This is a genomic window from Streptomyces sp. ME19-01-6, from assembly GCF_033793745.1.
GTDB lineage: Bacteria > Actinomycetota > Actinomycetes > Streptomycetales > Streptomycetaceae > Streptomyces.
Genome location: NZ_JARAXF010000048.1, coordinates 1 through 57671 on the forward strand (window position 1 = coordinate 1; position 57671 = coordinate 57671).

Genomic DNA, 57671 nt, shown 5'->3' on the forward strand with positions numbered 1-57671 from the left:
TGTGAAGGGCGAGGTGATCAAGACCGTGCCCGAGTCGAAGATCGTGGAGACCCTGATCGACGAGGCCATGAAGATCGCCGAGCAGATGGAGAAGGACGGCATCGCCTCCGGAGAGCCGGAGGTCTCCGTCACCGGCTGACGCCACCCGCACAGCCCCACCCGCCGTCCGCCCCACCGCCCGCACCAGACCGGACCACGGCCCGTTCGGTGAGCGCGGGCGGTGGCCGAGGCGAGCCCCGAGGTACAGTGCGGAGAATCGAATCTTCTGGCCCTCGGCCGCAACCGGTGAGGCATACCGACACGTGCTGACGACGTCCACCACCAGGGTGCTCGAGCCCCACGAACTCGATGAGGCCCTCGCGGTCCTCGACCGAGACCCGGTCTCCAACGCCTTCGTCGCCGCCCGCGTCCAGGTCGCCGGCCTGGATCCGTGGCGGCTCGGCGGCGAGATGTGGGGCTGGTATAGCGGCGGCCGGCTGGAATCGCTCTGCTACGCCGGAGCCAACCTCGTCCCCATCTGCGCCACCCCCGAGGCCGTACGCGGCTTCGCCGAGCGCGCCCGCCGGGCCGGCCGCCGCTGCTCCTCCATCGTCGGCCCCGCCGACACCACCGCCGAGCTCTGGTCACTGCTCGAGCCCAGCTGGGGCCCGGCCCGCGACGTCCGCGCCCACCAGCCGCTCATGGCCACCACCACCATGCCCGCCGGTATCGCGCCAGACCCGTACGTCCGCCGCGTCCGCAAGGACGAAATGGACGTGATCATGCCCGCGTGCGTGGCCATGTTCACCGAAGAGGTCGGCGTCTCGCCGCTCGCCGGCGACGGCGGGCTGCTCTACCAGGCCCGGGTCGCCGAACTCGTCGGCGCCGGACGGTCCTTCGCCCGCATCGAGAACGGCCGGGTGGTCTTCAAGGCCGAGATCGGCGCCGCCACCCACCACGCCTGCCAGATCCAGGGCGTCTGGGTCGCCCCCCAATTCCGCGGCCGAGGGCTGTCCGAGACCGGCATGGCCGCCGTCCTGCGCTATGCGCTGAGCGAGGTCGCGCCCGTCGTCAGCCTCTACGTCAACGACTTCAACGCCCCCGCTCGCGCCGCCTACCGCCGGGTCGGCTTCCAGGAGGTCGGCGCCTTCATGAGTGTGCTGTTCTGATCGACGGCCCAGTAGGGTGCCGCCCATGCTGCATCAACCTGGCGAAGGGCCACCGGACCCGCAGGGCGTCGTCGTGGGGCCGCTCGATCTCGCCGCGCGCGTGGACGAGGCCCTCGCCGTGCAGGCGGTCGCCTTCGGGCTCACCGACGAGGAGGCCGGCGTACGGCGCCACATCGTGCTGCGCCACCTCACCAGCCCGGGCGCCCGCGCGCTGGGCGCCACCACCCCCGCCGGACGGCTCGTCGGCTTCATCTACGGCATGCCCAACGACCGCACCCACTGGTGGTCCACCGTCGTCGAGCCGTATCTGCGCGACACCGGCCACGAGGACTGGCTGGACGACTCCTTCGTCATCACCGAGCTGCATGTCCACCCCGACTACCAGCAGCACGGCATCGGCCGGTCACTGATCACCACCATCACCGACGGAGCGGTCGAGCCGCGCTCCATCCTCTCCGCGGTCGACGTCGAGAGCCCCGCCCGCCACCTCTACCGCGCCCTCGGCTATCGCGACCTCGCCCGTCCCGTGCTCTTCCCGAGCGCGCCGACCCCCTACGCGGTCATGGGCGCGCCGCTCCCGCTGCGCCGCTGATCCGCCGCACGCCCGGGCATTTCCCGGTGCACGGCAGCAGCGGCTAATCTCCTGGTCATCCCATCCCGTACGCAGGAGAAGAACCATGGCCCACGTCCAGCGCATGTCCAGGTTGATGTTGAAGACGCTGCGCGAGGACCCGGCCGATGCCGAGACCGCCAGCCACAAGCTGCTCGTCCGCGCCGGCTATGTCCGCCGCACCTCCGCGGGCATCTGGACCTGGCTGCCCATCGGCAAGAAGGTCCTGGAGAACGTGGCGCGGATCGTCCGTGAGGAGATGGACGCCATCGGCGCCCAGGAGGTCCTCCTGCCCGCCCTGCTGCCCCGCGAGCCGTACCAGGCCAGCGGCCGCTGGGACGAGTACGGCGACCTGCTGTTCCGGATCAAGGACCGCAAGGGCGCCGACTACCTCCTCGGCCCGACCCACGAGGAGATCTTCACCCAGACGGTCAAGGACCAGTGCACGTCCTACAAGGACCTGCCGGTGATCCTCTACCAGATCCAGACCAAGTACCGGGACGAGGCCCGCCCGCGCTCCGGCGTGCTGCGCGGCCGCGAGTTCCAGATGAAGGACTCGTACTCCTTCGACACCACCGACGAGGGCCTGGCCGAGTCCTACCGGCTGCACCGCCAGGCCTACCAGCGGATCTTCGAGCGCCTCGGCCTGGACTACCGCATCGTCTCCGCGATCTCCGGCGCCATGGGCGGCTCCGCCTCCGAGGAGTTCCTGGCCCCGGCCGCGGCCGGCGAGGACACCTTTGTGGACTGCCCGAACTGCGACTACGCGGCCAACACCGAAGCCGTCACCCTCGCCGTCACCCCCGTCGAGGGGGCCGGGCACGGCCCGGTCGAGGAGCTGGACACCCCCGACACCCCGACCATCGACACCCTCGCCGAGCACCTGAACATCCCGGCCTCCGCCACCCTGAAGAACCTCCTCGTCAAGGTCGACGGCGAGATCACCGCGGTGGGCGTCCCCGGCGACCGCGAGGTGGACCTCGGCAAGCTCGCCGAGCACCTCGCCCCCGCCGAGGTCGAGGTCGTCACCGCCGAGGACTTCGCCGACCGCCCCGACCTGGTCCGCGGCTACATCGGCCCGCAGGGCCCGGCCGGGAAGTCCTTCCGCTACCTCGCCGACCCGCGCGTCGCGCCCGGCACCGCCTGGGTGACCGGCGCCAACAAGCCCGGCAAGCACGCGCGCAACGTCGTCTGCGGGCGGGACTTCGAGGTCGACCAGTACCTGGACGTCGTGGTGGTCAAGCCCGGCGACCCCTGCCCCCGCTGCGGCGCCGGCATCGAGCTCGACCGGGCCATCGAGATCGGCCACATCTTCCAGCTCGGCCGGAAGTACGCCGACACCTTCCAGCTCGATGTGCTCGGCCAGAACGGCAAGCCGGTCCGGGTCACCATGGGCTCGTACGGCATCGGCGTCTCACGCGCCGTGGCCGCGCTCGCCGAGCAGACCCACGACGAGTCCGGACTGTGCTGGCCGCGCGAGGTCGCCCCGGCCGATGTCCACATCGTGGCGGCGGGCAAGGCGCTCCAGACCGAGCTGGCCCTGGAGATCGCGGACAAGCTGGCGGCGGCGGGCGTCCGCGTCATGGTCGACGACCGCGCCGGCGTCTCCCCGGGCGTGAAGTTCACCGACGCCGAGCTGATCGGTGTGCCCACGATCCTGGTCGTCGGCCGCGGCGCGAAGGACGGTGTGGTGGAGCTCAAGGACCGCCGCACGGGCGGGCGCGAGGAGCTCCCCGTCGACGAGGCCGTCTCCCGCCTCGCCGCCTGACGGTCCCGGCGGCCCGCCCCGCGCCCCTTCCCTGCCCGGCCGCTCCGTACGTGGAGCGGCCGGGGCAGGGGAGGGCGTACCTGGGACGTCGGCCGAAACGCGAGCCACAGCCGACCAACAGGGCCCGCGAACCGTCCACGGCCACCAGGCCCCGCCAACCAGCCGGGGCCTGCCCATGGCCTACAACCAGCCGGCGAACTCCAGCAGCAGCTCGCCCCGCCGCCGGTCGCCGACCGCGGCGTGCCGCAGCCCGGCTTCGACCGCCCGGAACAGCGTCCATCCCCGCAGCCGGTCCCGGTCGACGTCCAGCGAGTCCGCCAGCTTCGCGACGCGGCGCCGCGCGGCGGCGGCCGGTCCCGACCCCGCGGCCAGGTCCTCGCAGCGCTCGAGCACCAGCTGCGCCAGGTCGTACGCCCGCTCGCCGACGAGCGGCGCGGGCCCCACCGCCAGCCACGGCGCGCGCTCCCCGGCCAGCACCTTCCCCTGCCGGAAGTCGCCGTGCAGCAGGAGGTGCTCCGGCACCTGCCCGGACAGCTCCTCGCGCCGCTCCAGCGCCTCGTCGACCAGCGGCCGCGCGTCCGCCGCCCAGGTTCCCGCGGCGATCAGCCGCAGCGTCTCGACCCCGTCGCCGGTCCGGGCCGCGACCGAGCCGAACGGGTGCTCCTCGGCAGGCGGCACCCACAGCCGGCGCACCGTGCCCGCCGCCTCCAGCAGCGCCTTGGCCTCCGGCAGCGAGCGCAGCGACACCGCGCTGTGCAGCCGCTCCAACAGCAGCGCCCCGCTCCCGGGGTCGTCGCGCAGCAGGCGCGCCGCGCCCCAGCCGTTCCAGTGCGCGAGCGCCGCCCGCTCATGCCCCGCGTCCGGGCCCGGCGCGGGGAACTTCAGCGTCGCGGGCGTGCCGTCGGCCTGCCGTACGAGCACGATCAGGCTGCTCCGGCCGCCCGGGCTCGGCACCCGCTCGAGCGTCAGCTCCCAGTCGCGCAGCCGGTGCGCGACCAGCTCGGGCAGCTTGGCCAGCCAGACGCGGGCCGGGCTCTCGGGGTCGTTGCTCAGCGAGTCCAGCAGCCGCTGCGGCAGGGTGATGGGGGCCGCCTCAGGGCCTCCGGGCTGCGGTGCCGATGCCATCGCCGAGCTGCCCCCTTTTCTCGGGTTTCATCTGCTTTTCATCTGCTTCATCTGCTTCGTATGCTTCGTACGCTGCTTCGTACGTTGTTCCGTCTGTCGCTCACCGGCTTCCGCCAAGACTCGGCCAAGGCCGCCGACGGCGCCGACACGCCATGATCCAACAGTCGCGGCCGACCGTCACAACTCGCCCGCGGATGCGCTGGCCGACGGCACCCCCAGCGTCGGGCCGGGCGCGGCGGCGCGTTCGGTGAGCCCAGGGAAGGCTACGCCGCTGCCCCGCCAGCGCACCGCCCGGACCGCCGCCTCGCGCAGCGCCCCGGCCGCCTCACGGCGCAGGGCGCCGTCGGCGGCCCGCACCAGATCGGCGTAGACGGCGGCCACCCGGCTCTCCAGCTCCGCCGCGAGCCGCACCGCGGCCGCGGCGTCCGGCACCGCGAACGGCAGCGCGTACGCGGGCGCCGCGCCCTCCGGCGTCCCGCCCAGATCGCGCACCGTACGCGCGAGCGCGTCCCGCCGCGCCCGATGCGCGGCGTACCCGTCCCGGGCCTCCCGCAGCCGGTCGTCACCGATCCGCCCACCGACCACGCCGTACCCGTAGACGGCGGCGTGCTCGGCGGCAAGCGCCGCCTGCGTGGTCTTGAGCGCCAGGGCGCGCCTCCCACGACGCGCGCGAGCCGTCGAGGCGGTCATGTCAGTCCCCTTCCACGGCGGCCCGGGGCCGCCGATCGGTAGCCGGTACGAACACGGGCGCCGCCGCGCCACGCGGCGCGGGCCCATGGTGTGCGGAGCGGCCCCCGGGCGTGCCGCTCTCCCACGCGCCCGCCGCTGCCCGGGACACACCGCGCCGCGGGTGGTCCGCTCCCGGGCCCGGCCGGCGGGGTCATGAGCCCCCCGGCGTGAGCAGGTAGGCGTGCGCGGCGCCGCAGGCGGCGATCGAGGCCAGGAGGCGGGCGAGCTCGGGTGGGGCGTCGCGGAGCGCGGCGGTGCGGGTGCCGGCGGTGTGGCGCTCGGCGCGGGCGAGCGCGGCCAGGGCCTTCTTCTCGTCCTTCGGTACGTCCGGCACCCGCGCCGCCGCGCCCGCGGAGGCGGACGGCGAGGCGGAGGGTGAGGCGGACCCGGACGCCGGGGAGGACGGTCCGGGACGGTCGGGCGTGCGGAAGGCGTCCAGGTGGCGGGCCGTCTCCTCGCGCAGCGGCCGCAACCGGTCCGCCAGCCCCGGATGCGCGTCGGCGGTCGCCTCGTAGCGCGCCAGGAGCGCGGCGGAGTCGCGCGCGCCCCGGGTGCGCAGCCGCTCCTCACCCGCCCGGATTCCGGCCGCGTCGGGCCGGGACCCGGAGCCGTCGGAGCAGCCGGCCAGCAGCGCGGCGGCCCCCGCCGCACCGCCGGCCAGCAGGAGATTCCGCCGATCCGGGGACGGCGGGCGCGGGGGTGTGGCGAAGGGCAGGGGGGCGCGGGCAGGGCGCGGGGGCGGTGAGGGGGTCGTGATCGGCACGTTCCTCTTTCCGGGCTGCGACCGCTCCCGGCCGCCGTTGGTGATCACAGCAGGCGAGCGTACCCTCGCGCGGGGCGACCGCCGGGCACCAGCCACCGAATCGTCAGTCGGCCGTCGGAACGGATAGGCTTTGACCTGACACGCGACCTTCCCACAACAGCACACGCGGCCGAGGAGTCACCCGGATGAGCACCACCCAGAGCGAGAGGCTGCGCGGACTGCTGGAACCGCTGGTCAGCGCGCGGGACCTGGATCTGGAAGAGGTCGAGGTGACACCGGCCGGGAAGCGGCGCGTGCTCCGTATCGTGGTGGACTCCGACGACGGCGTGCAGCTGGACGCGTGTGCGGAGCTGAGCCGGGCGATCTCGCAGACGCTCGACGACACCGACGCGATGGGCCGGCACCCGTACGTTCTGGAAGTCACCTCTCCCGGTGCCGACCGGCCCCTGACCGAGCCGCGCCACTACCGCCGGGCCACCGGCCGCCTGATCAAGGCGCGGCTGGCGGAGGGCGGCGAGCTGGTCGCGCGGATCACCGAGGTGGACGACGAGGGGCTCGACGTGGAGGTGCCGGGCGTGAAGGGGCGCAGACCCACCGCCCGACGGCTGGCCTTCAAGGAGATCTCCAAGGCACGGGTGGAGATCGAGTTCAACCGCAAGCCCGCCGAGCCCGCCGAAAAGGCCGCGGGCGTGAGCGACGAGAGCAAGGAGGAGGCGTAGCCGTGGACATCGACATGAGTGCCCTGCGGGGTCTGGTTCGGGAGAAGGAGATCTCGTTCGACCTGCTGGTCGAGGCGATCGAGTCGGCCCTCCTCATTGCCTATCACCGCACGGAGGGGAGCCGCCGCCGGGCCCGTGTGGAGCTCGACCGGGCCACCGGCCATGTGACGGTTTGGGCCAGGGAGGACGCCGAGGACTTGGCGGAGGGCGAGGAGCCCAGGGAGTTCGACGACACCCCCTCCGGCTTCGGCAGGATCGCCGCGATGACCGCCAAGCAGGTCATCCTGCAGCGGCTGCGGGACGCCGAGGAGGAGATCACCTTCGGCGAGTACGCGGGGCGGGAGGGCGATGTCGTCACGGGCGTCGTCCAGCAGGGCAAGGACCCGAAGAACGTCCTGGTGGACATCGGCAGGCTCGAGGCGATCCTGCCGGTGCAGGAGCAGGTCCCGGGCGAGGACTACGCGCACGGCACCCGGCTGCGCTCGTATGTCGTGCGCGTGGTCAAGGGCGTGCGCGGCCCGTCCGTCACCCTGTCGCGCACCCACCCGAACCTGGTGAAGAAGCTTTTCGCACTCGAGGTGCCGGAGATCGCGGACGGCTCCGTGGAGATCGCGGCGATCGCGCGCGAGGCGGGCCACCGCACCAAGATCGCCGTGCGCTCCACCCGTTCGGGCCTGAACGCCAAGGGCGCGTGCATCGGCCCGATGGGCGGCCGGGTCCGCAGCGTGATGGCCGAGCTGCACGGCGAGAAGATCGACATCGTGGACTGGTCCGACGACCCGGCGGATCTGGTGGCGAACGCGCTGTCACCGGCCCGGGTGAGCAAGGTCGAGGTGGTGGACCTGGCGGCGCGCTCCGCGCGCGTCACCGTGCCGGACTACCAGCTCTCCCTCGCGATCGGGAAGGAAGGGCAGAACGCCCGGCTGGCGGCCCGGCTGACGGGCTGGCGGATCGACATCCGTCCCGACACGGAACAGCCCGCCGAGGAAAGCTGATTCACGGGACGGCCTTCCGGGACTCAGCCGAAAACATCTGACTGTTCGATCGCATCCCCCAAGGGGTGAGGTCGGCTCAGGGAGGTAGACTTAAGCAGTGTCCGGCCGCACACGTGCTCGCGCATGCCCTGAGAGAACCTGTGTGGGATGTCGGGAGCGGGCGGCGAAGGACGATCTGTTGCGGATCGTGACGGCCGAGGGCGTTTGCGTCCCCGACCGGCGCGGTACGCTGCCCGGCCGGGGTGCCTATGTGCACCCCACACGGGTCTGCCTCGACCTGGCGGTCCGCCGCCGGGCCTTTCCCCGGGCCTTCAGGGGGCCGGGGCCGCTCGACACCACGGCACTGCGCCGCTATGTCGAGCACGCCGAGCAGGCAGCGGCGCCGTAAGAAAAAGTTCGAAGAACGGCACGGGTCACCGTGCGGTCAGGTACCTCGCGAGTCGGAAGTAGGTCGAGATTGCGATGAGCACTCGATGAGTACGCGATGAGTACGCCCATGAAGTAGCGACGGTCCGGCGGACGACCACCCCGGACCAGAAGGAGCGAAGTGGCTAAGGTCCGGGTATACGAACTCGCCAAGGAGTTCGGAGTTGAGAGCAAGGTCGTCATGGCCAAGCTCCAAGAACTTGGCGAATTCGTCCGTTCGGCGTCTTCGACGATCGAAGCGCCGGTTGTTCGCAAGTTGACTGACGCTTTCCAGCAGGGCGGCTCCGGCCGGGCCGCTGGTAAGCCCTCGGCGCCGCGCAAGGCGGCGCCCGCCAAGCCGTCCGCGCCCACTCCGGCGTCGGCGGCCCGTCCCGCTGCCCCCAAGCCCCCGACGCCCGGCCCCAAGCCGGTCGTGGCGGAGGGCCCCAAGAGCATGCCGTCGGCGCCCGCTCCGGGCCCGCGGCCCGCCCCCGGCGCCCCTGGCGCACGGCCGACCCCCGGCCCCAAGCCGGCTCCGGCCCAGCCCGCGGCTCCGGCTCAGCCCGAGTTCACCGCCCCGCCGTCGCCGGCGCCGGCGACCCCGCGGCCCACCGGCGCCAAGCCGGGTGGCCCGGTCAAGCCCGGCGGCACCTCCGGCCCGCGCCCCGGCGCCCGTCCGGGCGGCCCGGGACAGGGTCGTGACCAGGGTCAGGGCGGTCGTCCCGGCGGTGCTCCGCGCCCCGGTGGCGAGCGGGCTCCGCGTCCGGGCGGTCCCCGTCCGGCCGGTCCGCGCCCGGGTAACAACCCCTTCACCTCCGGTGGCTCCACAGGCATGGCGCGCCCGCAGGCGCCCCGGCCCGGCGGCGCTCCGCGTCCCGGCGGCCAGGGTGGCGCCGGTCCGCGCCCGCAGGGCGGTCAGGGTGGTGGCCCGCGGCCCGGTGGCGGCCCCGGCGGCCCCCGGCCGACCCCCGGCGCGATGCCGCGTCCGCAGGGCGCGCAGGGCGGCGGCCCCCGTCCGGGCGGTGGCCCCGGCGGTCCGCGCCCGAACCCGGGCATGATGCCGCAGCGTCCTGCCGCGGGCCCGCGTCCGGGCCCCGGTGGCGGCGGTCGCGGTCCCGGCGGTGCCGGTCGCCCCGGTGGCGGCGGTCGTCCGGGTGGTGGCGGCGGCGGCTTCGCGGGCCGTCCCGGCGGTGGCGGCGGCGCAGGCCGTCCCGGCTTCGCCGGTCGTCCGGGTGGTCCCGGCGGCGGCGGTGGTGGCGGCGGCTTCGGTGGCGGCGGTGGCCGTCCCGGCTTCGGCGGCCGTCCGGGTGGTCCCGGTGGCCGTGGTGGCACGCAGGGCGCCTTCGGCCGTCCCGGCGGTCCGGCGCGTCGTGGCCGCAAGTCGAAGCGGCAGCGGCGCCAGGAGTACGAGGCCATGCAGGCCCCGTCCATCGGCGGCGTGATGCTGCCGCGCGGCAACGGCCAGACGGTCCGGCTGTCGCGGGGTGCCTCGCTCACCGACTTCGCGGAGAAGATCAACGCCAACCCGGCGTCCCTGGTCCAGGTGATGTTCAACCTGGGCGAGATGGTCACCGCGACGCAGTCGGTCGCCGACGAGACGCTGCAGCTTCTCGCCGACGAGATGAACTACAACATCGAGATCGTCAGCCCGGAGGAGGAGGACCGCGAGCTTCTCGAGTCCTTCGACATCGAGTTCGGCGAGAACGAGGGCGGCGAGGAAGCGCTCGTCTCCCGTCCGCCGGTCGTGACCGTCATGGGTCACGTCGACCACGGTAAGACGCGACTGCTGGACGCGATCCGCAAGACGAACGTCATCGCGGGCGAGGCCGGCGGCATCACCCAGCACATCGGTGCGTACCAGGCCGCCACCGTGGTCAACGGCGAGGACCGGAAGATCACCTTCATCGACACCCCGGGTCACGAGGCGTTCACCGCCATGCGTGCCCGCGGTGCCAAGTCGACCGACATCGCGATCCTCGTGGTGGCGGCCAACGACGGTGTGATGCCCCAGACGGTCGAGGCGCTGAACCACGCCAAGGCGGCCGATGTGCCGATCGTGGTCGCGGTCAACAAGATCGACGTCGAGGGCGCGGACCCGACCAAGGTGCGCGGTCAGCTGACCGAGTACGGCCTGGTGGCCGAGGAGTACGGCGGCGACACCATGTTCGTCGACATCTCCGCCAAGCAGGGTCTGCACATCGACGACCTCCTGGAGGCCGTCGTCCTCACCGCCGACGCCTCGCTCGACCTGCGGGCCAACCCCGTCCAGGACGCGCAGGGCATCGCGATCGAGGCACACCTCGACCGCGGCCGCGGCGCCGTGGCCACCGTGCTGGTCCAGCGCGGCACCCTGCGGGTCGGCGACACGATGGTCGCCGGCGACGCGTACGGCCGCGTCCGGGCGATGCTCGACGACAACGGCAACGCGCTGGACGAGGCGGGCCCCTCGACCCCGGTCCTGGTGCTCGGTCTCACCAACGTCCCCGGCGCGGGCGACAACTTCCTCGTCGTCGACGAGGACCGCACCGCCCGCCAGATCGCCGAGAAGCGCGCCGCGCGCGAGCGCAACGCCGCCTTCGCCAAGCGGACCCGCCGGGTGTCGCTGGAGGACCTGGACAAGGTGCTCAAGGCCGGCGAGGTGCAGCAGCTCAACCTCATCATCAAGGGCGACGCGTCCGGTTCGGTCGAGGCCCTCGAGTCCTCGCTGCTCCAGCTCGACGTCGGCGACGAGGTGGACCTGCGCGTGCTGCACCGCGGTGTGGGTGCGGTCACCGAGACCGACATCGACCTGGCGACCGGCTCCGACGCCATCGTCATCGGCTTCAACGTGCGCGCCGAGGGGCGTGCCACGCAGATGGCCGAGCGCGAGGGCGTGGACGTCCGTTACTACTCGGTCATCTACCAGGTGATCGAGGAGATCGAGGCGGCCCTGAAGGGCATGCTGAAGCCGGAGTACGAAGAGGTCGAGCTCGGTACGGCGGAGATCCGCGAGGTCTTCCGCTCGTCCAAGCTGGGCAACATCGCGGGTGTGCTCATCCGCTCCGGCGAGGTCAAGCGGAACACCAAGGCGCGCCTCGTCCGCGACGGCAAGGTCATCGCGGAGAACCTCAACATCGAGGGCCTGCGCCGCTTCAAGGACGACGTCACCGAGATTCGCGAGGGCTTCGAGGGCGGTATCAACCTCGGCAGCTACAACGACATCAAGATCGACGACGTCATCGCCACCTACGAGATGCGCGAGAAGCCGCGCGGCTGACGCGCTGCTGCTCACCCGGGGCCGGTCGGCGGAGTATTTCCGTCGATCGGCCCCGGCCATTGCGTGTACGGTTTCGAAAAGCCTGCACGCCTAAGGCCCCACGGGTGGCTTGACCCGGACCGCATGTATGTAGGGACGCTGTCCTTCGACCTGCTCCTCGGCGACGTACGGTCGCTCAAGGAGAAACGCTCCGTCGTCCGCCCGATCGTCGCCGAGCTGCACCGCCGTTTCGCGGTGAGCGTGGCGGAGGTCGGCGACCAGGACCTCTACCGCAGGGTCGAGATCGGCCTCGCGGCGGTCTCCGGGGACGCGAGTCACCTCACGGACGTACTCGACCGCTGCGAGCGCTGGGTCGCCGCACGGCCCGAGGTGGAACTGCTGTCGGTGCGGCGCCGGTTCCACGGCAGCCACGATGAATGACTGCGTGACCGGTGACCGGAAGGCCTCCGGGCCCGCCGGGCCGCCCGAGGCGCTGTGGCGTCCCCGACCACCGATTGTCGAACCGAAGAAGAGAGAAGAAGACGCATGACCGACACCGCGCGGGCACGCAAGCTGGCTGACCGCATCCGGGTCGTGGTCGCGGAGATGCTGCAGCGGCGGATCAAGGACCCGCGGCTCGGCTACGTCACGATCACCGACACCCGGGTCACCGGTGACCTGCGAGAGGCGACCGTCTTCTACACGGTCCTCGGCGACGACGAGGAGCGGGCGGCCTCCGCGGCGGCCCTGGAGAGCGCCAAGGGCGTGCTGCGGTCCGAGGTCGGCCGGCAGACCGGGGTGCGCTTCACCCCGTCCCTGACGTTCGTCCCGGACGCGCTGCCGGACAACGCCCGGACGATCGACGACCTGCTGGCCAAGGCCAAGGCGGCGGACGCTCAGGTGCGCCAGGCGTCCTCGGACGCGACGTACGCCGGTGACGCCGACCCGTACCGGAAGCCCGGCGAGGAGGCTGCCGAGGGCTCCGGTGCCGCCGACGGCGACAGCACCGACAGCACCGACAGCACCGACAGCACCGACAGCACCGATGGCACCGACGGCAAGGGCTCCTCGGACGCATGACGCGCAAGGGACCGGCCGGCTCCACGGCCCCGGACGGCCTGGTGATCGTCGACAAGCCGGCCGGCTTCACCTCACACGACGTCGTGGCCAAAATGCGCCGCTTCGCCGGGACCCGGCGGGTCGGCCACGCCGGGACGCTGGACCCCATGGCCACGGGCGTGCTCGTGATCGGCGTGGAGAAGGCCACCCGGCTGCTCGGGCACCTGGCGCTGACCGAGAAGGAGTACGAGGCGACGATCCGGCTCGGCCGGACGACCGTCACGGACGACGCGGAGGGGGAGGTCACCTCCTCCACCGGCGTCGCCGGGACGGCCCTCGGCGCCGTCGAGGCCGGGATCGCCGAGCTGACCGGGGACATCATGCAGGTGCCCTCCAAGGTCAGCGCCATCAAGATCGACGGCAAGCGCTCCTACGCGCGGGCGCGGGAGGGCGAGGACTTCGAGATCCCGGCGCGGCCGGTGACCGTGTCGTCCTTCACCCTCCACGCGCACCGCGAGGCCAAGGCTGAGGACGGCACACCCGTACTCGACCTGGACGTCACCGTGGTGTGCTCCTCGGGCACCTACATCCGGGCGCTGGCCCGCGACCTGGGCGCCGGGCTGGCCGTCGGCGGCCACCTGACCGCGCTGCGGCGCACCAGGGTCGGACCGTACGGGCTGGCCGCCGCCAGGACGCTGCCGCAGCTGGAGGAGTCCCTCCAGATCATGCCCATCGCCGAGGCCGCGGCCGCCGCCTTCCCGCGCTGGGACGTCGACGCGGACCGGGCCCGGCTGCTGGGCAACGGCGTACGGATCGACATGCCGGCCCGCGAGGAGGCCGGGCCCGTGGCGGTCTTCGGCCCGGAGGGGCGGTTCCTGGCGCTGGTGGAGGAGCACAAGGGCAAGGCGAAGAGCCTGGCCGTGTTCGCCTGAGGCTCCCTGTCTGGGGCGTCCTGCCTGGGAGGCCGCTTCGCACCGCGGGGCGGCCTTCGCCGTCCCGCGATGCGTCGCGCCCCCTTTACCCCCCTAGGGTCTCTGTCCACCCCCGCGCCCGAATTCACCCCATCAGGCAGGCGCTCAGGAGGGTTCGCGGGAGTGGAAGGGGGCGCGTTCCGGTACGGGGGCACCGCCGCCACCTGCGGGGACGCCGGTCGGACCGGCCCGTGGTGCCGACCGATGCGAAGCGTACGCCGACGACATGGCAGTCTTAGACCTGCGAAGTCGACATACATGAGTTCGGGCGAGGAGCGGGCACAGTGCAGCGCTGGCGTGGCTTGGAGGACATCCCCGAGGACTGGGGACGCAGCGTCGTCACCATCGGCTCCTATGACGGGGTGCACCGGGGGCACCAGGTGATCATCAGCCGTACGGTGGCGCGCGCTCGTGAACTGGGCGTCCCGGCGGTCATGGTGACCTTCGACCCCCACCCCAGCGAGGTCGTTCGGCCCGGCAGCCACCCGCCGCTGCTCGCACCGCACCACCGGCGGGCCGAGCTGATGGCCGGGCTGGGCGTGGACGCGGTGCTGATCCTGCCGTTCACGGCGGAGTTCTCCCGGCTGTCGCCCGGCGATTTCGTGGTGAAGGTGCTGGTCGACAAGTTGCACGCGCGGGCCGTGGTGGAGGGCCCGAACTTCCGCTTCGGCCACAAGGCCGCCGGGAACGTCGCGTTCCTGCAGGAGCTCGGCACCACCTACGACTTCGAGGTCGAGGTCGTCGACCTGTACCAGCGCGGGGCGGCGGGCGGCGGCGAGCCGTTCTCCTCCACCCTGGTGCGCAGACTGGTCGCCGAGGGGGACGTCGCGGGCGCCATGGAGGTCCTCGGGCGGCCGCACCGCGTCGAGGGCGTGGTGGTGCGCGGCGCCCAGCGCGGCCGCGAGCTGGGCTTCCCGACGGCCAACCTGGAGACCCTGCCGCACACCGCGATCCCGGCCGACGGGGTGTACGCGGGCTGGCTGACCGTCCAGGGCGAGGCGATGCCGGCGGCGATCTCGGTCGGCACGAACCCGCAGTTCGACGGCACCGAGCGCACGGTCGAGGCGTACGCGATCGACCGCGTGGGACTGGACCTGTACGGCCTGCACGTCGAGGTGGACTTCCTCGCCTACCTGCGCGGCCAGGAGACGTTCTCATCCATCGAGGCACTGCTGGAGCGCATGGCGGCCGATGTGAAGCGGGCCCGTGAGCTGGTCGAGGCGGCCGGCTCCCCCGAGACCGCCTTCCGGGTGGGCGACAGCCGCTGACGCCCCCTGCGGCGGCAATCGAGGCGGCAACGAGACGACGAAGACGCCGGACGGGCTGGATTCAGCCCGTCCGGCGTCTTCGTACCCGGCCCGCCGGTCCGGGGCGGAGCCCCGGCGCCGCGCTCAGCCCTGGGACCCGCCCGGCGGCTGCTGCTGCCAGGCCTGGCCCGGCTGTGCGGCCTGCCACGGCTGAGCGGGCTGACCCGGCTGCTGAGCAGGCTGGCCCTGCTGACCGGGCTGGCCCTGCTGACCCGGCTGCGCCGCGCCCGGATAGGGCTGCTGAGGCTGCTGCCATCCCTGCTGCTGAGCACCCGGATAACCGGGCTGGCCGGGTTGTCCCGGCTGCGGATACCCAGGCTGTCCCGGCTGTCCCGGCTGCGGATATCCGGGCTGCCCCGGGTACTGGGGCTGTTGCTGCTGCGGGTACGGCTGCGGCTGCTGCCCATACGCCTCGCCGTGCTGCTGCCCCGGCAGCGGCGGCGCCACCTGCGGCGGCTGCTGGCTGCCGTCCGCCGTCCACAGCCCCTGTGCCTGCTGGGCGCGGGCGAAGTCCTCGGCGACCATGGCGGAGAGGTTGAAGTACGCCTCCCGGGTCTTGGGACGCATCATGTCCAGGTCCACCTCCGCACCCGCCGCCAGATGCTCGTCGAACGGCACGACGATCACGCCCCGGCACCGGGTCTCGAAGTGCGACACGATGTCCTCAACCTTGATCATCTTTCCGGTCTCCCGGACGCCGGAGATGACCGTGATGCTGCGCGAGACCAGATCGGCGTAGCCGTGGGCGGAGAGCCAGTCGAGGGTGGTGCTGGCGCTGCTGGCGCCGTCCACGGAGGGGGTGGAGATGATGATCAGCTGGTCGGCGAGGTCGAGGACCCCGCGCATGGCGCTGTAGAGCAGGCCGGTGCCCGAGTCGGTGAGGATGATCGGGTACTGCTTGCCCAGCACGTCGATGACGCGGCGGTAGTCCTCGTCGTTGAAGGTCGTCGAGACTGCCGGGTCCACGTCGTTGGCGAGGATCTCCAGGCCGGAGGCTGCCTGCGAGGTGAACCGCCGGATGTCCATGTAGCTGTTGAGGTACGGGATCGCGGTCACCAGATCGCGGATCGTCGCCCCCGTCTCGCGGCGCACCCGGCGGCCGAGCGTGCCCGCGTCCGGGTTGGCGTCGATAGCGATGACCTTGTCCTGCCGCTCGCTCGAGAGGGTGGAGCCGAGAGCGGTGGTCGTGGTGGTCTTGCCGACGCCGCCCTTGAGGCTGATCACCGCGATGCGGTAGCAGGACAGGACGGGCGTACGGATCAGCTCGAGCTTGCGCTGCCGCTCGGCCTCCTCCTTCCGGCCACCGATCTTGAACCGCGAGGGCCCGTTGTTGTTCTTCTTGGGCTTCTGCTTGCCGCGGATCAGGCGGTCCGAGGACAACTCGACCGCGGCGGTGTAGCCCAGCGGGGCTCCCGCGCCCTGGCCCGCCGGGCGCTGCCGCTGCTCAGGGCTGATGACGGGCCAGCCGCCGGTGCGCGGGTCGAGGGGTGAGTCGTTGCCGGAGCCGGGCGTGCTCGTGCCGTCGCCGGGGCGCGGGTAGCCGTAGCCGTCCTGCGGGGCCTGCTGCGGGTACCCGTAACCGGCCTGCGGGCCCGGCGTGGCGGGGCCGGGCTGCCCGGTCGGCGCGGCGGCGGGGGTGCGACCGATGGGGGTCCCACCGGTAGGCGTGGCGTCGGCGGGGCGCGGGAAGCCGTAGCCGCCCTGCTGGCCCTGCTGGCCGGGTACGGCTGGTCCCTGGCCCTGCGGCTGCTGCTGCGGGTTCCCGGGCCCGGAGGCCGGGCCCGGGAAGCCGTAACCGCTCTGCTGCGGGGGAGTCGGGGCCTGGCCGGAGGTCGCGGGCATGGGCTGTGCCGGATGCGGACCGGGGGCTCCGGGCTGCGGATATCCGTAACCACGGTGGTCAGGGCCCGGCCGCGCCTGACCGCCCGGGCCTGCCTGAGCGCCTGGACCAGCGGTGGGACCGCCCTGCGGGAAGGCGCCGTGCGCGCCTGGCGCGTTCATGGCCTGGGGAGGCGCGGCCTGCCCGGCGGCGGGCGTGCCGTCGGCAGGGGTGCCGTCGACAGGTCGCGGGAAGCCGTAGCCGCCCTGGTGGCCGGGTACGGCTGGTCCCTGGGCCTGCGGCGGCTGCTGTTGCGGGTTCCCGGGTCCGGCGGCCGGGCCGGGGAAGCCGTAACCGCCCTGCGGCGGCGCCGAGGCCTGGCCGGGGGCCGCCGGGGAGGCCTGGGGGCCGGTCGGGACGCCGGGGGCGGGCTGCCCCTCGGTACCCGGGGCCGGAGGCGGCCACGCGGCGGCCTGCTGCGCGAACGAGCCGTCCGTACCGGGGACGCCGGTCGCTCCGGGCGCCTGCTGCGGGGCGTCCGTACGCTGCTGCGGAAGCGGTCCGCCCGGAGCCGCGGCACCGGCGCCCTGGGCCGGCCACGGCGCGCCCGGCGCGGGCTGTGCGCCGCCACCCGGCGCTTCGGCCGCGCCCGGTGTGCCCGCAGCACCGCCCGCGCTCTGCGGCGCGGCGGGTTGGAAGTCCGGGGGTAGCGGGGGCAGACCGGCCTGCGGGGCGGCCGGCGGGGCCCACGGACCGGGCTGCTGGGGGGACTGCGGCTGCCCGGCGGGCGGCGCGTCCTGAGGCTCGGCCTCGGCGTTGGGGTCCTCCGGCGCGGCGCCCGTTTCGGCGCTCTTGGCCCTGCGCTCGGCGATGTCGCGGCGCAGGGAGGCGGTGGAGAACCGCAGGGTGCCCTCGCTGCGCACATCGCCGCTCTGGGGCGCGTCGGCGGGCGGGCCAGCGTCGGCGGGCGCGGGAGGCGCGGGGGGCACGTCGGTGGGAACGGCCCCGGACGGTTCGGCCGCACCGGCCCCACCAGCACCGCCGGCCCCGTCGCCTGCCCGCTCGGCGATCTCGCGGTGCAGGGCGGCGGGGGAGAACCGCATGGTGGCGTGGGCGCCCAGATCGCCGGAGCCGGAGCCGCCGGCCTGCGGTGCCGCGTCGTCCCGGACCTCACCGGAACCGGCGGGGCCCGTAATGGCGTCCGTCGGCGCGGGGGCCCCGGCGACGTCAGCGGCCTGGGGAGCCGCGGGCTCCCGCTGCTCGGGAACGTCGGCCGCGCCCGGGCCCTGGCCCGCCGGGCTGCCGTCCCCGAGCGGCGACGCCGCGTCAGCTGCCGGGGCGTCAGCCACGGGGGCGGGCGCGCTCGGCTGCAGCGTGTAGTCGGTCGAATCAGATGGATCTGATGGTGTGCCCGCCCCTTCGGGGCGCCCGGCATCCGTCTGAGCAGCCGCACCCTGTGGGGCGGCACCCTGCGCGGCCTCGTCCGCGGGAGCTCCGGGGGTGGGCGCATCCGCCGCCGGCCACGCGGGCGCGAAGCCGCTCGGCTCCGGGACCCCGGGCGCGGCCACCGGACTGCCCGTCGGGGGCGCAGGCGGCGTTGCCGCGCCTCTGCCGCTCTCGGCGCCCCCACCGCCGCCGTAGGCCGTACCGCCTGCCGCCGACGACGACGAAGCGTTCTGCGTGTACCAGGCAGGCGGGGTGTAATCAATGGTGAATTCGCCCGTGTGCTCGGTCTCCGCGTCGGACCGATCATCGCCGGGTGTGGTTCCGCCCGCGCGGATCTCGTCCCGATCGCTACTCACAATGCCTCCTGGTGTGGTCGAGCACCTTTGAAAATCTTGGCGAGGCCGATCGTTGCCGATCGTTACTGTCGTCCGACCGCTCGGCTTTCCCCGTTGCGACGTCGGGAACCTGAGATGAGGTTCTCCATCGTGCACACCAAGACTAATCACCATGGGCGCCGCTGGGGCAGGCCCGTCCCCGCCCTCAAACCTGACCGATACCTCACGCACCCCTCATGGCTACATCCCGTATGCCGCACGCGCACACCTCCGCATGACTTTCACGGCGTCGACAACTCCGGACTGCAGAGGATCAACCGGTCCACCGGCGAGGTTCCCTGGAAATACGCCGTGCGCAAGGGCTACAACGTGAGCACGGTCTTCTCAGCCCGGCCACGTCCTGCGCGTCCTCGCTGACGACTACCACAAGCCGCGTAGCCGCCTGGGCAAGCGGTCCTTTGACGTCCTCCCTGCCACGCATGGCAGGGATTCCCCTTCTCAGGGGTTTCGGCCGGTTGCCCGGCTTACGGGTTCCTGCTTCGCGGACCGGCTGGTGCCGAGGTCTCCACAGGCTGGGAACGCGAGCCCCGCGTCCCGTTGGTTCTTGACCGCGTTCACGTCGGCGTGGTCCCGGCCGCAGGTCGTGCACACGAAGACCGCTTGGCTCTTGCGGCTCCTCGCGTCCACGTGCCCGCACCGGTTGCACGTCCGGGACGTGTACGCGGGGTTGACGACAACAATCCGACTGCCCGTACTGCGGGCGGCATTGCGAAGAGCCAGTTCCAGCCGGTGCCAGCCCTTGTCGAGGATCGCCCGGTTCAGCCCGGCCTTCTGCCGGACGCCACGGCCGGGTCGGTCGGATGTCCCGGACGCGCTCGCGGTCATGTTCCGGGTCCGCAGGTCTTCCAGGACCACCAGCGCGTTGCGGGCGGTGATGCGGTTGGCGGTGTACGCGCAGAAGTCGGCACGCCGATCGGTGACGCGGGCCATGATCCGGCCCATCGCAGCGATGGTCTTGCACCGGTTGGCGGATCCCCTGCCGGGCCAGCTTCTGCTGCAACCTGCGGTACCGTACTGACTCGCCGGGCGTGATGAACTGCCGGTCGTGGAAGGTGCCGTCGCTGGTGACCGCCGCGACCGTCACACCCCGGTCGATACCGACAGCTGTGCCCGGCATCGCGTGCTTGTCCGGCGTGCGTCGTCCACAAGGAAGGCCACGAACCACTGCCCGCCCCGGCGGCTGACCGTTGCCGACCGGATCTCACCACCGAGCGCACGCGACCAGCGAAACCGCACCCACCCCAGCTTGGGCAGCTTCACCTGCCCCCACCTACGGCCCAGCCGCTCCACCCGGATGAGGTTTCCGGCGGGGAACCGGAACGACGGGTGCCATCGTGCCTTCGAGCGCCATCGGACCTTGAATGTGCCATGCTCACGGCACGCCCGGTCCAGATCGCGGAGCGTCTGCTGAAGCACATGAGACGGCGCCGTCTTCAACCACGGGTGCTCGCCTTTGGCCTCAGCCAGTTGAGCCGCCTGCGGCACGTAGTTCATCCACGCCCCACGCCTGCGGTACTCCCTGCGCTGTTCCAGAGCGGTGTTCCACACTGACCGGCAGATATCGCCGATCTCCTGACACAACGCAGCCTGCTCAGCCGTCAGCTCAAGCCGATACCTGCGACCGGACAGCACCCCGACACCCCCTCTCACTCACGCGAATACGCTAGCGCTGGCCACTGACAACGGAGAGAACTCCACCGCTTCACGGCTCCGCATCAAGGAGTGGGACAACCTCAGCCGACGCAGGGGGCAGCGCCGAGATACGGGCGGGACAGCGGAAGTGGGCGGCCAAGGTGCCCGGCCGGATGCTGTTTCCGCTGAGCGCGGAGGGCGAGCGCCTGATCGCGTACGAGGAGCCGACGGACCACACGGCTGGCTCGGCCATCGGCATCGGCTCGGGCGGCGGCAGGCCGAAGGCTCTGCTGCGGCTGCCGAGCGCGACCAGGGCGGCGGAGGCCGGCCCCGCCTCCGCGACCAGGATCTACCGGAACGGCGTTTTCTATATCGCTTCGGACCGGTTGACGGGGTCGGGACCGGCCGAAGAGATGATCACGACTTTCTGCCCTTGATTCTCACTGCAGGTCGAACTCGCCGTCCCGCGCGCCGAGCACAAAGGCGTGCCATTCGGCTTCGGTGTAGCGCAGAACCGTCTCGGGATCGGCGGAGTTCCTCATGGCGACCGCTCCGCCCCGCAGATAGGCGATCTCCACCCGGTCTTCGGAGGCGCTGCCGGGCGCGCTGAGCCACTCGACATCGGAGATGTCCAGTGCATACAGCTCGGCCTTCTCTTTGGCGTCGGCCATTGGTTCGTACGTCCCTTCGGATACTGCGGAGGCCAATGTGCTCACGGAATGGAGCCGCGTGGACACTGTCGCCGCCAGTGTCGTCCCCCGAGCGCGCCGAGGCAACCGAACTTGACAGCCACGCGGCGGCATGGCCAGGCTCCCGGCTCAGCTCATCAGTCCATACGACGCGGCGCGCCCAGCAGACCCGACTCGGCGTCGGTCGGCTGAGTCGCCACGTACAGCTGCGCATGGCGGGTGCACCAGAGGGTGACCCCGTCCGCCAGCGTGGACAGCGCGGACACGTCGACTGCCGGCAGGCCCATGATGCGGCCGATCTGCGCGGCCTCGTCCGGGGACACCCGCTGGATGCCGACCAGACCCGCGTTCTCCATCAACCGGGGGGCGACCGGACTCAGATACGGCAGCAAGGTCAGCACTGACTGCCAGGGCGCGGCGGTCACCCGTCCCCGCGGCGGCCGCATCCCGGCGTCCCGGATGACCAGGACCGGGCTGCTGACCGAGGCGCCCTGCGGCGGTACCCGCCCCACGTCGTGCAGGGTGATGCACTGCTGGTTGTTGTTCGCGGCCTGGGCCAGCGACGTCCACATCTGCTGACGGCCGGTCTCCACCGTGACCCGGGCGCCCGTGGCGACGGCGCGCAGGCCGATCACCTGCGCCGTCCACAGGCCGCCGACCAGCAGGACGTTGAACGGAGAGGGGCGGTGCAGCCCCAGCACCGCGGGCTGCCCCTGCCCGTCCGCGCCGATCACGATGCCGTCGTCGCCGACGGGCAGCGCGAGCGACTCGAACTGCTCGGGCGGCACCTCGTGGCGCTGCCGGCGCGGCCCGAGCAGTCCGAAGCCGGACCACTGCTTGCGCGGCGGCGCGGGCGCGGGCTCCGGCTCGGGCGCCTGCCCGGGGCCGGTGGTGGCGGGAAAGCCGGAGCCGGAGCCGGGAATACCGGAGCCGGGGCCGGGAAAACCGGGGCCGGGGAAACCTGCCCCGTTCGGGGCGGTCGTGGGCGTGGCCATCAGCGGGTCCCTCCCAGGGGCAGAGTGGCGAGGACACCGGGCACCTGCTCGCGGTCCAGCCGCACCAGCCCGATCCGCACCCCGCGCGCCGTACGCTCCAGCTCCTTGCGGATGTTGACCAGCTCATCGGCGCTACGGCCGGTGATCCGGACATGGCCGCTGATGGTCGGCGCGTGCCGGCCGCCCAGCTTGCCACCCCGGTGCAGCGTGAGGCTGAGGGTCGTCGACAGCGCGGGCAACGAGGTGAGCAGCGCGGCCAGCTGGGGCAGCGGGGCCGACGCCGGGTCCATCTGCGGCCAGCGGCCGATCCAGTAGGCGGTGTGCCAGCGGTCGTCGCACCGCCAGGCCCGCGCGCTCTCCAGGGTGCGGCGGTTGAGCGTGTCCCGCCGCCCGGCCTGCGCGGTGGCCCGCTGGTTGGCGCTCGCCGCGGTCGCGATGGCGGCGGTCAGCGACTCCTCCGTCAGCACCGTCACCCCGAAGCCGGCCCCCTGCAGCCGGCTCGCCAACTGGTCCGCCGTGCGCAGCAGACACCGCTGGGCGCCGCCCAGCCCGCCGCCGCGCGCGGCCACGGCCTCCGGGCACAGCTCCGGGTCGAACTTCAGCGCCACCCACGTCATACGGACCGCGGGCGCGCCGGTCTGCGCCTGCAGCGGCGCGTAGTTGCGCAGGGCCAGCGACTGGGCCGGCAGGTGGTGCGCGGGCGCGGGCAGCGTGTGCTGGACGACCTGCACCGACTCCAGCAGGATCCCGTCCACCTCCATGGCGTCCCGCAGCAGGGCCAGTGGGAGCGGCTGCTGGGCGCGCTGCGGCCGCAGCGGCGCGTCCACCGCCTCCACCTGCAGCACCGCCGTCAGGAAGGTGCCGTCCCCGACCATGCCCACCGCGCGCCGGTCGCGGTCGATGAACGTGAGGGTCCGCAGAGCCGGTTCGCACTCCACCGCGATCGCGAAGCCGGGGTCCGTACCCGCGTCGAGCGGCTTCGCCGCCAACCGCTTGCGCCGCCGCAGCGAGGCGGCGGTGCTCAGCCACTCCGATATGGGCTGCTGACGGCGGCGCACGACGGCGAGCAGCACCAGCACCAGGCCCACGGCCGCAGCGGGCACCAGCAACAGCTCATCGACGATCCACGCGACCAGCACGATCGCCGCGGCCACCTCGATCAGCACGAACTGCTGCAGCCGCACCGGCCCGAAACTGCCCGACCGGGAGGCCGGCCGCGGCGTGACCGACCCGGCGGCGCCGCCCGCGGCGGGTGGTCCCGCGGATGCCGGTGCGGGGGCGGGCGGAGAGCCGGAGGGTGTCCGCGAGCGGGACTCGCCCGACCTCCTCCGGCCGGATCCGCTCCCCGCGGTGCGTGCGCGCGTGGCGGCAGCCATCCCCGTCAGCCCCTTAAAGTCCGAAACACACCCGATGACCCGGCGGACGTCCGTGGCCGGATCGTCCCCGAGCGACACGAGCCAATTCCTTCCCGGCATAGTAGAGGGTCGGTACGACACCCGGACCGAGGGCAGTGCCCGACGGCCGAGGCCGAAAAGCGGGGAGATACGGCTAAAGATGGCATCACGGCGGGATGAGCTCAACGCCTACACATTCGCGAAGAAGCGGACAGTCGCCGCGTTCTTGCAACCCTCACCGAGCGGTACGGAGGAGGGCGCCCCGCGCCCGCTGCGTACGGTCCTCCCCGGGATCGTCATAGGCGCGCTGATCCTCGCCGGCTTCGGCGCCTGGGGCATGTTCAAGCCGATCGCCCCCAAGGGCTGGGACGCGGTGGGCGCCCATGTCATCGTCGGCTCCAACTCCACCACGCGCTACGTGGTCCTCAAGGGCCCCGACGGCAAGGTCCAGCTGTACCCCGTCCTCAACTTCGCCTCTGCCAAGCTCCTGCTCACCGGCGACAACTCCAGCGTCGTCAAGGTGAAGGAGTCCGAGCTCGACAACGGCCACATCCCGCGCGGCCCGACGATCGGCATCCCGTACGCTCCCGACCGCCTGCCCGGGGCCGACGACGCCGGCAAGCAGAAGGAGTGGGCTGTCTGCGAGCAGCCCGGCGGCTACGGGAAAACCACCCAGAAGGCGGTCTTCCTCTTCTCCGACCGTGACCCGAAGGGCAAGAAGCTGCGGAGCTCGCAGCGCCTGAGCGGCGCCCAGGCCCTCTATGTGCAGGGCCAGGACAACGCCCGCTACCTCGTCGACCCCCAGGGCACCAAATACCTGATCGGCGGCACCAAGTGGAAGCAGGTGCCGCCGAAGGAGTACGACCTCCTGCTCCGCTCCATCTTCCGGGACGGTGCCAAACCGCAGCGTGTTACCAAGGACTGGCTGGCGACCTTCCCGGACGGCGCCCCCATCTCCTTCCCCGAGGTCCCGGGCCGGATCGGCGCCGACGCCGGAGTGGGCACCCTCCCGGACCAGGCCAACAAGGTCGGCATGGTCCTCGAAGCGAACACCGGCACCAGCACCCAGAACTACGTCGTCCTGCAGGGCAAGGTGCAGCGCATCTCGGAGTTCGTCGCCAAGCTCCTCCTCAACAGCGAGCAGCTCAAGGACCTCGGCCAGGCCGGCCGGGCCGAGCGGGTGAGCACCGCGTCCTTCACACCGGAGGGGGACTTCTACGGCCAGTACGAGTGGCCGACGCAGGTCCCCGAGCAGGCCAACTCCATCGAGCAGCAGCAAGTCCAGGGCAGCGCCGAGCGGGACACCGTCTGCAGCATCATGAGCGGAATGACGTCCAAGCGCACCCCCCAGCTGGCCACCTGGGCGGGCACCGACTTCCCCGCCACCATCCCGGACGGCGCCACCAGCGCCTATGTGACCCCGGGCTCCGGCCTCCTCTACCGTCAGGTCACCGGCCGCCAGACCTCGAGCGGCGCGATCTTCCTGGTCACGGACACCGGGCTTCGCTACGTGGTGCAGTCCAATAACGACAGCGGTACGGACAAATCGAAGATCAGTGATGGCAGTTCCGATCAGTCGGGAACCAATTCCGCGCAGCAGGACGTCAATCAGGCGCAGATAAGGCTCGGTTACAAGGACGTCATTCCGGTGCCCGTACCCGCCAACTGGTCGGAGTTCCTGCCGAGGGGACCGCGCCTGGACACCAACAGCGCCAAGCAGCCGCAGGGGTCGTAGCCCATGAGGAACACGAAGAAGGGACCCGCCTCACCAGTGCGGCGGAACGTGAAAAAGGCACTCTTCCTCTCGACGGCGGCCGCTCTCACGGCCCTGACGGCGGCCCAGGGCCCGCTGATCCCTACCCAGCTCGGCGAGGCCCTCTCCCTGGCGGGCGCAGGGGAGTGCACCTACCCCGCCAAGCAGATCAAGGGCACCCCTTGGTCGCTGCAGCGCGTCATGCTGGACCAGCTGTGGCAGGACACCAAGGGCATCGACAAGAAGACCGGCCGCCCCGTCCTCGTCGCCGTCATCGACACGGGCGTCGACAACAAGAACCCGCAGCTCACCGACGCGGTCGACACCAAGCTCGGCTTCGAGGTCCGTAAATCCGGCAAGAACAGCCTGGAAAAGGGCAAGAAGGGCGACGGCACGGACGACCTGGTCGGCCACGGCACCAAGGTCGCCGGCATCATCGCTGCCCGCCCCCGCACCGGCACAGGCTTCGTCGGCCTCGCCCCGGCCGCCAAGATCCTCCCGATCCGCCAGAACGACGAAAAGGGCTCGGGCACCACGGACACGATGGCGACCGCCATCGACAAGGCGGTCGAAAAGCATGCCCGGGTGATCAACATCTCCCAGGACACCGTCAAGCCCCTGCGAGCCAACAACAACCTCCAACGGGCGATCAACAACGCCCTGAAGAACGACGTCGTCGTGGTCGCCTCCGCCGGCAACGACGGCCTCGACGGCAAGGTCAAGAAGACCTACCCCGCCGCCTACGAGGGCGTCCTCGCCGTCGGCTCCTCCGACCGCAACAACGAGCGCGCCCCCTTCTCCCAGGCCGGCAACTTCGTCGGCGTCGCGGCCCCCGGCGTCGACATGGTCTCCACCGTCCCCCGCGGCGGCCAGTGCGTCGACAACGGAACCAGCTTCTCCGCCCCCTACGTCGCCGGCGTCGCCGCCCTCATCCGCGCCAAGCACCCCGACTGGAAGCAGAACGAGGTCGTCGCCCAAATCGAGCAGACCGCCGAACGCGCCGTCAACGCCCACGACCCCTACGTCGGCTGGGGGGTCGTGGACCCCGTCCGCGCCCTCACCGAAGACGACCACCCCATCGACCACGTCACCCTCGACAAAGGCGCCGCTCACGACGTCGACGCCCCCCAACCCGCCACCCTCACCCTCGGCGAAACCCCCCAGGAACGCCGCGAGCGCTTCGCGACCTACGCCTTGGGCGGCGGAGCCCTCCTCGTCGCGATGATCACGGGTACGGCAGCCGTACTCCACGAACACAAGCGACGCCGCCGACCTGCCAGTTGAGTGGGACGGTCGCAGTCGGCGGTCGCGGTCTTCGTTGTTCTGGCCCGTAGGTAAGGTTGCTCCGCTGGCTTCCGCGAGGGGGGAATCGTCATCCATGGAACCGCTGCGCTCGGACGACCCTCGGCGGATCGGCCCATATGGCGTCGTTGCCCGGTTCGACGCGGACGGCGGCCGAGTGCCGGTCCCGGAGCGTCGCTTCATCGCACGGCTGCCGGGCGGGAACCGTACGGTCGTGATCAGCATGCCGCTGCCCGGCGTGGACGCAGGGCGCTTCGCCGCGGAGGCGGCGGCCGCCCGGCAAGGGCTGCCCGGGCCGTGGATCGCCCCCGTGGTGGAGATCGGCGGCACGGCCGGAGCTCCCTGGTACGCCGTGCCGTACCTTCCCGCGCTACCGCTCACGGCCGGGGTCGCCGCCCATCACGGCCCCCTCCCGGAGCGCACGGTCCGCGCGCTGGGCGCCGCGCTCGCAGAGGCCCTCGCGGCCTTACACGCCTCGGGCGTGACACACGGCGGCCTCTCACCCGCCACGGTGCTACTCACCACCGACGGCCCCCGTCTGACCTGCTTCGGCGCGGTACGGGCGGCGGCCCCGGACGGTGAGCAGAGATCGGGCCTGCCGGGGCTAGCCTCGGGCAGTCTGCCCCCGGAGCAGATCGCGGGTGGCCGGCCCCGCCCGCTGGGCGACATCTACGCCCTGGGCTCGGTGCTGGCGTACGCCGCGACCGGACACCTGGTCCCCGAACGGCGCGAACTGCCGGAGGAACTGCGCAGGACGATCGCGCTGTGTCTCACCCGGGACGCCGCATCCAGGCCGCAAGCGGCCCAGCTGCTGAACGAGTTGATGCCCACGGAGAGGACCGCCGGATCCGCCCACGGTCCGCACACACATCACATGGCCGCGTCACACGGGACCGTACTGGACGGCGGGATGAGCCGGGCAGCCGCGGCTCTCGGTCCCGGCTGGCTGCCGGGGCGGCTCATCGCGGCACTCGCCCGCCAGTCCGCTGACCTGCTGGCGACAGAAACCATGACACCGAGCCCGTACGGGCCAGTCGCCGGCCTAGACGCCAACAGCATGGTGAGCCAAGTCCTTGCCCCGCAGCCCTACTCGTCGGCAGCTCTCGGGCCCGCGTCCCCGCCCCCGCCCTCCCCTGGCTTCCCCGCCTCTCCTGCCTCATGACGCCCGCGCGCCGCCCCGCGCCCTCACTGTGGACCGACTTCTGATGGCCCTTCCCCTGACCCATGACGACCCCCAGCAGCTCGGGCCGTTCCAGCTCATAGCCCGGCTTGGCGGCGGCGGTATGGGCACCGTCTATCTGGGCCACTCGCCGGGCGGGCGCACGGTCGCGCTGAAGACCATGCACGAACGGATCGCCACGCAGGCGACGTTCCGCTCCCGGTTCCAGCTGGAGATCGACGCCGCCCGTGTGATGGGAGAGCGGTACGGCGCCGAGGTCGTCGACGCCGACCCCTTCGCAGCCGTCCCCTGGCTGGCCACCGAGTACGTACTCGGCCCGCCCCTGGACGACACCGTCGCCCTCTGCGGCCCGCTCCCGGAACGGTCGGTACGGGCCCTTGGCGCCGCTCTGTGCGCCGCGCTCGGGCAGTTGCACCGCTCGGACGTCGTGCACCGTGACCTCAAACCGTCCAACATCCTGATCACCGCCTTCGGGCCGAAGGTCATCGACTTCGGTATCGCGCGTGCCATCGGCGACCAGAGGCTCACCAGTGTGGGGGTGACCGCCGGCACCCCGGCCTTCATGTCGCCGGAGCAGGCGATGGGCGCGGAGCACACCTCCGCGGGCGATGTGTTCGCACTCGCCGGCGTACTGATCTTCGCGGCCACCGGACACGGCCCCTTCGGCAGCGGCCAGCCGGCCGACCTGCTCTACCGCGTCCGCTTCGCGGAGCCCGATCTCGGCGGAGTACCCGCCGGGCTGCTGCCGATCCTGACCCGCTGCCTGAGCAAGGATCCGGCTCAGCGCCCCGGCATGGCCGAGCTCGCTGGGCGGCTGAACCATGAGGAAGGGGAGTTCACGGACTACTTGCCTGAGGCGGCCCTCGCGGAGATCGGCCGGCGGGCCACAGAGGTGTGGCAGATCCAGCCCACGCGGCTGCCCGCACCACCTGGTTCCGTCGATGAGGCGCCTCCCCGGCCCGGCATGTCCAGACGCAAGCTCCTGACCCTCGCCGGCGGCTCGTTCCTAGGCGCAGCCGCCGTGGGAGTCGGGACATGGACATGGCTGACCCAGCGGGGACAGCACCGTGACACCGGCGGCCCAAAGCCGACCTCCACCGCGCGCCCCGCGAACGTTCCGTCACAGGCCGTGTGGTGGGCGAAGATCGACAACACGGACGAGACCTTCGCTCCGATGCCCGTCGGGGATCTGATCCTGGTGATGAACGGAGACGGTCTTGTGGGGCTGGATGCGAAGACCGGCGAAGAGCGCTGGATTCGCAAATGGGAAATTTGGTCCGCCGAGGGGATAAGGATCCGCTGGCAAGTCGTCTCGGATGGCGAACGAGCCTATGCCTTCATACCCGAAACCTCTTCCGCGGAAGGACTGGCAGTCCACTCCATCGACCTCGAGAACGGTAAGCCGCGGCCCCTGGTAGGGCCGTTCCGAGACTTCTTCGGATCTCGCACGGAGCAGGCGCAGCCGTTGACCGCCGCTGACGGAGTGATCTATCTGGTCGCCAAAAAATGGAAGGCTGGCCCTGTGGATAACGAAAAGGGCTGGCATGTGATGGCTGCCGATCTCCGAAGCGGCAAGGAACTCTGGCGCCAGCCGTTCAAGGGAGCCTATTTCCCGGATACCTCCAGGGACGGCATCGTTGCCAAGGCCGTCGGCAACCGCCTTGCACTCACCCGGCGAATCACGGGTTACACCACCGTGGACGGGGTCGGCGCCCGGGACACCCGCACGGGCCGGCTGGCCTGGTCCTGGGACCTGCCCAGGGAGTATCTGGACTCCCAGTCTTTCCTTGACCCAGGCCAACTTGCGGCCGACGACCAGTACGTCTACTTCGGGACCGGGCAGCTCTACGCGTTTCGGCTCTCCGACGGAAACAAGGCATGGGCGTTCGGTGAAGGCCGGGACAAGGGTGCGATCAAGAAGGGCACGCGTCCGTACGGCAGGCCTGCGGTGAAGAACGGCGTGGTGTATGTGGCCGAGGGGACCCGCGGACTCGTCGCCGTGGAGGCAGACAGTGGCAAGCTCTTGTGGGAGGCGAGCCTGGGCGGCATACCCCCCAATCTCCTTGTCACGCCCATCATCGGCAGAAAATATGTTTACGTCGCCGTCGACGGCAACGCGCAGATCGACGCTGTCGACCTGCGTACACGCAAAGTTGCCTGGGCCCTCCGTGTGCCTGGCAATTTTGGCGGTGCGTTTGTGGCCCACGACAGTGCCCGCACCCTGGTGTGGGTGAGCGGCGATTTCGTGTGCGCCATCCCCTTCGAGTGACAGGAAGACATTCGCCCCATGAACCCCCTCGGTCCCGGCGACCCTCTTCGCCTCGGTCCGTACCGTCTCGTGGCCGTGCTCGGCGACGGCGGTATGGGCAGGGTCTACCTCGGGCGGGATGGCACCGGCCGGGCCGCCGCGGTCAAAGTGCTCCGCCGGGAACTGGCGTATGACCAGAACATGGCTCAGCGTTTTGTCCGCGAGGCACAGGTCGCGCAGGCCGTCACCAGCATGGGTGTCGCGCGCGTACTCGGCGCGTGGTACGAGGGAAGCTGGCCCTGGATGGCGACTGAGTTCCTGGCAGGGCCGACGCTGGACCAGCACATCGAGGAGTACGGACCCTTCGACGACCTAGGTGTCCGGGAACTGGGCGCCGCCCTTGCCCGTGCGCTCCAGGACATTCACGCCGCGGGGCTGGTCCACCGTGATCTCAAGCCGTCCAACATCGTGATGACGTCCTCGGGTCCCCGCATCATCGACTTCGGCATCGCGCGCCCCGAGCACGGCCTCACCCTCACCCTCACCGGCCAGATCCCGGTCACGCCTGGTTACGGCGCACCGGAGCAAGTGCTGGGGCACCGTGTCGGCCCGCCCGCCGATGTCTTCTCCCTGGGAGCGGTGCTGGTGTACGCGGCGAGTGGAGAGCGTGCATACGACGGTGGACACGTAGCGACCGTGCAGTACGAAGTGGTCCACGGAGAGCCCAACCTGTCCGAGGTACCGGAGCCGATACGTGTGCTCGTCGCCCCGTGCCTCGCCAAAGACCCCGCTCACCGCCCTATTCCCGCGCAGATCGCCGCGGCCTGCGCTACATCGTCAGGCACCAAGCCCAGTGCCAAAAAGATCTGGCAATTGGGAGAGTTGGCTGCCGACATCAAGCAGCGCGAGGCAGCCGCGAAGCAACTGATCAGCGTTCCTGACGTGCGTACTCCCTCCGCTCCCTCCCGGCGCCGTCTCATCACCGCGCTCGCGGCGGGTGGCGGCACCGTATTGGCGGCGGGCGGCGGAGGACTCGCCTGGTGGCTGCTCTCCAAGGACGGCGGGCAGGGGGAGGCCCGCAAACCGAGTGAAGAGGAGAGCACGGCGCCACCGAAGCCGTGGGACGCGAAGCGTCTGACGGCTTCGCAGTACGAGGACGGAACCACGCCGCCATCGCTGTGGGGCCCGCAGGAAGGCCCCTCCCCGGTTGTTGTCCAGCCCCTGCCTGTGCGCGATCTCGTCTTGGTCCATGATGGAGGAAGCACCACGCTGGGCGCCTATAACGTGATCGACGGGAAACGTAAATGGGGCACTGACGTAGGCTCGTACGCCCGCTATGTCGCACCCTCCGATGAACTCGTCGTGACCGTTGGCCCTGTAACCGTTGGCCGTACGGGAAGGCTTCTCGCCCTCGACAGTGCTACCGGCGAGAAGAAGTGGACGGCCCCCGCCGACGCCGTCCATGTCATCGCCGCAGACGCCGAGAGCGTCTATTTCACGGCTAGGAGGGACTGGAGACAGAGCGACGTCAGCCTCCTAGGCGCCTTCGATATGGCCTCGCGCACCACCCGCTGGACAGTTCCGATGCCTGTGGAGTGCACACTAGTCACTCCGCCCGAGGCGGCGACGGACAGCGGACGCTTGGTTCTCTGCGGCCAAAACGGCAAGGTGGTCGCACTCGACACTCACACAGGGAAACAAGTCTGGACGCTGCCGCGGCAGGCAGTGGCCATCCTCCCCATCGCCCCTGCCGTCTCCAAAGGGATCGTCTATTTGGGCGGTAAATCCCTGACGGCCCGCAAGCTCCAGAGTGGGGAAGAAATATGGTCTTTGCCCGCAAAAAGCGAATTTAAGAAGACTTACGGAGGCTGGGGCGCGCCGGTGCTCGACGGCGATGCGCTGTACGCTCTGGACGGCGAGGAGATCAGCCGTCGCGACAGAAGAGACGGGAAGGCTGACTGGACACGCTCTCTTGGCGATGTCCTCCAGCAGCTCGATCCCCCTGTAGTCCAGGGGAAGACCGTTTGGGCGAATGTGCATAGCCTTGATTCGGGTGGCATCGCGGTCCTGCACAAGGACACGGGTAAGCCGGCGTGGACCTATGCTCGGGACGGCAGCGGCGGCTGGGGGATGGCGGCTTCGGGCAACCGCGTATTCCTGGTGCACGGCGGCAAATTGACGGCGATGCCGGTGTTCTGACATCACGGGATCGATGCGGGCTTCTCGGCCGCCTGCCGGTTCCGGTGCGTGATACTTCCGCGCAGTGGTCGATGAAAGCAGGGAGATTGCTGAGCGTGTTGCGACGCTGCTGCACGCGCACCGGGAACGGCTCGGGCGGGTCTCGCAGGGCACACGTGCGATGGGCGTCTGTTGTAGGTGGTACTCCAGCTGCGCTGGTGCGTCTGCGGCATCTGGCTGGCCCAACTCCGCCGGGAAACAGGGGCCCTGCCCGCTGAGCTGGAGCGTGCGGTGCGGGCCGGGCGACCTCAATCTGGGCGGCACCGAGATCCGCACTGCGCGTGTCGCGGTCGCTGGCCCCAAAGGTGTCGACCAGCGGCAACGAAACCCTGCGCGCGCGGCATCATCGACGCCCACGGCCGACTGCTCGGCAGGCTGTCGCCTGCCTGCCCTGGCCGACCTTGGCTACCAGAACGCCGGGCCTGTCTTCCACCACCCGATCAAGAAGCCCAAGAGCAGTGAACCCGCCGACGGTGATGCGGCGTTCAAGGCTGTCACCCGCCCGGGGTTGACGGCGTCCACCGATGTCGCCGATCACCTGAGTGAAGATCACCAACCGTAGCGAAGCATTACCGAGAAAGGTTGAAACTGGGACTGATCGCGTCAATCGAGAGGAGAAGTGTGGCTTTACCAGCGAGAACCCCGGGAGCCGCTAGGAGCGATGGTCGCTGTAGCGTGAGCGCAGGTCTACGGCTGACGCAGGGGTGGATCTGCGAGGTCCGCCGGGCGGCGATCTGTTACAGACTCGTCGATCCAGCTTGACCATATGATAGTTGGGCCACGCAGGCGGGATCGCTAGAGTGGTTCAGGACATCGTTGGTGTCATACGGGGAGGATGCGGTGGCGAAACCAGTCGACCCAGGCGGTTCGGCTCCACAGTCGCACTTGTTTGGCAAGGGCATGGCCAAGGAAGCTGAGACCCTCGCGAAGTTCAAGAGCCGGATTGACAAGGTTTTGTCCGATCTTGAGAAGTCGCCTGCGTCCAAGACGAAACTTGATGAGCAAACCATCTCCCGGACCGTCTACGACGACGGCACCCTCACGTCTGCCGATAAATTGTCTGAGCTGTACGCCCAGGTGCACGAGAAGATCAAAATCTACTCCAAGACCTTCGGTGACCAGCTTGAGGCAATGGGCCTCACGGCCCTGATCGCCGAAAAGGGATACGACGGCATGGACGCCGAGCAAAGGCGCCGCATGCAGGAGATCCAGGCCGAGGCGCAGAAGTACTACCGTGCCCCGAATACCGGTCAGTCGGGAGCGCCGGGCAACTCGTCGCAGGACGGTAAGTCCGTTGGCCCGGACGCAAGCTGAGGGGGTAAGTCCAGATGAGTGAGGAAAGTTCCAGCAAATACGAGGCGATGAGCCACTATCGGCTCTACCAAATAGTGCAGGGCGCCGACTCGACCAAGTTGAGCGATGCCAGTTCTGCGCTGATGGCCGCATGGACCGATTTGACTGCCATCGCCGACGAGATGCGGGCACACGCTGACAACGTCAAATGGAAAGGCGAGGGAGCCGACGCCTTCCGTGATTGGGTCGAAGAGCTGTCCAAGCAGACTCTGAGCTTGGCCAGCTACACGTGGGGGGTTGGCAACAACATAGGCGTCGCTGCCTTGGGGCTGGCCGACGTCAAGTCGTCTATACCGAAGCCAACCTCTCCCGGGGCGAAGCTGGTTCCCATGTGTTATGTGGATGAGGAGAAGGAGAAGGCTCGGCTGAAGAACGAGCCCGACCGGCAAGAGGCCATCAAACAGATCGCCAAGCTGGACTCGTACTACGAGACGGCGCACTCGTATCTGGACAAGGCACTTGTGGAGCCGAACTTTCCCGTCCTTCCGAAGGAGTTGGTCCAGGGAGGCGGCAGAGAGGGAGGCGAGACTCCTCTTGGGGCTTCGTCGTCCGTAGCGACAACATCAGCCGGCCCAAGTGCTGCCTACGCTGCGCCGCTTTCCGCCGCTAGCCACAGCGTCACGGGGCCGAAGGCTGCGCCAGTACACCCGGCTGAAGTGAGCCCCCACACACCTGTGACCCCGCACGGCGGCGGTGTGATCTCCGGGGTAGGCATTCCGGATCCGACCAACACAGCCATCGACTCCGTCAAGGCCCCCCCGGCGCCAAACACGATCAACAGGCCCAGCACTCTTCCTCCGATGCCCGACGTTCCCAACGTCCCATCGAACGGCCCCACGATGCCCCCGGTCACCGGCTTCCCAGGGCCGCGGCCGGTCATCCCCACTGGCCCGCCTGTTAGCCGAACTGCACCGATTCCAGGGCCCGGGCAACTGGGCAAGCTCCCCCCGACCGCACCAAGCACACCGCGGACTTCCAGTGTGCCCCCACGTATTCCGACGAATGATGGAATCGTCGGAGGGAAGCGCAATGTCGGGCCGACCAACGCACCCCGGATTCCGCGGGGCATGGTGGTTGGTGAGGAACCGCACGCCCCGATGGCACGTGGCCCCATCGGACCGGGTGGTTACTTCAACCACGGTCCCACCCCCGCCGGTGCCAACGGTCCCGGACGACGACTCGGGTCGGAGCCCGGAGGCATGGTTGACCGCCCGAAGGGAACGAACCCCGCTGCACGGGGTTTGCCCCGCAGCACGGTCGTGGGGGAGGAGCGCGGTGTTCTGCCTCGTGGGCCTCTGGGGGCGGGAGTTCACCCGGTCGACGGCAGCGTGCATGCTCCCGGCGGCACAGGCTCGGGCCGGCGGTTGACATCGGAGCCTGGTGGTGTCATGGGGGGACCGCGTGTCCCGCGCGAGGGGCGTTCCGAGTTCACTCAGGGGGGATCGGGGCTTGTGCGTGGGAACCACGGCCCTGCAGCTGCGCCACACTCCACATCTCTTCCGCACAACGGCAACCAGCGCAACGCCGGGGCCAGGCCGGACTATCTCGAAGAAGATGAAGAAACTTGGACAGGTGGGCGGCGTAACACCGTTCCGCCTGTCATCGAATAGCCCGCAGAAAAGCTGCTCACGCGAGGAGTAACCACTACATGCTGCCTTCATCCCTTGGAGTACGGCGTCGAGCCTTGTTGGCTCTATTCGGCGCTGTACTCGTTTCTGCGGGTGGTATAGCCCCGGCCGCAGAGGCGCAGGATGTCCGCTCGCGACAGTGGTATCTCACCGCAATGAAAGCGGACAAGATGTGGAGGGTGAGCCAGGGGGAAGGGGTAACTGTCGCCGTCATTGATTCAGGGGTCGACTCCTCGCTGCCGGAGCTGCGTGGCAAGGTGCTGCAAGGTTCAGACGCATCGACCACGCCGAAGAACCCCCGTCAGGACACGGACGGTCATGGCACCAACATGGCCGCTCTCATCGCTGGTACAGGCACTGGCGGGGGTATTCACGGGCTTGCCCCGAAGGCTAAGATCCTTCCTATCAGGAACGTCGTGGATGGGAGGGGAGATACCGCCGACGGGGTTATGGAAAGGGCTATTCGATATGCCGCCGACCATGGTGCGCGGGTCATCAACATCTCATGGGGAGCAAAGGCGCTCGCTCAGCAGTTTCCTCTCACTCAAGCGGCTGTTAAGTATGCGCTCAAAAAAGGAAGCCTGCTCTTTGCTTCTTCGGGAAATAGTGGAGACTCGGACAATTTGGTCGAGCAACCTGCCGGGCTTTCCGGGGTCGTTGGCGTAGGCGCGATTGACAGCTCCGGTAACGTAGCCAAGTGGTCTACTGCTGGCCATCAAGTGGCGCTGGTGGCACCAGGAGTTGATATGACCACCTACTGCACGAAGTCCAAGGGACTGTGCAACTCATGGGGCACCAGCCAAGCCACCGCCATCGCTTCCGCGTCCGCAGCTCTCATCTGGGCCGAGCACCCCAAGTGGACCAACAATCAGGTCCTACGTGTCATGATGCAGACCGCCGCCAAGCCCACCACCGGCGACATCCCCAGCATCTACGTCGGCTACGGCTCCATCCGCCCCCGTAAGGTCCTCCTCGACGGCGAGGGAGACCCCGGTCCCGCCAGCGTCAACCCCCTCCTAGCCCGCGAGGGCGCGACGAAGCCGGATCCCTCCGCATCGGCCTCCGCCCCCTCCTCGGCGTCCCCAAGCACCAACCCACAGTCGACGCCCACGGCCACCGACGACAAAAGAGGCGACAAGAAAACCGTCTCGGAGCCCAAGAAAAACGACGACAGTAGCAGTACCCTCTGGATCGCCATTGGCGCAGGCATCGCCGTCCTCCTAGCGGCCGCCGTCGTCATCGTGCTCGTCCGCCGTCGCGGCAATGCATCGGTCGGCCTATGACCAGTTGCCACTGCTGGCTACCGGACTGGGTACTCCGCCAAGACACCCCCAGGGAGCTGGGGTGTTGCCCAGCACCGAGCTCTCGTTCAACAAATGAAATAACTGTGAACGTTGAGCGAGGTGTTGCGGACGCTTACTACAATGTGTAGGACACCTGTAAGCAGTACGATGAATCCCAAGGGATTCGCGCACAGCGGTGAGTTGAAGAGCGAAAACCCCATGTCAACTCACCAACACTTCATGGGGGAAGGTGGAAAATGAGCAAGCAGCGGGTTAGTGACTCCGCGTTCCAGAAATTCACGCAGGAGCTCGACCAGTCCATCACTGGCTTCGGTACCAACATGAAGCTCATGGCGGATATCCTCGCCACGGTGGACGCGGGTTGGCAGGGCGCGGGCGCCGGCGCCTTCAAGAAGGCGCAGATGGACCTCGAGCAGGACCACGACGCCGTCCGCCGCCTGGTCGAAGGCATCCGCGAGGCTGTGGCCCTGACCCACCGTACCGGTGGCGCGAACGACGACGACATCGCCAGCCAGCTGAAGGGCATCGACGTCAACGGCTCCGCCGCCGGCGGACACATCACCCCGGGCAGCAGCGTGGGCGGCCTCGGCGCCGGCACGGACGCCCCGATCGCTTCGCACTCGAAGGTCGACGGCTTCTAAGCCATAGGAATAGGGGTGCTTGACGGCACCCCTGCTCCGGCTGACAACAACCACGCAACAGAACTACCCACGTTGGGGGACAAGTGTCACTGCAAGACGGAATCCTCGTCGATTACGAGTCGGTACAGCAGCTCGCCACTCAGCTCCGCACGGCGGCCAGCAACGTCCGCAAGGAGATGGAAGACATCCAGGGGGCCGTGAAGAGGGTCACCGAGGGCTGGGAAGGCGAGGCCCACCAGGCCATGCTCGCGGCTGAGAAGCAGTTCCAGGCCCGGGCTGACCACATTCAGGGTCTCGTGACGAAGGTCGCGGCTCTGGTCGAGTCGGGTAAGGACTCGTACCGCGAGACCGATGTGAAGGCGTCTAAGCTGTTCAGCCTGGGTTACTGAGCGATTCGCCTCCGCGATGGGGTGGGCAGCGGTCACACCGCCGCCCACCCCATCGGCGTTCTCACGGAGTCCGCACATGTGCTGGACAGTGTGCGATCATCGCATCACATGCAGAAGCCGCCAGGTAGGCAAAATCTCCTACCGGGGACCGAGTGACAGACGCAGGCATGTGAGCTCGCCCAGCCGAGCGGTTTGCTGGCTGAGCGGCTCATCGGCTCATCAATCCAGATAAATCAGGGCTTCCGTCCGTGCGCTGTCGTAACGTTCCTGTCCGGAGCCGACTAGATGGCGTGACAGCCCGCTGTTGATGCCGTGACCGTTCTCCTGGGCCCACCCCGAGACCATATGGTTCACTTGCTTCTGGCCCGTTGTGAAGTGATACTCGGTCTCCTGGGCCGCCGCGGCATTCGCCTGGGCGATCTGGTCTTCTTTCCAGTCGTAGACGCCTGCGTAAAGAATGCGATAGGCGGCATCCGTAATAAACCCGGTCGGCTGCCCCTTGAGCGCGCTCGCGCCGGCCTGCAGGCCTCCGGTGATGACGAATTCGGCTGTCTGGAAATGGTTTGCCCACGAGATGGCGTCGTTCTTCTTGTCGCGCACGATGTCGGAGCTGATGCCATCATAGAAACCGAAGACGTGCGACGCCCCTTCGATGGCTGCGGCACGTTCGTTGGGATTGCTGAAGTCCGTCTTGGACAGCGTCCCCGCGGAGTAGTACCGCTCGGCGTCGTACATCTCGCCGAATGCCTTACCGTCCTCCGCCACGCCACGCATGATGCGGGTGAGGCTTTCCTTCGGTACGGACATGTGGGCGTCCTTGCCGCCCGTGCCGTCGTGCCACACGCCGTCCTTGTCCATGTATGGACCGGTGCCGGTCAGGATCTCGTGGGTTTCGGGCGTGTAGTCGACGAGCATGTGGCCCAAGTTTGTGCGCAGCCCGGCGGGTATATCAGCTCCACTCCGGCCGTCGTCAAGGATCTTGATGGTGTTGTGCATCACCCGGGCCTCGGCGTCGGTGTGATAGCCGAGGGTGTGGTCAGTGCCCGGGACATTCCCGGTGGCGGCCGCCTCCAGTGCCCGACCGAACCCACTGCGAACGTCCGCCTCAGAGGCGTCAGCGCTCCCAACCTCGATGTTGCCACGCCAGATTGTGGTGTTCTGCAGGTCCCAGTCACGGTCCCGCAGCAGGTATTTCAGCCGGTCGTTTCCGCCGTCCGCCTTGGGGTCGAGATACTGGGTGGCCGTCTTGGGGTCACGGCTCATGAGATCGAGGGCGCCGTCGACTGGGTCGTTGGCGAACCAGCCGTCGTCCTTGCCGCTGAACTCGCCGTAGAGATCCCAGATGTTCTTGTCCTTCCGCTCCGCCGCGATCATGTCGTCGGTGAGGTCGGAGAGGAACCGGGAGGAGTACCCCTTGCCCTGCTTCATGAGCGTGACCAGGCTCTGGTAGCCACGGGCCCCCTGACCGTGCCCTTTGCTCATATCAATCTTGTCGTGTACGACGTCGACGTCGTACTTCTCGATGCCCGCTTTTTTGAGGTCCTCCCGCCACTTCTTGTAAAAGGGATCGGAGGGAGACTTGGTGGCGCTGGCGAGGGTGGTGGCCAAGCCCTTCTCAAGGGCACGGAAGTTCTTCTTGTCGTCGCCCTTGGCGAGGTCGAAGAACTTGTTGGTCAGCTCGATGGTGCCCTTGGCGCCGATGCCGGCCAGGAACGTCTGGCTGAATGCCTTGTTGTGCTCGTTGTCCCGGAACAGCCGCTGGAACTCGGCCATCTCCTTGTCGCTGAGCTTGTCGCCGGAGTTGAGCTTGGTCGCGAGCTCCTTGGCTTCCTTGGCCTCGACCTTCTCGATGTCGCCTTCCGCCTTGCCGTTGAACCCGTTGACCGCGGCGTCGACGAGGTTGGGGTCCGCCACGGCTGCCTTGAGCGCGAGCTTGACGCCCTGGTCGGCGTCGTCGACGGCCCTGACCGCCGCCTCGATGTACCGGGTCCATGACTGCTCGACGTTGCGCAGTTCCGGGTCATGCCGCGCGGCATTGGCATCGGAGGCGCTGGCTTGGGAGTAGTCGTAGCTCGCGATTCCGGCGTCCGAGACCTTCATGCCGGCCTTCACGGCGTCCGCGACCGCCGACTTCACCTTCCCGCGCAGTTCCACGAACTGGCTGTGCGCATCCCGCAGGACCGAGGCGATGGCGCGGGCCTCCTTGGGCGCCGCGGTGAACTGCTCGCCGGTCACCTGCATATTGGGACGCGCGACCAGTTGGGCCTGGCCGGTCCAGCTCCCGTCGAGGCCGACCGACTTGACCTTGCTGTCGTAGATCTTCTGAACTGCCTCGAACTTCTTGGCGGCCTCGTCCCACTTGGTGGCGGCTGTCTCGAGGAGGGACAGGTCGATGGTCATGACCTGGTGGTACGTGAGCAACGAGCCCCCCTAGCGGTAATAGTCCGAGATACGAGAGGAGAACGGTACGTTGTCCGAACTCTGGGCGGGAGGAACGGCCGTGGTGAGCTGTGATCCGACAAGGAAGTCATTGCCCAGGAAATACTTGTTGGTCCCACTCAGCGCGGTTTTCTCCTGCGAGAGGCGCGCCTGAAGGGCCTTGACCGAGGTATGCCATCCCTTGAGGGCATCGGTGAGCCCACTCCCGGTGGCCCAGTCCTTGAACTCCTTCTCGGCCTTCTCGGTCGATTCGTCGACGTACTCGCCGGCCGTCTTCGTGTCCGGCTGGACGTGGTCTTCCAGAGCCTTGACGGCACTCTTCTTCTTGGATGCGCTCGACTTGAGGTTGAGCGATCCAGGGAGGCTCGGACCAGGGGGGTCGGTCTGGTTGAGCCGCATATGGGTGGACTTCTGCCCCGCCGCAGCGTCGGTACGGAGCTTGGACCACTCGTCCTCAAAGGTCATGATTCCCCCATGGCTAGGCATCAAGTGGCGCGTCGCATACGGCGATTAGCCTTCCGAAGTTAGCACGCTGGTGCCTTGTTATTCACCCCTTTCCGGGCACACTGGTCGAACGATCGGTCGGTTTGTGCGCTTCGACCGTTGAGTGCACGAGTTCTCCTTGCGGAGAATGACGTAACGACTACGCCGTGTGCCGGAAGCTCGAACCAGTGGTGTCCGGAAGGGAAACTTACGGGATCAGACGCGCGCGCGTCTCCGCGGGTTCCATGATGGGCTCTATTCACAGGCTATGAGCTGGTCGTGACCCAAGCTGTGGGAGCCCGACACTTTAAGTCATCTCGTCGGCGCCTTGGGTTAGCGGAGTGTTAAGTTAAGGATGCCTCTCGTTCTCTGCTCTCAAGCGAGGGTGCCCGCTGTGACGGCGGAGACAAACTCATGCCAAGCGGCGGCAGTGAATGAGGTGTAAGCGAGGTCGGGGCGCTTGGAGTCCCGGACGGCTATGCGAACTTCGACGATTGCGAACTCGACGCAGTCGTCATTACCTCCGCTGTACGAGCTCTTCCGCCAATGAGCGCCTTCAGAATGGAGTGCTGAGAGGGCGGCGTTAATGTTCTGCATGCTGCAACTCCCTGGCGATTGTCCGGAAACGTCGGCAAGTCTCCGATGGCTCCAGTGCTCGGGACCTCAGGTGGTCGAAAACCTCGATGTACCGGTCCACGTCCCCCGGATCCTCAAAGCAGACGGAGTTGGTGAGGTTCTCGGCCCACACTACTTCCGGAGTGGGCGCGGGGAAATCCATGAGCATGAACGAACCGTAGAGGCCGGCGTGTGCACCCGCTGTGAACGGCAGGAACTGGATAGTGATGCGAGGGTGCTCAGATGCATGCACAAGCCTCTCCAGTTGCTGTCTCGCAACCTCTGCCGAGCGGATGTGGCGTCGGATTGCAGCTTCGTCGATGACAGCCCACAGGGTGGGTGCGTTTTCCGTGTCCAGCATCTCCTGGCGCCGCATACGTACATCAACCAACGCCTGAACCTGCCGGGCTGACAGGTCGGGGCGCATCTCGGTGATGATCTCCCGCGCGTACGCCTCGGTCTGTAGGAGTCCGGGCACGAGCAGGGGTTGGTGCGTACGTAGCGAAGTGGCGCTGGACTCCAGCGTCAAATATCCGCCGTACTGCGTGGTGTTGACCACCGTGGCGTATTTCTTCCACCACGGCCGCTTCTGGGCCTGGTCGGCGCGGACCAGATCAAGGAGGTCCTCGCGAAGGGCTGTGTCGGTGACCTCGTAGCAGTCGAGGAGTGCTTTCACGAGGAGCGGAGTGGTGCCGCGATCACCGGTTTCAATGCGGCTCAGTGATCCTTGACTGACCTCCACCTGGTCGGCGACCTCGGCCAGGGTCAGCTCCGCGTCCTCGCGCAACTCTCGAAGGCGGGCAGCAAGTTGGCGGCGGTACACGGACTTCGACGCCGTGCTCTTCTTCCAAGCCATGGATCACAGTGTGGTGGGACGTGCAGGGAGGAGCAATCGAACACGAGGAATATTTCCCGTCGACTTGCCGAGTTGCAGATTGCGCTGGCATGGTTACGGATCGTGGCAAGCGCGTCACGGCTTGCCGTTCTGCTGCCGCCAACTCCTTGTGAGAGGTGATCACATGGGCGTGCCCTCATCCCCAACCTTGTCTGGGTGCCCACCGACACGAGTCGGCTGGGAAGGCCCGGTGCTGGGTCGCGACCGGGTTGTGGTGCACGCGCGACACAGAGCTGCGTCATGGGTTCGCGAGGAGTGGCGCCTGCCCGAGGCGGCCTTCCAGATCGAATCCGTCGTGGGCGAACTATGCGCCAACGCTCTGCGTCACGGAGGAGGCATTGCTTCGCTGGACCTGATCCTCTGTGAAGCGACGGCCTATTGCCCGCGTGGACTGCACATGGTCACGGCGCTGACGGCCGGCTGGGGGTGGCACCGCATCGGCACGGATCAGAAACAGGTGTGGTGCGAGATCATCCTGCCGCTCGACCCGCTGGCCCTCGACCTTCCATGAGAGGCCCTCAGCTTGGCTGGGAGAGCGCCTCAGCGGCCGTGATGATTGGGAACGCGACAGCAAGCAGAACGAGACCGGCCTTGGCCGATGCCCTCATTTTCGTGCTGCTCTGTGAGCGGGCGCGGCCTAAGCCGGTCAACTACTGCCGGAACTCCGCATCGGGACAGTTGTCCGGGTCATCCTGTTCGAGGAGGACGGGCTTTTCCGGGGTGCCGCCGACCAGCAGGTACTGGTCTTCCACAGGGATGTCATCGAAGCTGACGCCTTCGAAGCCCAGCTCGACGTGTGGGATTCGCTCTCCGTTCGTGGCCTCGACCACCTGGTAGGACCAACTGCCCCGGCCCCTGAAGCGGCGTCCGTCGTCCAGGAACGGGTCCTTCGGCCAGTTCTGCACCTGCAGTCGGCCGCCCCGGGCGAGAGGTTCGAGGGTGATGCGCATGCCGTCCGGGCCCCGATAAGTCCCCGGCAGGTCAGCCTCAGACACCTTGAGGCTGGCCCGCTCGCACTCCCCCGATACGGCGTTCAGTACGGCGATGCACCCCACCGGGAGCATGATGAGGCATGTCACTCCTATCAGTACGAACCTGATGGGCCGGACACGCCAGAGCCTTCGGGCGAGCCCTGGTTTCCCTGTCGTTCTCATTGCGATGAGTATCTCAATGATCGTCCGGGTCGATGCGCTCGGTCCAGATCATGACTTCTTTGATGTCCGCGCCGGGGCCATTGTCGTGGTTGAGGGTCTCCTGGCTCTTCTGATAGCCAGGCAGGAAAGACTCCATGTCGGTGTCGTTTCTCAGTGTGTACTGCACGATGAGCTTCCCGTCGGGGTCGGTGCCCTTGATGACGTAGTCAAGGTCATAGGAACCGAGCAAGGACTGCGCCTCGTTGGTGTCCCCTCCCCACAGATTGTCGATACCGGAGAGGCCAGCCATGTCCTTGGCATATGTACCCACCTGCCCAAGGAACGGCTTGGACGCCAATCTGTGATGGAGGGTTCCCTCCCCGCTCCCAGCCTTCCATGCGTCTATGGTCTGACCACGAAGAGTGTTCATGCTTTCGCTCTGGCGGATTTGTTCCACGAACGGGTCGTGTCGGGAGAACATATAGTGGTCGTCGCCCGTCCCGGCCACCCAGTTGGCCAAGAGGCGCGGGGCGTGAGGTGGTTTGTCGATGGAGAGGGGTCGAGACCTCGCATATCGCGGCCGAGCATGTCATTGCGATCAGTGCTGATGCCGCTGGTGTGGTTGATGTCCGTACGGATCTTCCCACTGTTGAACCACAACTCCAGCCCGACGTTTTCCATCAGCGTGATCGACAAGTTCTGGTCTGCTTCGAACGCCTCGCGGAGGATCGTGTTGAGCCTGGTCTGCGCGGCGTTCACCTTCTTCTCGGCGTCCTCGTCGTAATTCGCTGGGGTACATGCTTCAGCCAAGACCAGCCTGACCTTTGGGTCGACGTACATCCCCTGTTCGCCGAACTCTTTTACCGCGTCGTTCAGCTTCTTCTGGGCGGCCTTCAGCTCCCCGGCCCCGTCCTCGATGGCCCTGCGAACCCCGTCGACCACCTTGGCGGCGGTAGTCACCTGACGCTGGATGTCATCGATCTGTGTCCAGGCGTAGGGGGCGGCCATACCCTCCCAGTATCCCTTGTCCTTCAGGGGCTTCAGCACCTTGTCACGGATCTTGTCGTCGAGATCCTTGATCTTGTCGTGGACGTCCTTCCACTTCGTCGCCAGAGTATCCAGCGGGCCGAAGTCGGCTAACCGCAACTCGTGGTAGAACGTGCCCATCAGTACCTCGAGATCGATGAGGAGGACGTCTCCCCGGCCGGGCTCTGCCGACCGTGGTTCCTTTTGCCGTAAAGGTCGAGGGTATCCCTTTGGCCGAACGATTCCCCTGTGCCCAGATCCTGCTTCACATGCACGTTGGCTGCAGCCCGCAGGCTCTCGGAGATGTGGGCCAGCCAGGCGGTGACCGTGCCCGCCTGCTCCTCCCAATGCTTATGCGATTGCCGGAGCGCTCTCTCCACCTGGCGGCCTTTCACAGCCCTGGCTGCCTTGGCTGTCGGTTCCTCCAACGACGCCGCCTGTTTGTAGAGAGTGTCATAGACCTCGTCCGCCTTGCCCGCTGCTCCGCGCAGCACACTGGGAGTGATCGCGAGGTTCTGCGGTGCCGGGCCGTGGACACCCGGAGCGAGGCCGCGCCCGGGTTTGGGTGCGTTAGGGTCGTAAATGTTGGGCATCCCCGGCCGGGCCATCAAGGGCGGAGGGGCGAAGAAACCGCGGTCGGTCGATGTACCGGGCAGCAGCGGAAGTTGGGTATTCTTCGGCTCTGGCAGATCCTTGTCGCTCATGGCGCCCCCGTTGCGAACATGGCAGTGATCATGGAACCTAGCGCAACGCCACGGGCGCCCTGGGCGCTCCCAAATACGTGCCTTGATCTGATCCACCAATGCCACGGAACCACAAGCACGGCGAGAGAGCGGAGGCCCTGTTAACCGGGAAACCGCGTATGAGGTGTGTCGGCGCCCTCCCTGTCAGCTTGCGGTGAGACGCCTGGTCGCCTAACTCCTGCCCAGCCTTTGATGTGGCAGGTTCCGCTTGGAACCCTGCTGCTTGGGTGAAGCGCTTCAGTGCAGGGCTCGCGAGGTCTCGTCGGAGAAGCGGTGGTGGCCGGCTCAGCGAACTTCCGACTTGTCCCAGTGGATGGTTACGGCGCCGTCCGGCAGCTTGTCGGCTCCGGGCACTTGAACCACTTCTGGGTTAGGTCGCGTACAGCCTGGGCGGTGAACTCGGTCAAGGGCCGTAGGCCCTTGGTTGATTTGCTTATGGCATTTCCTGCATCTATTTGATTCCCGATCACGGTGGCGTCTGCGCCTATCAGTAATCCGTCCGCAGTCGTCTTTGAAGTGCCGACGCAGTCTACATATAGCTTGATGCTGCCTTCATCTGTCAATGCCCCATAGGCGCTGCCCATGCGTCTTGGTATCCTACGTAAATTCGCGCATAATCTACTTTTGCTTCGCAAGTTCCGGAAAATGACCACTCCTTGCATCCGAAGGTCTCCTCCTCGTATCTCGACCCCTTCGAAAGCAGTAGAGGGGCAGCGGTGTCACGAGAAATTCGGTGGTCACGGATTCTCTCGGGCAGCTTGATTGCATGCGTGCTTGTCGAAGAGTCGATTGTGGTCCACCATAACCCGGCGGCGGCCAAGATCGTGATGGCCAAGATTCCTTTGACGCGATTTGAACGATGCGATTTGAGGCATTGGGAAGAGGCGCCCTGATTCTTGTGATGGGTTCTCAATTTCCTGGGGGGCTTACTGTATGGCAAACTTCGTCAGCGGAATTCTCGACGGTGCCACTATTGATGTTGAGTCCTGCTTGCCTTGCTGCACTGTAGACGGCGCGTTTTGCGGCCTGCGCTGATTTTTCGCGCTCGGTGTCCAGGTAGAGGTCTCGGTTCTCTTGGACTTGTCGGGCCGCGTCTTCCACACTCTCCTCCTTATGTCCAAGAATGGCTGCCCTGGCGTCTTCGAGTATGATCGACACTTTCCCCGTCCCGGTGACAGCACCGTCTGATCCGGAGCAGTGGATCCCGGCGCCCACCCGGTGTGACAACGGGGCCGCTGGCCTGCCCAACGTCAACCACACAAAGCGAAACGGTCCACCGAACCCGTCGGCAGACCGTCACGAAAGATCGAGGTTAGCGAACGGCTGGTTTGTCCCAGTGGATGGTTACGGGGCCGTCTGGCAGTTGCTCTGCGCCGGGACACTTGAACCAGTCCTGGGTTAGGTCGCGTACGGCCTGAGCGGTGAACTCAGTCAGCGCCCGCAGCCCGCTGGTTGACTTACTCAGCTTCCGCCCGTCATCAATTTGGTCGTCCACCATGGTGGCGTTTGCGCCTATTAGGAGCCACTCTGTGGCGGTTCTAGGGGTATTGGTGCATGAGACGTATAGATTGATAGCCCCTCCGGTGGTCAAGGATCCATAAGCCTGGCCTAGGGAAACAGGAATCCCTTTGGGGCGATAACTGCGTTTGTGGCCGAGGGCATCCTGATAGGATACGTAAATGCGGCTATCGTCTACTTTCGCCTCGCAAGTTCCCAGCAATGACCAGCCGCCAAAGGTTTCGGCGTCTTCCGTGTACTTCGATCCCTTGGTGCGCAAGAGGGGCGCCGCTTTTTCGCCGGAAATGCGATTATGGCAGATCCGCTGAGGGATCTTGATGGTGTCGGTATCGGACCCTGAATTGTTCGCCGCCCACCATGTCCCGGCGCCGAGTACCAGGAACAGTGTGGCGGCGATCCCTTTGCTGCGAGTCGAGAGTAGTGGCTTCAGTACCATGTGTGAGAGGCACCTACTTCCTTATGAAGCCTCGACAGCGTTGGCGCTATATGCTGCATTGTAGACCTGCTGAGCGGCGTTCTTAACGTTTTGATCCTTGGCGTCTATGCCCGCCTGGCTTGCTGCATCATAAAATGCTTGTTTTGCTCTTTCGGCCCTCCTTACGCGTTCGGTTGTTAGGTATGCGTCTTTATTTTCCTGAATCTTTTTCGCTGCGTCGTCCGGATCCGCTGCTCTGTGATCGAGGACGGCCTCTCGCACGTCCTCGATCACCCACCCGGCGACATCGCCGGCCACAGGGATATTATCGATGGCGCCAATTCCTAGATCCACGAATCGACCGATCCATCCGTCTCCGGCTGTCAGTGAATCATTGTATTCTTGAGCCTTCTGTGCACTGTCGTCGGCAGTTGCTATTGCGTCAGCCCGACCTTGGGCCGCGTTTCCTTCGACCATTGCGCCTGGGGTCACGGCAATCTCGGCTAGATTCCCGATATCCTCGTTGTCTCCGCGATGAGTTAATGCTTGACGGAGCGTTTCGGCGGTCACTAATTCCTGAGCTTGTGTGACGGCTGCGTATGCATCGGGGTCTGCTGTGGTCGTCTTCAGGAACAGATCCAAAGTGTGTTTGTCTTCCGGCCTTGAGAGATCCGGTTCGGCGCCAGTGTCTCTGATGTAGCCACTTTCGTCTCCACCTGCGTAAACTCGCTGGATATCGTGCATATACTCTGCGGACATATTACCGAGGCTGCCTGCAATAGGAGCGAGCTCGCCGTCCCCCTTGAAAAGCTCGGGGTTCGCAGCCACTCTCTTCACCACCGAGTCGAATATGTCGGCCTGCTTCTGTGTGTGGTTCTTCACGGGTGCGTCGCTGTCGTACGGGCGCCCGGACGTGGCGGACTCGAGAGCGCGTCCGAGTGCTTCCTTGCCGAAGTTCTCAGTGTCGGAGACCTCGATGCCTGCGGCGCCGTATGTCCACTCACGTGCGCCCTTGCCGTCCTTGTCCCCGAGAAAGTAGTCGAGGTTGCTGATCTTCTTGAGTCCGTCGTGCTCGCCCTCACCCGTGGAGCCGTGGAAGAACTCCGTCGACGCTCCGGGACTGTGCGAGAGACCTTCCAAGAGGCCAGCCATGGGGTCCCAGCCGGGACCCCCGTCCTTGTCGAGGTTGAGGCCGAACCCATCCGCCCCGAGCCTCGAATATGAGTTATGCGGTTGCGGCCAGGCATCCGGCTGCTTGCGCTCGAATGTGACCATGTCCTCTGCGATGGGAGTGAGGAACGACTTATCGTAGCTACCGTGGCGTAAAATTGCTCCGAGGACTTGATAGCCTCGAATTTCGACCCTGGCGTTGTTCCTTTGGAATGTGAGAGGCGCGCGCCCCACCCGCTTGAGTTCTGTCTGCCATTCCCTACCGAGGTAGTCCCTGTCCTCTCGGAAGGTCGTATTGGGGTCGTCCTTCCCAGTGGGGGGCCGAGTGGCCGTTGCGAGGCTCTCGCCCATGCTTGTCTGAATGCTCTGAGCGAGCTTGAGCTGCGTTTTGTCGCCCTCGTTCTGAGCATCGAACGCGATCTCAGCCTGAAAGCGCAGGGCATCCTTCGGGCCTAGGGCCTTGTAGAAATCGACAGCGAACTCGCGGTCCTTGGAGTTCTGTGCGAAAATACGCTTGAGCTCGGCGAGTTCCGTGCTGCTGAGCTCACCACCGTCCCGGTACTTCGCGAGGCTTTTCCTGGCAAGCTGAACTGCCCGCGTGGACTGGGCGTTGTCCAGGGAGTCGTATTTCGCGTGGCCGAAGTCATGGCTGTCGTTACCGTGAATCATCTTCAAAGCGCTTGAAGCGGACTTGTCGATGTCATCGGCCTGAGCGATGAGTTTGTTGATCTCATGTGTCAGGTGGTCTTTGTAGTCGAGTTGCGCCGTCGTATGCTCGTCATTTGTGTCGCGTCGATGCAGATATACGCACTGCACCGTGCCGTCCGGTAGGCCGGTGACCTGAATCTGCTTGTTCTTGGCTTCGACATCCACGGCCTCCTTGAGTGCCGACTGAAGCGCCGCGAGTTCTTTGTGAGCGTCGCGGAGCATTGCCCAGATTGCTTTGGCCTCGGCATGGGCGTCGCCGAACTCTTTGCCGGTCTTGCGCACGAAGGGCCTGGTGACATCGGCGTCGACGCCGGCCCAGCGGGCGGCTTCCGATTGTTTCACCATGCCGTCGCTGGCATCTGTGGCCAGGGTCTCGAGTTGGTCCACCATCTCCTTCCAGTCGTCGGCTGCCGAGCCGAGGCTCGCTAAGGAGACGTGATACAGGTCGTCGAAAGTCAGGTGTGCCATATGCAGTCCCGCCCCGTCCCTACTTGTAGTACTTGGAAATCTCGGAGACCGGCATGGCGGTCCCGTCCCGGCGTGCCATGTCGGTGGCGATCTTCGCGTCCGTATGGGCCTGCGACTTCTTCGAGTAGTCGAGGTGGTTGGAGATATGGGCACAGGCCTGCAGCAACGTCTTGAGCTGGTCGTTCCAGGTCGTGGTCATGGTGGTGAGAGCGCCGCCCAAGGTGAAGTGGTGGGTGGTGAGCGCGCTGGCGGCCTTGGCCGTCGAGCCGTCGTCCTTCGCTCCACGGGTCATGTCGCCCGCCTTCTTGAGGCGGTCGTGGAGTAAGAAGGCCTCGTGGCCGACCCGTCCTAGATCGTCTTGGTGCACGATCAGGTCGCCGGAACGGCCGCCCCCCCCGGACGAGCCCTTGTCGGCTTCGTTGAGACGCAAGCGCGTCGTCGCCTCGGCCCGGAGCCCGTTCCACTCGTCTTCGAACGACACGCTTCTCTCCCCTGGTGTGCGTGTTCGAGAATCATAAGTCACCATCAGTTTAAGGGAGTTGACCGTACGTGCGGGTAGCTGAAGGGGTGTGTCGCCGTCCGGAAAGACCTCTGCCCCGGGCCGAGTGGCCCGGGGCAGAGGTCCGTGAGTGCTCCGTGCGTCTCGTGGCGGCAGGCTCACAGACGCGCCGCGAGTGATGCGGGAGGCTTACTGGTCCGGCAGCCATCCCAGCTGCACCAGCGGCGTCCCCCGCTTGCGGGAGACGAAGAAGCCGCGGCCCGGGGGCATGGGGCGGGGGCGGACGCCGCCGAGGAGGTCGCCTTCCGTGGGGTCACCGGAAAGGAGTACGCCCTGGGCGCCGAGCTCCTTGATGCGCTGCATGAAGGACTCGAACATCGAGCGGGAGGCGCCCGCGGAGTTACGGGCGATGATGAAGCGCATGCCGACGTCGCGCGCGAAGGGCAGGTTGTCGGTGAGGACGGCCATCGGGTTGCCGCTGCTGGTGGAGACGAGCTCGTAGTCGTCGACGATGACGAAGAACTGCGGTCCGCTCCACCAGCTGCGGTCGCGCAGCTGCTGGGGGGTGATGTCCGGTTTGGGGGCGCGGCGCTCCATGAGGCCGTTGAGGGCAGTGGTGTGGACTTGGAGGGCCGAGGCGATCGGGGCGTACTCCAGGAGGTGGGTGTCCGGGATGACGTCGAGCAGTGAGCGGCGGTAGTCGCCGACCACGATCTTCGCCTCGTCCGGGCCGTACCGCTCGGTGATCTGCTTGGCGATGAGCCGTAGCAGGGCCGTCTTGCCGGATTCGCTCTCGCCGAAGACGAGGAAGAAGGGGTCGGACTCGAAGTCGACGAAGACCGGTTCGAGGTTGGTCTCGTCGATGCCGATCGCGATGCCGTGCTGGGGGTATTCGAAGCCCTTGGGGAGGTCCTCGGCGCGGAGCCGACGGGGGAGGAGCCGTACGCGGGGGGCGTGCGGGCCGTGCCAGTTGCTGGTCACCGCGCGGATCAGCTCGCCGGCGGCATCCGTGATCTCGTCGGGGTCGCTGCCCGAGTCGATACGTGGCTGGGCGCCCATGAAGTGCAGCTTCTCGGGGAGCTGGCCGCGGCCGGGGACGCCCACGGGGACGTTCGCGGCGACCTTGCGGTCGAATTCGGAGTCCATGGTGTCGCCGAGGCGCATTTCGAGGCGGTTGAGGAGCTGGTCCTTCAAAGAGGCGCGGACTTCCATGTTGCGTGAAGCGGTCACCACGATGTGGATGCCGTAGCCGAGGCCGCGGCCCGCGATGTCGGCCACGACTCCTTCCAGCATGTCGTACTCCTGCCGGAAGTTGGCCCAGCCGTCGATGACGAGGAAGACGTCGCCCCAGCCCTGTTCCGAGTGCTCGCCGCGGGACCGCTGCCGCCGGTAGGTGGCGATCGAGTCGACGTTCTTGGCGCGGAAGTACTCCTCGCGCCGGGCCAGGATGCCGGCCACCTCGGCGATGGTGCGCCGCACTCGCTCCGGGTCCAGACGGGAGGCGATGCCGCCGACATGCGGGAGGTCGGCGACGGCGCTCATGCCGCCGCCACCGAAGTCCAGGCCGTAGAACTGCACCTCGGCCGGGGTGTGGGTGAGGGCGAAGGCGGAGATCAGGGTGCGCATCAGCGTGGACTTGCCGGACTGCGGGCCGCCGACGACCAGCATGTGGCCCGCGGCGCCGGAGAAGTCGCGGTAGAGCACGTCGCGCCGCTGCTCGAAGGGCTTGTCGATGAGGCCGAGCGGGACGACGAGGTTGCCCAGGCGCGGGTATTCGGGCGCGGTGAGGCCGCGGCCCTCGACCGGGGACAGCGATGGCAGCAGCTGGTCCAGCGAAGGGGCCTCGTCCAGCGGCGGGAGCCAGACCTGGTGGGCCGGGGCGCCCTGGCCCTCCAGACGGCGGACGATGACGTCGAGGACCGTGTCGGCCAGCGCGTCGTCCTCCTGACGGGACGGGGTGGTCAGCGCCGCCGGGTCCGGGGTGGTGTAGGTGACCGGGACCGGGGTGGCCGTGAAGAGCACCGGCCGGCGCTCGATCGGCAGTGAGGTGCCGTCGAAGTCGGCGGGCGCCGCCCCGGTGCGGTACACGCCCGAGACGTACGCGGCCTTGAACCGCGTCATCTCGTCCGTGCCGAACTTCAGGTAGCCGGAGCCCGGGACGGACGGGAGGTGGTACGCGTCCGGCACGCCCAGTGCCGTACGGGACTCGGCGGCGGAGAAGGTCCGCAGACCGATGCGGTACGACAGGTAGGTCTCCAGGCCGCGCAGCCGGCCCTCCTCCAGGCGCTGCGAGGCCAGCAGCAGATGTACGCCCAGGGAGCGGCCGATACGGCCGATCTGGATGAACATGTCGATGAAGTCGGGCTTGGCCGTCAGCAGCTCGCTGAACTCGTCGATCACCAGGACGAGTGAGGCGACGGGCTCCAGCGGGGCGCCGGCCGCCCGCGCCTTCTCGTAGTCGTGGATGTTGGCGTAGTTGCCGGCCGCGCGCAGCAGCTCCTGACGGCGCTGCAGCTCACCGGTGATCGAGTCGCGCATACGGTCGACGAGCGTCAGGTCGTCCGCGAGGTTGGTGATGACCGCCGCCACATGCGGCAGCTGCGACATGCCCGCGAAGGTCGCACCACCCTTGAAGTCCGCCAGGACGAAGTTCAGCGTCTCGGACGAGTGGGTGACCGCGAGCCCCAGCACCAGGGTGCGCAGCAGCTCGGACTTGCCGGAGCCGGTGGCGCCGACACACAGGCCGTGCGGGCCCATACCGTCCTGCGCCGCCTCCTTGAGGTCCAGCATGACCGGCGAACCGTCCTCGCCGACTCCGATCGGCACCCGCAGCCGCTCGGCGATCGACCGCGGCCGCCAGGTCCGCGTGACGTCCACCGAGCCCGCGTCGCCGAGCCCCAGCAGGTCGGTGAAGTCGAGGTTGGCCAACAGCGGTTCGTCGTCGTCGCCCCCGCCCATGCGCAGCGGAGCCAGCTGCCGGGCGAGCGCGTCCGCGCCCTCAAGCGTCAGTGCGTCCGGGACCCCGTCGTACGCCGCGACCTGCGACAGCAGCTCCAGTTTTCCCGGCCGTACGATCATCGAGAGCCCGCCGCGCAGCTCGTCGAGGTCGCCCGGCACCACCTCGATGACGGTGACGCCCTGCAGTCCCTCCTGCGCCGCGAAGGCCGACTCCGGCGGCACCATCCCGCCGTCCAGCACGACCACCACATGTGGCTGGTCGAGCAGCGGCTGGGCGTCCTTGCTGAACCGGGACCGTCCCTCCAGACGCCCCTTGAGCAGTTCCTCGAGCTCCGCGAGGGAGTCGCTGAACAGCCGCCGCGAGCCCGCTCCGTCGATCGCGCCCGGCACCTGCAGATGGGGCAGCCACTTCGTCCAGTCCCAGTAGGGCGCCGCGCTGCGCGGCGCGACCACCGCGATGACGAGGTCCTCGGGCGAGTGGAAGGTGGCCAGCTGGGCGACGAGCGCCCGCGCCGCGCCCCGCACCGAGTCCGGCTCCCCGGAGACCGTCACGTGGTAGAAGGCGCGCAGCGACACCGCCATGGGCATGTGCTCCAGCGATCCCTGGGTCGCCAGGAACTTCTGCATGGCGCCCGCCGTCAGCGGCTCCAGGTCGTCGACCGCGGCGGTGTCGGGGGCGATCAGCGGGGTGGACAGCTGCTGCGAGCCGAGCCCGATCCGGATCTGCCCGAAGTCGTTGTCGCTCGTCCGCCGTTCCCACACCCGGCTCCCGTCGGCCACGACCGACCACAGCTGGTCGGGGGAGGGGTGCAGATAGAACTGCGCGTCGCGCTGCGCCCGCGCGGTGCGCCGCAGCGTACGGCGGGTCTGCGCGAGGTACTTGAGGTAGTCGCGGCGCATGTCCGCCAGCTGCCCCTGCGAGCCCTGCCGGTGCCGGATGAACATCGCCACGGTCATGCCGAGCGTGGAGAACATCATCATCACGCCCATGATCTTCATCATCGGCGCGGCGCCGGGCATGAAGAAATAGACCATCGACGAGGCCATGCCCAGCGTGGGCAGCAGCTGCATCAGGACGCCCTCTTGCTGACCGCGTGGCAGCTCAGGGGGCGATTCGAGGCGGAGTTCCTCGCTCGGCACCTCGGGCGGGAGAGCCCGCGGTTGGCGCTTGACGACGACCTGGCTCACCGGATCTCTCAACCCCTCAACGCAGATGAACAGTTCCCTTCCGGCGCCCCCGTGGCGACGGACTCCCTCTGCGAGACGGCGATCCTACCGACGTATGAGCTGCGCGGTCCCGGTAGGGTGGCCGCCGCACGTGCGGTGCCGTGCGCCGCTCCACAGCGAACAGGGGGCCTTACAGGTGAGTACGTCCGCCACGACCGGCTTCTGCAGGGTGACCGTGGTCGCACCTGACAGTCGGATCGATGTGGCTCTTCCGGAGGACATCGCCGTCGCCGACGTCTACCCCGAGATCCTTCGCCTGACCGGACAGACCCAGCCCGTGGGCGCCCCGACCGGCTACCACCTCGTACGCCGCGACGGCACCGTCCTGGACAGCGCGCTGTCGCTGGGCGCCCAGCAGGTGCTCGACGGCGAACTGCTGTCCCTGCGCCCGTTCGCCGAATCGCTGCCGCCCGCCGTCTACGACGATGTCTCGGACGCGATCGCCTCCGCCGTCACCCGCGACCGGACCCTGTGGAGCGACGGATACCTGCGCGCCTTCGGGCTGTTCGGCGGCTCCCTGCTGCTGGTCCTCATGGGCTTCGTGCTCTGGTTCGCCGATCCCCTCAAACATGACATGCACGGCCTGTCGGGCATCATCGCCGCCGCCGTCGCGGTGCTGCTCGCGGCCCTGGCCGGAGTACGGGCGCGGGTCTACGAGGACCGGGCCTCCGCGATCGCGCTCGGCCTGGCCGCCCTGCCGCACGCCATGATCGCGGGCTCGGGGCTGCTCCCCCTGGACGCGGGCGAGGGCGTCGGCCGCCTGCAGTTCCTGCTCGGGTGTGTCGCCATCCTCGTCGTCTCGGTCGCCCTGGTGGTCGCCATGCCGACCGGCGACGCGCCGTTCGTCGCCGCGGTCTTCGCCTCGACCGTCGGCACCCTCGCCACCTTCTGCGCGATCCTCACCGAGGTCAGCCCCACCGAGACCGCCGCGGTGTGCGCCGCCGTCGCGATCGGCGCCATCGCGTTCCTGCCGGGCCTGTCGGCGCGCGTCGCCCGCCTGCCCATCGGATACGCCGCGCCCCGCTCGGCGGCCGACGAGGACAGCCTCGACCCCGGCTCCGGGCCCGCCCCCGAGCCCGTGGACGCCGAACGCATCGCCGCCCAGGCCCGCCGCGGCCATGAGATGCTGCTCGGCCTGGTCGGCGGCTGCTCCGCCGTCGTCGTCGGCGCCTCGGCCGTGCTCGGCTTCTCCGACAATGTCTGGGGCCAGGTGCTGGCCCTCGTCTCCGGTCTCGCGATGCTGCTGCGCGCCCGTCTCTTCCGCTACACCGCCCAGGTCGCCTCGGTCCTCGCCGCGGGCCTGATCGGCCTGGGGCTGCTCGTGCTCGGGCTGTCCCTGAATCCGCCGGCCGACGCCATGTTCAAGCTGCTGGTGCGGCACGACAGCGGCCCGCTGGACGTCCGTACGATCTGGCTCGCCGCCTCCGTCACGGCAGGAGCCGCGCTGATCACCGGCATCGCGCTGATCATTCCGAAGAAGGGTCTCTCCCCGTTCTGGGGCCGCTTCTCCGACCTGGCGGAGAGCGCCCTGTTGCTCTCCCTGGTGCCCCTTGCCCTGGCCGTGCTGGACGTCTACACCTCCGCGCGCAGCCTGACCAGCGGGTAGAGCAGTGAGTGAGGCCACCGGGCGGGCCGATGGGTAAACGCATGGTCGGCGGCTGGTACGCTGTGTGACGGCCGTTTGTGTACGCGCCCCCGGAGCTCTCGTACGAGCACTCTGGAGACAGCGCCCAGCGGACCCCGCCTCCCGAGTCCCGGAAGCTCCCCTGAGACCAAGACCAGGGGCACTCGGTGGCCGAACAGAAGAACCCTGAAGGAGTACCGCGTGTCGCTCGACGCCGCTACGAAGAAGCAGATCATGGCCGAGTTCGCCACCAAGGAGGGCGACACAGGTTCCCCCGAGGTCCAGGTCGCGCTGCTTTCGCGCCGCATCTCCGACCTGACCGAGCACCTCAAGACCCACAAGCACGACCACCACTCCCGCCGTGGTCTGCTGCTCCTGGTCGGCCAGCGCCGCCGCCTGCTGCAGTACCTGGCGAAGAAGGACATCACACGCTTCCGTGCGCTGGTCGAGCGCCTGGGCATCCGCCGCGGTGCGGCGGGCGCCAAGTAAGACGCCGTGGTAGGGAGCGGTTCCCGGGACAGGGGACCGCTCCCTTTGCCGTACGCGCCGCTTGTCGTACGTGCCGCGGAACCCGCTGCCGTACGTGCCGCGGAACCCACGCGGCGCCGCGCCACCGGGACCGGCCGCCGCCCGCGCACCCCGCGCACCGTCCCCACCGATATCCACAGCCGTCGTGAGGACGGGCGAAGCTTTGTAGTCTGGTCCCAACAACGTCATAACGAACGAGGAGGAGCGCCTCATTCCCGTGGCACCGGCGCCACAAGAGCCGGTCCTCGGTAGTGGCTCCCGGAACTGGCAATTCCGGTGGCTTCGATCGAAGACCGGCCCGGCTGCCGGACCAAGGCCAGGGGCGCTGCTCCACCACCGTTCCTCCGTCACACGGACGAGGGACGCAGAAGAGGAGATTTTCCTGGTGGAGAACGAGACCCACTACGCCGAGGCCGTCATCGACAATGGCGCCTTCGGCACCCGCACCATCCGCTTCGAGACGGGCCGCCTGGCCCGTCAGGCCGCCGGCTCCGCCGTGGCCTACCTGGACGACGACACCATGGTGCTGTCGGCCACCACCGCATCCAAGAACCCCAAGGAGCAGCTGGACTTCTTCCCGCTCACCGTCGACGTCGAGGAGCGGATGTACGCGGCCGGGCGCATCCCCGGTTCGTTCTTCCGCCGTGAGGGTCGCCCGTCCGAGGACGCCATCCTCACCTGCCGCCTGATCGACCGCCCGCTGCGCCCGTCCTTCAAGAAGGGTCTGCGCAACGAGATCCAGATCGTCGAGACGATCATGGCGCTCAACCCCGACCACCTCTACGACGTGGTCGCGATCAACGCCGCCTCCTGCTCCACACAGCTGGCCGGCCTGCCCTTCTCCGGGCCGATCGGCGGCACCCGGGTTGCCCTGATCAAGGGCCAGTGGGTGGCCTTCCCGACCCACTCCGAGCTCGAGGACGCCGTCTTCGACATGGTCGTGGCCGGCCGCGTCCTGGAGGACGGTGACGTCGCGATCATGATGGTCGAGGCCGAGGCCACCGAGAGGACCATCCAGCTGGTCAAGGACGGCGCCGAGGCGCCGACCGAGGAGGTCGTTGCCGCGGGCCTCGAGGCCGCGAAGCCCTTCATCAAGGTGCTCTGCAAGGCTCAGTCGGACCTGGCCGCCAAGGCCGCCAAGCCCACGGGCGAGTTCCCGATCTTCCTCGACTTCCAGGACGACGTCCTGGAGGCGCTCACCGCCGCCGTCCGCGACGAGCTCGCCCAGGCGCTGACCATCGCGGGCAAGCAGGAGCGCGAGACCGAGCTGGACCGCGTCAAGGGCCTGGCCGCCGAGAAGCTGCTGCCCCAGTTCGAGGGGCGTGAGAAGGAGATCTCCGCCGCGTACCGGGCGCTCACCAAGACCCTGGTCCGCGAGCGGGTCATCAAGGAGAAGAAGCGCATCGATGGCCGCGGTGTCACGGACATCCGTACGCTGGCCGCCGAGGTCGAGGCGATCCCGCGGGTCCACGGCTCGGCGCTGTTCGAGCGCGGTGAGACCCAGATCCTGGGCGTCACCACGCTGAACATGCTCCGCATGGAGCAGCAGCTGGACACGCTGTCGCCCGAGACGCGCAAGCGCTACATGCACAACTACAACTTCCCGCCGTACTCCACCGGCGAGACCGGCCGCGTCGGCTCCCCGAAGCGCCGCGAGATCGGCCACGGCGCGCTGGCCGAGCGGGCGCTGCTCCCGGTGCTGCCGTCCCGCGAGGACTTCCCGTACGCCATCCGCCAGGTCTCCGAGGCGCTCAGCTCCAACGGTTCGACCTCCATGGGGTCGGTCTGCGCCTCGACCATGTCGCTGCTGAACGCCGGTGTGCCGCTGAGGGCCCCGGTCGCCGGTATCGCCATGGGCCTGATCTCCCAGGAGATCGACGGCGAGACCCACTACGTCACCCTCACCGACATCCTCGGTGCGGAGGACGCCTTCGGCGACATGGACTTCAAGGTCGCCGGCACCAAGACGTTCGTGACCGCCC

The 57671-nt window shown here is 68.5% G+C and carries 48 protein-coding genes and 2 pseudogenes (1 of these 50 running past the window's edge); 27 read left to right on the forward strand and 23 right to left on the reverse strand.

Annotated elements, in window-relative coordinates:
• The 4 genes and pseudogenes from PV419_RS49320 to PV419_RS49335 all read left to right on the forward strand — a co-directional run.
• A pseudogene (locus tag PV419_RS49320) lies at positions 1-139 on the forward strand (4-hydroxy-3-methylbut-2-en-1-yl diphosphate synthase); the annotation flags it as partial.
• 163 nt (positions 140-302) lie between these two features.
• Positions 303-1148, forward strand: a complete 846-nt coding sequence (locus tag PV419_RS49325) for a GNAT family N-acetyltransferase (RefSeq protein WP_319700468.1) — start codon at positions 303-305, stop codon at positions 1146-1148.
• 25 nt (positions 1149-1173) lie between these two features.
• Complete coding sequence (locus PV419_RS49330; RefSeq protein WP_319700470.1) at positions 1174-1740, forward strand: GNAT family N-acetyltransferase; 567 nt, start codon at positions 1174-1176, stop codon at positions 1738-1740.
• Positions 1741-1825: 85 nt separating this feature from the next.
• Positions 1826-3526: a proline--tRNA ligase gene (locus tag PV419_RS49335; protein ID WP_319700472.1), complete on the forward strand. Its 1701-nt coding sequence runs from the start codon at positions 1826-1828 to the stop codon at positions 3524-3526.
• Positions 3527-3706: 180 nt separating this feature from the next.
• On the opposite strand, the gene PV419_RS49340 is transcribed toward PV419_RS49335, so the two are convergent.
• The 3 genes from PV419_RS49340 to PV419_RS49350 form a co-directional block, all read right to left on the reverse strand.
• Positions 3707-4651: an aminoglycoside phosphotransferase family protein gene (locus PV419_RS49340; protein WP_319700474.1), complete on the reverse strand. Its 945-nt coding sequence runs from the start codon at positions 4649-4651 to the stop codon at positions 3707-3709.
• A 177-nt stretch (positions 4652-4828) separates the two neighbouring features.
• Complete coding sequence (locus PV419_RS49345; RefSeq protein ID WP_319700476.1) at positions 4829-5341, reverse strand: ferritin-like domain-containing protein; 513 nt, start codon at positions 5339-5341, stop codon at positions 4829-4831.
• 190 nt (positions 5342-5531) lie between these two features.
• Entirely contained in the window at positions 5532-6095 is a 564-nt protein-coding gene (locus PV419_RS49350) for a hypothetical protein (protein ID WP_415925544.1), read from the reverse strand.
• 233 nt (positions 6096-6328) lie between these two features.
• Here PV419_RS49350 and rimP point away from each other — a divergent pair, with 233 nt between their 5' ends.
• The 8 genes from rimP to PV419_RS49390 all read left to right on the forward strand — a co-directional run bounded on the left by rimP (position 6329) and on the right by PV419_RS49390 (position 14795).
• On the forward strand, positions 6329-6862 hold the full coding sequence (gene rimP, locus PV419_RS49355; RefSeq protein WP_319700481.1) for a ribosome maturation factor RimP: 534 nt from the start codon (positions 6329-6331) through the stop codon (positions 6860-6862).
• A 2-nt stretch (positions 6863-6864) separates the two neighbouring features.
• Positions 6865-7857, forward strand: coding sequence for a transcription termination factor NusA (nusA, locus tag PV419_RS49360; protein WP_319700484.1), 993 nt, complete (start codon positions 6865-6867; stop codon positions 7855-7857).
• Between the two features lie 97 nt (positions 7858-7954).
• Positions 7955-8245 (forward strand): YlxR family protein, encoded by a 291-nt coding sequence (locus PV419_RS49365; protein ID WP_319700487.1) that lies wholly within the window; start codon positions 7955-7957, stop codon positions 8243-8245.
• A 159-nt stretch (positions 8246-8404) separates the two neighbouring features.
• Entirely contained in the window at positions 8405-11518 is a 3114-nt protein-coding gene (gene infB / locus PV419_RS49370; protein ID WP_319700489.1) for a translation initiation factor IF-2, read from the forward strand.
• A gap of 123 nt (positions 11519-11641) precedes the next feature.
• Complete coding sequence (locus tag PV419_RS49375; protein ID WP_319700491.1) at positions 11642-11938, forward strand: DUF503 domain-containing protein; 297 nt, start codon at positions 11642-11644, stop codon at positions 11936-11938.
• Between the two features lie 105 nt (positions 11939-12043).
• Complete coding sequence (gene rbfA / locus PV419_RS49380) at positions 12044-12577, forward strand: 30S ribosome-binding factor RbfA (RefSeq protein WP_319700493.1); 534 nt, start codon at positions 12044-12046, stop codon at positions 12575-12577.
• Entirely contained in the window at positions 12574-13488 is a 915-nt protein-coding gene (gene truB, locus PV419_RS49385; protein WP_319700494.1) for a tRNA pseudouridine(55) synthase TruB, read from the forward strand. The genes rbfA and truB overlap by 4 nt, the downstream gene beginning before the upstream one ends.
• 323 nt (positions 13489-13811) lie before the next feature.
• Positions 13812-14795 (forward strand): bifunctional riboflavin kinase/FAD synthetase, encoded by a 984-nt coding sequence (locus PV419_RS49390; protein WP_319700496.1) that lies wholly within the window; start codon positions 13812-13814, stop codon positions 14793-14795.
• A gap of 123 nt (positions 14796-14918) precedes the next feature.
• Here the strand turns inward: PV419_RS49390 and PV419_RS49395 are convergent, their stop codons facing one another.
• The 4 genes and pseudogenes from PV419_RS49395 to PV419_RS53625 all read right to left on the reverse strand — a co-directional run.
• Positions 14919-18455, reverse strand: coding sequence for an SCO5717 family growth-regulating ATPase (locus PV419_RS49395; protein ID WP_319700498.1), 3537 nt, complete (start codon positions 18453-18455; stop codon positions 14919-14921).
• Between the two features lie 477 nt (positions 18456-18932).
• Entirely contained in the window at positions 18933-19436 is a 504-nt protein-coding gene (locus PV419_RS49400; protein ID WP_319700500.1) for a transposase, read from the reverse strand.
• Positions 19437-19574: 138 nt separating this feature from the next.
• On the reverse strand, positions 19575-19988 hold the full coding sequence (locus PV419_RS49405) for a hypothetical protein (RefSeq protein WP_319700502.1): 414 nt from the start codon (positions 19986-19988) through the stop codon (positions 19575-19577).
• Positions 19989-20009: 21 nt separating this feature from the next.
• Positions 20010-20144: pseudogene (locus PV419_RS53625) on the reverse strand (helix-turn-helix domain-containing protein); the annotation flags it as partial.
• 155 nt (positions 20145-20299) lie between these two features.
• Here PV419_RS53625 and PV419_RS49410 point away from each other — a divergent pair.
• Positions 20300-20563: a hypothetical protein gene (locus PV419_RS49410; protein ID WP_319700504.1), complete on the forward strand. Its 264-nt coding sequence runs from the start codon at positions 20300-20302 to the stop codon at positions 20561-20563.
• A 3-nt stretch (positions 20564-20566) separates the two neighbouring features.
• Here the strand turns inward: PV419_RS49410 and PV419_RS49415 are convergent, their stop codons facing one another.
• The 3 genes from PV419_RS49415 to eccE form a co-directional block, all read right to left on the reverse strand.
• Positions 20567-20797 carry a DUF397 domain-containing protein gene (locus tag PV419_RS49415; RefSeq protein ID WP_319700506.1) on the reverse strand — a complete coding sequence of 77 codons (231 nt, stop codon included), beginning with the start codon at positions 20795-20797 and terminating at the stop codon, positions 20567-20569.
• Positions 20798-20952: 155 nt separating this feature from the next.
• Positions 20953-21810, reverse strand: a complete 858-nt coding sequence (locus PV419_RS49420) for a hypothetical protein (RefSeq protein WP_319700508.1) — start codon at positions 21808-21810, stop codon at positions 20953-20955.
• Positions 21810-22994, reverse strand: a complete 1185-nt coding sequence (eccE, locus tag PV419_RS49425) for a type VII secretion protein EccE (RefSeq protein WP_319700510.1) — start codon at positions 22992-22994, stop codon at positions 21810-21812. The genes PV419_RS49420 and eccE overlap by 1 nt, the downstream gene beginning before the upstream one ends.
• Before the next feature lie 370 nt (positions 22995-23364).
• Between eccE and eccB the strand changes: the two genes are divergently transcribed.
• From eccB to PV419_RS49475, 10 genes are all read left to right on the forward strand, one after another.
• Complete coding sequence (gene eccB / locus PV419_RS49430) at positions 23365-24939, forward strand: type VII secretion protein EccB (protein WP_319700512.1); 1575 nt, start codon at positions 23365-23367, stop codon at positions 24937-24939.
• 3 nt (positions 24940-24942) lie between these two features.
• Complete coding sequence (mycP, locus tag PV419_RS49435; RefSeq protein ID WP_319700515.1) at positions 24943-26241, forward strand: type VII secretion-associated serine protease mycosin; 1299 nt, start codon at positions 24943-24945, stop codon at positions 26239-26241.
• A 94-nt stretch (positions 26242-26335) separates the two neighbouring features.
• The gene (locus PV419_RS49440; protein WP_319700517.1) at positions 26336-27421 is read left to right on the forward strand and encodes a serine/threonine protein kinase; all 1086 of its coding nucleotides are present in this window, start codon (positions 26336-26338) and stop codon (positions 27419-27421) included.
• 43 nt (positions 27422-27464) lie between these two features.
• A complete protein-coding gene (locus PV419_RS49445) occupies positions 27465-29708 on the forward strand; it encodes a protein kinase domain-containing protein (RefSeq protein WP_319700519.1) in 2244 nt (747 codons plus the stop codon).
• Positions 29709-29726: 18 nt separating this feature from the next.
• Positions 29727-31886, forward strand: coding sequence for a protein kinase domain-containing protein (locus PV419_RS49450; protein WP_319700521.1), 2160 nt, complete (start codon positions 29727-29729; stop codon positions 31884-31886).
• A gap of 64 nt (positions 31887-31950) precedes the next feature.
• Complete coding sequence (locus PV419_RS49455; protein WP_319700523.1) at positions 31951-32487, forward strand: hypothetical protein; 537 nt, start codon at positions 31951-31953, stop codon at positions 32485-32487.
• 278 nt (positions 32488-32765) lie between these two features.
• The gene (locus PV419_RS49460) at positions 32766-33239 is read left to right on the forward strand and encodes a hypothetical protein (RefSeq protein ID WP_319700525.1); all 474 of its coding nucleotides are present in this window, start codon (positions 32766-32768) and stop codon (positions 33237-33239) included.
• A gap of 1822 nt (positions 33240-35061) precedes the next feature.
• Positions 35062-36189, forward strand: a complete 1128-nt coding sequence (locus tag PV419_RS49465; RefSeq protein ID WP_319700527.1) for a S8 family serine peptidase — start codon at positions 35062-35064, stop codon at positions 36187-36189.
• A gap of 257 nt (positions 36190-36446) precedes the next feature.
• Positions 36447-36851, forward strand: a complete 405-nt coding sequence (locus PV419_RS49470) for a hypothetical protein (protein ID WP_319700529.1) — start codon at positions 36447-36449, stop codon at positions 36849-36851.
• 83 nt (positions 36852-36934) lie between these two features.
• On the forward strand, positions 36935-37240 hold the full coding sequence (locus PV419_RS49475; protein WP_319700531.1) for a WXG100 family type VII secretion target: 306 nt from the start codon (positions 36935-36937) through the stop codon (positions 37238-37240).
• A gap of 219 nt (positions 37241-37459) precedes the next feature.
• On the opposite strand, the gene PV419_RS49480 is transcribed toward PV419_RS49475, so the two are convergent.
• The 4 genes from PV419_RS49480 to PV419_RS49495 form a co-directional block, all read right to left on the reverse strand.
• Complete coding sequence (locus tag PV419_RS49480; RefSeq protein ID WP_319700533.1) at positions 37460-39640, reverse strand: hypothetical protein; 2181 nt, start codon at positions 39638-39640, stop codon at positions 37460-37462.
• Positions 39641-39670: 30 nt separating this feature from the next.
• The gene (locus PV419_RS49485; RefSeq protein ID WP_319700535.1) at positions 39671-40144 is read right to left on the reverse strand and encodes a hypothetical protein; all 474 of its coding nucleotides are present in this window, start codon (positions 40142-40144) and stop codon (positions 39671-39673) included.
• Positions 40145-40537: 393 nt separating this feature from the next.
• Positions 40538-40759, reverse strand: a complete 222-nt coding sequence (locus PV419_RS49490) for a DUF397 domain-containing protein (RefSeq protein ID WP_319700539.1) — start codon at positions 40757-40759, stop codon at positions 40538-40540.
• The gene (locus PV419_RS49495) at positions 40746-41633 is read right to left on the reverse strand and encodes a helix-turn-helix transcriptional regulator (protein ID WP_319700541.1); all 888 of its coding nucleotides are present in this window, start codon (positions 41631-41633) and stop codon (positions 40746-40748) included. Before PV419_RS49495 ends, PV419_RS49490 begins: the two co-directional genes overlap by 14 nt.
• Positions 41634-41862: 229 nt before the next feature.
• Between PV419_RS49495 and PV419_RS49500 the strand changes: the two genes are divergently transcribed.
• On the forward strand, positions 41863-42183 hold the full coding sequence (locus PV419_RS49500) for a hypothetical protein (RefSeq protein ID WP_319700543.1): 321 nt from the start codon (positions 41863-41865) through the stop codon (positions 42181-42183).
• A 139-nt stretch (positions 42184-42322) separates the two neighbouring features.
• Here the strand turns inward: PV419_RS49500 and PV419_RS49505 are convergent, their stop codons facing one another.
• The 9 genes from PV419_RS49505 to eccCa all read right to left on the reverse strand — a co-directional run bounded on the left by PV419_RS49505 (position 42323) and on the right by eccCa (position 53498).
• Positions 42323-42736, reverse strand: coding sequence for a hypothetical protein (locus tag PV419_RS49505; RefSeq protein WP_319700544.1), 414 nt, complete (start codon positions 42734-42736; stop codon positions 42323-42325).
• Positions 42737-42839: 103 nt separating this feature from the next.
• Positions 42840-43262 carry a hypothetical protein gene (locus tag PV419_RS49510; protein ID WP_319700545.1) on the reverse strand — a complete coding sequence of 141 codons (423 nt, stop codon included), beginning with the start codon at positions 43260-43262 and terminating at the stop codon, positions 42840-42842.
• Positions 43232-43972 (reverse strand): hypothetical protein, encoded by a 741-nt coding sequence (locus PV419_RS49515; protein WP_319700547.1) that lies wholly within the window; start codon positions 43970-43972, stop codon positions 43232-43234. The genes PV419_RS49510 and PV419_RS49515 overlap by 31 nt, the downstream gene beginning before the upstream one ends.
• Positions 43972-44535: a hypothetical protein gene (locus PV419_RS49520; protein WP_319700549.1), complete on the reverse strand. Its 564-nt coding sequence runs from the start codon at positions 44533-44535 to the stop codon at positions 43972-43974. The genes PV419_RS49515 and PV419_RS49520 overlap by 1 nt, the downstream gene beginning before the upstream one ends.
• Before the next feature lie 948 nt (positions 44536-45483).
• The gene (locus PV419_RS49525; RefSeq protein WP_319700551.1) at positions 45484-45675 is read right to left on the reverse strand and encodes a hypothetical protein; all 192 of its coding nucleotides are present in this window, start codon (positions 45673-45675) and stop codon (positions 45484-45486) included.
• Positions 45676-45886: 211 nt separating this feature from the next.
• The gene (locus PV419_RS49530) at positions 45887-46528 is read right to left on the reverse strand and encodes a hypothetical protein (RefSeq protein WP_319700554.1); all 642 of its coding nucleotides are present in this window, start codon (positions 46526-46528) and stop codon (positions 45887-45889) included.
• Between the two features lie 21 nt (positions 46529-46549).
• Complete coding sequence (locus PV419_RS49535) at positions 46550-48853, reverse strand: hypothetical protein (protein WP_319700556.1); 2304 nt, start codon at positions 48851-48853, stop codon at positions 46550-46552.
• 19 nt (positions 48854-48872) lie between these two features.
• Positions 48873-49334, reverse strand: a complete 462-nt coding sequence (locus tag PV419_RS49540) for a hypothetical protein (protein WP_319700557.1) — start codon at positions 49332-49334, stop codon at positions 48873-48875.
• Between the two features lie 207 nt (positions 49335-49541).
• Positions 49542-53498, reverse strand: a complete 3957-nt coding sequence (gene eccCa, locus PV419_RS49545) for a type VII secretion protein EccCa (RefSeq protein WP_319700560.1) — start codon at positions 53496-53498, stop codon at positions 49542-49544.
• Positions 53499-53673: 175 nt separating this feature from the next.
• Between eccCa and eccD the strand changes: the two genes are divergently transcribed.
• The 3 genes from eccD to PV419_RS49560 all read left to right on the forward strand — a co-directional run.
• Entirely contained in the window at positions 53674-55143 is a 1470-nt protein-coding gene (gene eccD, locus PV419_RS49550; RefSeq protein ID WP_319700562.1) for a type VII secretion integral membrane protein EccD, read from the forward strand.
• A 219-nt stretch (positions 55144-55362) separates the two neighbouring features.
• Positions 55363-55650 (forward strand): 30S ribosomal protein S15, encoded by a 288-nt coding sequence (gene rpsO / locus PV419_RS49555; RefSeq protein WP_030414166.1) that lies wholly within the window; start codon positions 55363-55365, stop codon positions 55648-55650.
• Positions 55651-56074: 424 nt separating this feature from the next.
• Positions 56075-57671: the 5' portion of a polyribonucleotide nucleotidyltransferase gene (locus PV419_RS49560; protein ID WP_319700565.1), read on the forward strand. 656 nt of this gene lie beyond the right edge of the window; the window shows 1597 of its 2253 coding nt (coding positions 1-1597); it begins with the start codon at positions 56075-56077; its stop codon lies off the right edge, out of view.

Excerpts from the sequence above, each read along its gene's own strand:
- PV419_RS49330 (WP_319700470.1), top strand. The coding sequence starts at position 1,174 with ATGCTGCATCAACCTGGCGAAGGGCCACCGGACCCGCAGGGCGTCGTC.
- PV419_RS49335 (WP_319700472.1), top strand. The coding sequence starts at position 1,826 with ATGGCCCACGTCCAGCGCATGTCCAGGTTGATGTTGAAGACGCTGCGC.
- PV419_RS49340 (WP_319700474.1), bottom strand. The coding sequence starts at position 4,651 with ATGGCATCGGCACCGCAGCCCGGAGGCCCTGAGGCGGCCCCCATCACC.
- PV419_RS49345 (WP_319700476.1), bottom strand. The coding sequence starts at position 5,341 with ATGACCGCCTCGACGGCTCGCGCGCGTCGTGGGAGGCGCGCCCTGGCG.
- rimP (WP_319700481.1), top strand. The coding sequence starts at position 6,329 with ATGAGCACCACCCAGAGCGAGAGGCTGCGCGGACTGCTGGAACCGCTG.
- PV419_RS49375 (WP_319700491.1), top strand. The coding sequence starts at position 11,642 with ATGTATGTAGGGACGCTGTCCTTCGACCTGCTCCTCGGCGACGTACGG.
- rbfA (WP_319700493.1), top strand. The coding sequence starts at position 12,044 with ATGACCGACACCGCGCGGGCACGCAAGCTGGCTGACCGCATCCGGGTC.
- truB (WP_319700494.1), top strand. The coding sequence starts at position 12,574 with ATGACGCGCAAGGGACCGGCCGGCTCCACGGCCCCGGACGGCCTGGTG.
- PV419_RS49400 (WP_319700500.1), bottom strand. The coding sequence starts at position 19,436 with ATGGGCCGGATCATGGCCCGCGTCACCGATCGGCGTGCCGACTTCTGC.
- PV419_RS49405 (WP_319700502.1), bottom strand. The coding sequence starts at position 19,988 with ATGAACTACGTGCCGCAGGCGGCTCAACTGGCTGAGGCCAAAGGCGAG.
- PV419_RS49410 (WP_319700504.1), top strand. The coding sequence starts at position 20,300 with ATGCTGTTTCCGCTGAGCGCGGAGGGCGAGCGCCTGATCGCGTACGAG.
- PV419_RS49415 (WP_319700506.1), bottom strand. The coding sequence starts at position 20,797 with ATGGCCGACGCCAAAGAGAAGGCCGAGCTGTATGCACTGGACATCTCC.
- PV419_RS49420 (WP_319700508.1), bottom strand. The coding sequence starts at position 21,810 with ATGGCCACGCCCACGACCGCCCCGAACGGGGCAGGTTTCCCCGGCCCC.
- eccB (WP_319700512.1), top strand. The coding sequence starts at position 23,365 with ATGGCATCACGGCGGGATGAGCTCAACGCCTACACATTCGCGAAGAAG.
- mycP (WP_319700515.1), top strand. The coding sequence starts at position 24,943 with ATGAGGAACACGAAGAAGGGACCCGCCTCACCAGTGCGGCGGAACGTG.
- PV419_RS49440 (WP_319700517.1), top strand. The coding sequence starts at position 26,336 with ATGGAACCGCTGCGCTCGGACGACCCTCGGCGGATCGGCCCATATGGC.
- PV419_RS49445 (WP_319700519.1), top strand. The coding sequence starts at position 27,465 with ATGGCCCTTCCCCTGACCCATGACGACCCCCAGCAGCTCGGGCCGTTC.
- PV419_RS49450 (WP_319700521.1), top strand. The coding sequence starts at position 29,727 with ATGAACCCCCTCGGTCCCGGCGACCCTCTTCGCCTCGGTCCGTACCGT.
- PV419_RS49465 (WP_319700527.1), top strand. The coding sequence starts at position 35,062 with ATGAAAGCGGACAAGATGTGGAGGGTGAGCCAGGGGGAAGGGGTAACT.
- PV419_RS49470 (WP_319700529.1), top strand. The coding sequence starts at position 36,447 with ATGAGCAAGCAGCGGGTTAGTGACTCCGCGTTCCAGAAATTCACGCAG.
- PV419_RS49480 (WP_319700533.1), bottom strand. The coding sequence starts at position 39,640 with ATGACCATCGACCTGTCCCTCCTCGAGACAGCCGCCACCAAGTGGGAC.
- PV419_RS49485 (WP_319700535.1), bottom strand. The coding sequence starts at position 40,144 with ATGACCTTTGAGGACGAGTGGTCCAAGCTCCGTACCGACGCTGCGGCG.
- PV419_RS49490 (WP_319700539.1), bottom strand. The coding sequence starts at position 40,759 with ATGCAGAACATTAACGCCGCCCTCTCAGCACTCCATTCTGAAGGCGCT.
- PV419_RS49495 (WP_319700541.1), bottom strand. The coding sequence starts at position 41,633 with ATGGCTTGGAAGAAGAGCACGGCGTCGAAGTCCGTGTACCGCCGCCAA.
- PV419_RS49505 (WP_319700544.1), bottom strand. The coding sequence starts at position 42,736 with ATGCTCCCGGTGGGGTGCATCGCCGTACTGAACGCCGTATCGGGGGAG.
- PV419_RS49515 (WP_319700547.1), bottom strand. The coding sequence starts at position 43,972 with ATGGGCACGTTCTACCACGAGTTGCGGTTAGCCGACTTCGGCCCGCTG.
- PV419_RS49520 (WP_319700549.1), bottom strand. The coding sequence starts at position 44,535 with ATGAGCGACAAGGATCTGCCAGAGCCGAAGAATACCCAACTTCCGCTG.
- PV419_RS49530 (WP_319700554.1), bottom strand. The coding sequence starts at position 46,528 with ATGGTACTGAAGCCACTACTCTCGACTCGCAGCAAAGGGATCGCCGCC.
- PV419_RS49535 (WP_319700556.1), bottom strand. The coding sequence starts at position 48,853 with ATGGCACACCTGACTTTCGACGACCTGTATCACGTCTCCTTAGCGAGC.